Annotated in this window: 46 protein-coding genes; 14 read left to right on the top strand and 32 right to left on the bottom strand. The window is 44.6% G+C overall.

Annotation, left to right across the window (positions count from 1 at the left end; genetic code table 11):
• Positions 1-225: 225 nt before the first annotated feature.
• Complete coding sequence (rarD, locus tag I3254_RS02260) at positions 226-1248, bottom strand: EamA family transporter RarD (protein ID WP_238050847.1); 1023 nt, start codon at positions 1246-1248, stop codon at positions 226-228.
• A 242-nt stretch (positions 1249-1490) separates the two neighbouring features.
• Between rarD and I3254_RS02255 the strand changes: the two genes are divergently transcribed.
• Positions 1491-1958, top strand: a complete 468-nt coding sequence (locus I3254_RS02255; RefSeq protein ID WP_238050841.1) for an Lrp/AsnC family transcriptional regulator — start codon at positions 1491-1493, stop codon at positions 1956-1958.
• 164 nt (positions 1959-2122) lie between these two features.
• Complete coding sequence (locus I3254_RS02250; RefSeq protein WP_238050839.1) at positions 2123-2872, top strand: hypothetical protein; 750 nt, start codon at positions 2123-2125, stop codon at positions 2870-2872.
• A gap of 182 nt (positions 2873-3054) precedes the next feature.
• Here the strand turns inward: I3254_RS02250 and I3254_RS02245 are convergent, their stop codons facing one another.
• Positions 3055-3696 (bottom strand): hypothetical protein, encoded by a 642-nt coding sequence (locus I3254_RS02245; RefSeq protein ID WP_238050837.1) that lies wholly within the window; start codon positions 3694-3696, stop codon positions 3055-3057.
• Positions 3697-3706: 10 nt separating this feature from the next.
• Positions 3707-5095 carry an ammonium transporter gene (locus I3254_RS02240; RefSeq protein ID WP_238050835.1) on the bottom strand — a complete coding sequence of 463 codons (1389 nt, stop codon included), beginning with the start codon at positions 5093-5095 and terminating at the stop codon, positions 3707-3709.
• 501 nt (positions 5096-5596) lie between these two features.
• Here I3254_RS02240 and I3254_RS02235 point away from each other — a divergent pair.
• From I3254_RS02235 to I3254_RS02220, 4 genes are all read left to right on the top strand, one after another.
• Positions 5597-8053, top strand: a complete 2457-nt coding sequence (locus I3254_RS02235) for a YgiQ family radical SAM protein (protein ID WP_238050833.1) — start codon at positions 5597-5599, stop codon at positions 8051-8053.
• Between the two features lie 329 nt (positions 8054-8382).
• The gene (locus I3254_RS02230) at positions 8383-8793 is read left to right on the top strand and encodes a hypothetical protein (RefSeq protein ID WP_101204281.1); all 411 of its coding nucleotides are present in this window, start codon (positions 8383-8385) and stop codon (positions 8791-8793) included.
• 358 nt (positions 8794-9151) lie between these two features.
• Positions 9152-9685, top strand: a complete 534-nt coding sequence (locus tag I3254_RS02225; protein ID WP_238050831.1) for a hypothetical protein — start codon at positions 9152-9154, stop codon at positions 9683-9685.
• Positions 9686-9787: 102 nt separating this feature from the next.
• Complete coding sequence (locus I3254_RS02220; protein ID WP_238050829.1) at positions 9788-10552, top strand: hypothetical protein; 765 nt, start codon at positions 9788-9790, stop codon at positions 10550-10552.
• Between the two features lie 152 nt (positions 10553-10704).
• Here the strand turns inward: I3254_RS02220 and I3254_RS02215 are convergent, their stop codons facing one another.
• From I3254_RS02215 to I3254_RS02190, 6 genes are all read right to left on the bottom strand, one after another.
• Positions 10705-10845, bottom strand: coding sequence for a hypothetical protein (locus I3254_RS02215; protein WP_179799058.1), 141 nt, complete (start codon positions 10843-10845; stop codon positions 10705-10707).
• 171 nt (positions 10846-11016) lie between these two features.
• The gene (ligA, locus tag I3254_RS02210) at positions 11017-13017 is read right to left on the bottom strand and encodes an NAD-dependent DNA ligase LigA (RefSeq protein ID WP_238050850.1); all 2001 of its coding nucleotides are present in this window, start codon (positions 13015-13017) and stop codon (positions 11017-11019) included.
• 365 nt (positions 13018-13382) lie between these two features.
• On the bottom strand, positions 13383-14399 hold the full coding sequence (locus tag I3254_RS02205; RefSeq protein ID WP_238050827.1) for a cell division protein ZipA C-terminal FtsZ-binding domain-containing protein: 1017 nt from the start codon (positions 14397-14399) through the stop codon (positions 13383-13385).
• A gap of 215 nt (positions 14400-14614) precedes the next feature.
• A complete protein-coding gene (locus tag I3254_RS02200) occupies positions 14615-18565 on the bottom strand; it encodes an AAA family ATPase (RefSeq protein ID WP_238050826.1) in 3951 nt (1316 codons plus the stop codon).
• 66 nt (positions 18566-18631) lie between these two features.
• The gene (locus I3254_RS02195; RefSeq protein ID WP_238050825.1) at positions 18632-19573 is read right to left on the bottom strand and encodes a hypothetical protein; all 942 of its coding nucleotides are present in this window, start codon (positions 19571-19573) and stop codon (positions 18632-18634) included.
• A gap of 51 nt (positions 19574-19624) precedes the next feature.
• Entirely contained in the window at positions 19625-20428 is an 804-nt protein-coding gene (locus I3254_RS02190; RefSeq protein ID WP_238050849.1) for a sulfite exporter TauE/SafE family protein, read from the bottom strand.
• Between the two features lie 175 nt (positions 20429-20603).
• Here I3254_RS02190 and I3254_RS02185 point away from each other — a divergent pair, with 175 nt between their 5' ends.
• Positions 20604-21593, top strand: coding sequence for a biotin--[acetyl-CoA-carboxylase] ligase (locus I3254_RS02185; protein ID WP_238050824.1), 990 nt, complete (start codon positions 20604-20606; stop codon positions 21591-21593).
• A gap of 59 nt (positions 21594-21652) precedes the next feature.
• Positions 21653-22381: a pantothenate kinase gene (locus tag I3254_RS02180; protein ID WP_165598299.1), complete on the top strand. Its 729-nt coding sequence runs from the start codon at positions 21653-21655 to the stop codon at positions 22379-22381.
• 110 nt (positions 22382-22491) lie between these two features.
• On the opposite strand, the gene I3254_RS02175 is transcribed toward I3254_RS02180, so the two are convergent.
• From I3254_RS02175 to I3254_RS02120, 12 genes are all read right to left on the bottom strand, one after another.
• Complete coding sequence (locus I3254_RS02175) at positions 22492-23679, bottom strand: isovaleryl-CoA dehydrogenase (protein ID WP_238050823.1); 1188 nt, start codon at positions 23677-23679, stop codon at positions 22492-22494.
• A gap of 65 nt (positions 23680-23744) precedes the next feature.
• Positions 23745-24392, bottom strand: coding sequence for a hypothetical protein (locus I3254_RS02170; RefSeq protein WP_238050822.1), 648 nt, complete (start codon positions 24390-24392; stop codon positions 23745-23747).
• 3 nt (positions 24393-24395) lie between these two features.
• Positions 24396-25328 carry a hydroxymethylglutaryl-CoA lyase gene (locus tag I3254_RS02165; protein ID WP_238050814.1) on the bottom strand — a complete coding sequence of 311 codons (933 nt, stop codon included), beginning with the start codon at positions 25326-25328 and terminating at the stop codon, positions 24396-24398.
• A 59-nt stretch (positions 25329-25387) separates the two neighbouring features.
• On the bottom strand, positions 25388-27487 hold the full coding sequence (locus tag I3254_RS02160; protein ID WP_238050812.1) for an acetyl/propionyl/methylcrotonyl-CoA carboxylase subunit alpha: 2100 nt from the start codon (positions 27485-27487) through the stop codon (positions 25388-25390).
• A 69-nt stretch (positions 27488-27556) separates the two neighbouring features.
• Complete coding sequence (locus tag I3254_RS02155) at positions 27557-28363, bottom strand: enoyl-CoA hydratase/isomerase family protein (protein ID WP_238050810.1); 807 nt, start codon at positions 28361-28363, stop codon at positions 27557-27559.
• Between the two features lie 78 nt (positions 28364-28441).
• Positions 28442-30052 carry a carboxyl transferase domain-containing protein gene (locus I3254_RS02150; RefSeq protein WP_238050808.1) on the bottom strand — a complete coding sequence of 537 codons (1611 nt, stop codon included), beginning with the start codon at positions 30050-30052 and terminating at the stop codon, positions 28442-28444.
• 240 nt (positions 30053-30292) lie between these two features.
• The gene (locus tag I3254_RS02145; RefSeq protein WP_238050806.1) at positions 30293-32068 is read right to left on the bottom strand and encodes an AMP-binding protein; all 1776 of its coding nucleotides are present in this window, start codon (positions 32066-32068) and stop codon (positions 30293-30295) included.
• A 370-nt stretch (positions 32069-32438) separates the two neighbouring features.
• Positions 32439-33695 carry an FAD-dependent oxidoreductase gene (locus I3254_RS02140; protein ID WP_238050804.1) on the bottom strand — a complete coding sequence of 419 codons (1257 nt, stop codon included), beginning with the start codon at positions 33693-33695 and terminating at the stop codon, positions 32439-32441.
• Positions 33696-33939: 244 nt separating this feature from the next.
• Positions 33940-34671, bottom strand: coding sequence for an amino acid ABC transporter ATP-binding protein (locus tag I3254_RS02135; RefSeq protein ID WP_238050848.1), 732 nt, complete (start codon positions 34669-34671; stop codon positions 33940-33942).
• 179 nt (positions 34672-34850) lie between these two features.
• The gene (locus tag I3254_RS02130; RefSeq protein ID WP_238050802.1) at positions 34851-35519 is read right to left on the bottom strand and encodes an ABC transporter permease subunit; all 669 of its coding nucleotides are present in this window, start codon (positions 35517-35519) and stop codon (positions 34851-34853) included.
• Positions 35516-36262 (bottom strand): amino acid ABC transporter permease, encoded by a 747-nt coding sequence (locus I3254_RS02125; RefSeq protein WP_057758328.1) that lies wholly within the window; start codon positions 36260-36262, stop codon positions 35516-35518. Before I3254_RS02125 ends, I3254_RS02130 begins: the two co-directional genes overlap by 4 nt.
• Before the next feature lie 97 nt (positions 36263-36359).
• Positions 36360-37334 (bottom strand): glutamate/aspartate ABC transporter substrate-binding protein, encoded by a 975-nt coding sequence (locus I3254_RS02120; RefSeq protein ID WP_193834219.1) that lies wholly within the window; start codon positions 37332-37334, stop codon positions 36360-36362.
• Positions 37335-37710: 376 nt separating this feature from the next.
• Here I3254_RS02120 and I3254_RS02115 point away from each other — a divergent pair, with 376 nt between their 5' ends.
• Together I3254_RS02115 and I3254_RS02110 are read left to right on the top strand one after the other, a co-directional pair.
• Positions 37711-38691: an Hsp33 family molecular chaperone HslO gene (locus I3254_RS02115; RefSeq protein WP_238050800.1), complete on the top strand. Its 981-nt coding sequence runs from the start codon at positions 37711-37713 to the stop codon at positions 38689-38691.
• Between the two features lie 102 nt (positions 38692-38793).
• Entirely contained in the window at positions 38794-39537 is a 744-nt protein-coding gene (locus tag I3254_RS02110; protein ID WP_102091650.1) for a hypothetical protein, read from the top strand.
• 40 nt (positions 39538-39577) lie between these two features.
• On the opposite strand, the gene I3254_RS02105 is transcribed toward I3254_RS02110, so the two are convergent.
• The 10 genes from I3254_RS02105 to I3254_RS02060 form a co-directional block, all read right to left on the bottom strand.
• The gene (locus I3254_RS02105; protein ID WP_238050799.1) at positions 39578-41071 is read right to left on the bottom strand and encodes a GPI inositol-deacylase; all 1494 of its coding nucleotides are present in this window, start codon (positions 41069-41071) and stop codon (positions 39578-39580) included.
• 236 nt (positions 41072-41307) lie between these two features.
• Positions 41308-43524, bottom strand: coding sequence for a PhoX family phosphatase (locus I3254_RS02100; RefSeq protein ID WP_238050794.1), 2217 nt, complete (start codon positions 43522-43524; stop codon positions 41308-41310).
• A gap of 293 nt (positions 43525-43817) precedes the next feature.
• On the bottom strand, positions 43818-44534 hold the full coding sequence (locus I3254_RS02095) for a fumarylacetoacetate hydrolase family protein (protein ID WP_238050792.1): 717 nt from the start codon (positions 44532-44534) through the stop codon (positions 43818-43820).
• A 94-nt stretch (positions 44535-44628) separates the two neighbouring features.
• A complete protein-coding gene (locus tag I3254_RS02090) occupies positions 44629-45354 on the bottom strand; it encodes an ABC transporter permease (protein WP_101205569.1) in 726 nt (241 codons plus the stop codon).
• 12 nt (positions 45355-45366) lie between these two features.
• Positions 45367-46101 (bottom strand): ABC transporter permease subunit, encoded by a 735-nt coding sequence (locus I3254_RS02085; protein WP_057758316.1) that lies wholly within the window; start codon positions 46099-46101, stop codon positions 45367-45369.
• A 436-nt stretch (positions 46102-46537) separates the two neighbouring features.
• The gene (locus tag I3254_RS02080) at positions 46538-47491 is read right to left on the bottom strand and encodes an ABC transporter substrate-binding protein (RefSeq protein ID WP_238050790.1); all 954 of its coding nucleotides are present in this window, start codon (positions 47489-47491) and stop codon (positions 46538-46540) included.
• Positions 47492-47563: 72 nt separating this feature from the next.
• A complete protein-coding gene (locus tag I3254_RS02075; protein WP_238050788.1) occupies positions 47564-48460 on the bottom strand; it encodes a transporter substrate-binding domain-containing protein in 897 nt (298 codons plus the stop codon).
• Between the two features lie 152 nt (positions 48461-48612).
• The gene (locus I3254_RS02070) at positions 48613-49413 is read right to left on the bottom strand and encodes a transporter substrate-binding domain-containing protein (RefSeq protein WP_179799075.1); all 801 of its coding nucleotides are present in this window, start codon (positions 49411-49413) and stop codon (positions 48613-48615) included.
• A 329-nt stretch (positions 49414-49742) separates the two neighbouring features.
• Positions 49743-50540: an ATP-binding cassette domain-containing protein gene (locus I3254_RS02065; RefSeq protein ID WP_238050786.1), complete on the bottom strand. Its 798-nt coding sequence runs from the start codon at positions 50538-50540 to the stop codon at positions 49743-49745.
• A 348-nt stretch (positions 50541-50888) separates the two neighbouring features.
• Positions 50889-51194, bottom strand: coding sequence for a hypothetical protein (locus I3254_RS02060; RefSeq protein WP_179799076.1), 306 nt, complete (start codon positions 51192-51194; stop codon positions 50889-50891).
• A 431-nt stretch (positions 51195-51625) separates the two neighbouring features.
• On the opposite strand from I3254_RS02060, the gene I3254_RS02055 reads away from it, so the two are divergent.
• From I3254_RS02055 to gltS, 4 genes are all read left to right on the top strand, one after another.
• Complete coding sequence (locus I3254_RS02055; protein ID WP_238050784.1) at positions 51626-52927, top strand: glutamate-5-semialdehyde dehydrogenase; 1302 nt, start codon at positions 51626-51628, stop codon at positions 52925-52927.
• A gap of 121 nt (positions 52928-53048) precedes the next feature.
• Complete coding sequence (locus I3254_RS02050) at positions 53049-53801, top strand: ribonuclease domain-containing protein (protein ID WP_238050782.1); 753 nt, start codon at positions 53049-53051, stop codon at positions 53799-53801.
• A 16-nt stretch (positions 53802-53817) separates the two neighbouring features.
• Complete coding sequence (locus I3254_RS02045; RefSeq protein ID WP_238050780.1) at positions 53818-54252, top strand: barstar family protein; 435 nt, start codon at positions 53818-53820, stop codon at positions 54250-54252.
• 136 nt (positions 54253-54388) lie between these two features.
• Positions 54389-55663: a sodium/glutamate symporter gene (gene gltS / locus I3254_RS02040; protein ID WP_102078318.1), complete on the top strand. Its 1275-nt coding sequence runs from the start codon at positions 54389-54391 to the stop codon at positions 55661-55663.
• A 135-nt stretch (positions 55664-55798) separates the two neighbouring features.
• On the opposite strand, the gene I3254_RS02035 is transcribed toward gltS, so the two are convergent.
• Positions 55799-57307: an alanine/glycine:cation symporter family protein gene (locus tag I3254_RS02035; RefSeq protein WP_238050778.1), complete on the bottom strand. Its 1509-nt coding sequence runs from the start codon at positions 57305-57307 to the stop codon at positions 55799-55801.
• Positions 57308-57468 lie beyond the last annotated feature (161 nt).

Genomic DNA, 57468 nt, shown 5'->3' with positions numbered 1-57468 from the left:
GGCTTTGATTCCTTGCAAATATAGACAGTATATAGCGTTAGACCCTACGCCAGCATGAATAATGTCCATTACACCATTTAATCTAAATAGAAAAGGACGGCTCAGTATATATTGAGCCGTCCTTTTTTGTTGTTTATAGCATTTTATAAATAACCATTTTAAACGCTAGTTGGTAAAAACAGAATTTATAAGATAGCAAGGTTTTATCAAACTCCCCCACCTACATTATGCTGCTTGCTCTTCTAAAAGTAGTGCTGTCTTTCTACTAGCCTGACGTAATTGCCTAACACCATGAACAATCAAACACCCAATACCTAACCAAATCAGACCATAGCTATAGATCATCGCTGATTCAAACGGGTTGCCTAGTACGGTCACTGCCAAGATAAATAGCAACGCAGGCTCCAAATAGCTCATCATGCCATAGACATTGACTGGTAGCATTTGACTGGCATCAATATTGGTCTTCATCGCCAAGACACTGAGCACACCCAAACCTACTAGCATCATGATAAAGAAACCAGAGCCGCTAACCAATACCAAACTGCTTGGGGCAAAGAAGAACAAATAAGCCAGAGCAAAGGGCGCAAATATCGTTAAATCAACCAATAATCCAGTTACTGCGCCAATTCCCTGCAGTCGGCGTAAAATGTAGTAAATAGGATACGTACCGCATACCCATAGCGTCGCCCAAGAGACACTTTGGGTACGGATAACTTCGCTACCCACGCCCAATGCAGCAAAGGCCACTGCCAACCATTGCAAACGGCTTAGTTTTTCGCCAAAGAGGACACAACCAAACACTACCATCATTAACGGGAATAAGAAGTATCCCATCGCAGTTTGCACACCTTGCCCATTCACTGGCGCCCACATAAATAACCAAAACTGACTGAGAAATATCGGTGTGGGTAATAGCAACCAAGCCCACTGCTTAGCGCCTTTGAGCACTTTCAATTTATCGATGTGCAATCCCAGACGTCCACTGACCATTAAGTATCCGACCAACGCTGCCCACATCGCGAGCATGCGCCAGATAAAAACTTGCGTCCCTGATAATGGCGCTAAAAGACTGCTATAGGCATAGAGTACGCCAAATAGCACGTTGGACAATATGGCAAAAGACACCCCTAATATCAGAGTGCGTTGTTGTGCGCTACCTGTCGCCCAAATCGCAGGTAGTGGCAAACGTGCAGCAGTCGTTGCTAGCGTATTAGCGAATACATTGGAGAGCATTGAGATAGACATGATAAGCACCGTAGCTATTAATAGATGATAAAAAACCAATAGGTAGTTCTCTTTTTGAAGCGACTCTAATTGGTATGGTCTATTTTACTAGGGTGATTTGATATATTATCTCTATATAAGTTCATTGATGAATAAAAATATCACATAGGTGTCCTATAAATCATTATTTTCTTACATTATTATTTTTAGTGATAATATTTATAAAAAGCGATAAAAAACTCTGCTGTTAAGGATGTCCTGATATGAGCCATACTTTAGATAATATTGATAAAGCTATTTTAAATTTGCTGCAAGATGATGCGACATTACCGCTTAAAACTGTCGCAGAGCGAGTGCATGTATCCATTGCGACGGCGCAGCGGCGTATACAAGTGCTAATAGATAGTGACGTGATTACCAAACAAGTAGCCATCGTCAATCCTGACAAAGTGGGCTATGGTCTGACAGCAGTAGTAATGATAGAAATGGAGCGCTCTAACACCTCAATGCAACATCGGTTTGAGCGCTTGATGGATGCGCAATCACGAATCATGAGCTGTTATGAAGTATCGGGCGATTTTGATTTTATGTTGATGGTCAATGCAAAGAATATGAGCGACTATCATCAGTTCACCCGCAGCTTACTGACTTACGAAAATAATGTGCGCAATTTTAAAAGCCAATTTGTGATGAACTTTACTAAGAGTGGAACCAAAATCACGCTAGATTAATTATAATTTAACAGTCTCAGCTACACTTACCTATCATATGACAATGGATGATAAGTAGCTAAGTTACATATAAACACTGTACGATATTCACCAGACATCCGAGAAGAAATAAAAACTCGATAGTTAATTTCGTAAGCCCATTTGTTAGACAAGGAAGCCTAATCATGATTGACCATACAAACGCTGATAACAACAACATGAAAGCGTTACTAAAACCGTCAAATTCAAAAAAGGTAATAGCAGGCGCTTTGTTTGCTACGGTACTAGCCAGCTCAGGCTGTGCGACCAGCTCGCTATTAGACAATAGCGGACACGTCACCACAAACACGACGAAGCAAATTCTGTCTGAAGATCAAATTGTTGCCTTTGGTCGTCCTGCTCAGCCGTTACCAAAAATGCCAAACGCGTCAATGGTTATCGTAGGTGAAAAGAACAGCTACGTCCTCACCCAAGGTGGGACAGAAATGGTAAACTTACTAAGTAACCTCACGCAAAAAAATATTCAAGTGGATAACGACATGAGCTTTCATGTACCCAATAATGATGGGTACTTTCAAGGTGAGATGAAATTGTCTTATGCTAAATTAAAAGATGAGTTTGGGCGCTCAGACTACCAGTTCTTTTTGCAAAATAACGGTAAAGAGTGCACCTCAGCGAGCGATCAACGTATCAATGCTCAGCGCTTTTGTTTTAGCGTTCCTGTCAAAGGCGCTATCTATCCGCAAGTTAGTAATTTAGGGTTAATTCAGTCAAACTATCGCGCACTGACTAAACCATATACGGTGAGTTTTTATACACAAACTCAGCAAGATGTCGTCACTCGTAGCGGTCCAAATGGCGCACAAAAGCTAGTATTGCTACCCTTTGCCCTCGCCTTTGACGTGGTTACTTTCCCGCTTCAGTTATTAGATTAGATAGTTAACTATTATACCGCTCATCGTCTAGTATCAAGTTTCAGGCTACATCATGAAAGCTACATCTTGAAAGCTACATCTTGAAAGCTACATCTTGAAAGCTACGTTATAAAAGCCCCTTTATATAAGGTACGTTATCGAAAGGTATTCCATACTAAATCGTAACGTGCCTGCTTAATATCTTAAAATAACTTTTCGACCAGTGTTTTCGGGTAATTTTGTTTTGCCTTCTCTGCCGCTCGAAACATCATCTCATCTGCTTCGACAGGTCCTGCAACATCGCATAAGCATACATAAGCCAACTGCATCAAATTATTTAACAGGTGCTCATTATCAGGTACAGACGGGCGATTGCCTTCTAGAAACTGACTGATGTTAAGACTATGCCCTTTGAAGGTGCGCTCTTGCGAAACAGTTTGGTGCATGGTCAGAAATAGGTTGCGACTTTCTGTTTCTGATAGCTGACTGCGCAGTGCTTCTATGACGGTATAAAATGCCAGAACCAACTCAGAGACAGGGACTGGCGCTTTGATTGCTTCATTATGACTATTATGGCTATTGTGACTATCAGCCTCTACTGTTTGCTGACTGTCCGCTTGCAAGGTAGCCCAAAAGCCTTTCCTAATATCAGACTTATAAGCTTGCAGCTCAGGATAGCGCCTTGTCGCATCCAAGACGCACTGTTGCATCATTTTCACAGAGACCGTTGAGTATCGCTGCCACTGTGATTTAAGTAGTCGCACCTCCTCAGGATGTAGATAATCGGCAAGTACTTCTGCCATCACAGTCACAGCTTGGTCTACGGATTGAGTATCAATATTCATCAGCTCTCTCCTATAAATGCCGCTCGGTTAAACTCTTTGAATCAAACATTTGCTTCTGGAACTCAGGGTAACCAAGCTCTGCATGCTCGGTATAATCAAGGCCGCGCTGCTCATGTAAGCGGCTGGCTTTTAACCCAAAGCTGAGATCGATAAGCTTATACATCACTAGCCCCAATCCCAGTCCCCAGCCTAACGCCACGCCGACGCCCAACGCTTGTACGCCAAGCCGTGATAAGTTAAACAAATCTCCTGTATAAAACAATCCTGCTGCGAGCGTACCCCATGCCCCGCCAAAACCATGTACTGCCACTGCCGAGACCACATCATCTACCTTAAATTTTAATAGCGCTTGCGATGATAAGATATAAACCACGGAAGCGACTGCCCCAATAACAATGGCAAACATAGGTGTCGTTGTGGCACAGCCTGCCGTGATAGATACGAGACCAATCAAACTGGCATTGACACTATCGCTCAGTAAAATGGCTTTGTTAAGCGATCGGGAGATAAGCATATAACTCACCACCGCACTCACTGCAGCGACGAAAGTATTGACTGCGATTAAGCCAATATTGCCGGTGATAGATAACGTCGATCCAGCATTGAAGCCGAACCAACCAAACCATAAGATAAATCCGCCAAGCGCTAGCAACGTCATGTTATGCCCTGCGATGAGTCTTGGCGTGCCATCAGGGGCAAAGCGGCCTAACCTTGGGCCAATGACTAAGATGCCTGCCAATGCCAACCAGCCACCGATAGAATGCACGACAGTAGATCCAGCAAAATCAATAAAACCAAGCTCGGCTAGCCAGCCTGTCCCGCCAAAATAACCACCCCATACCCAACTGGCAAATACAGGGTAAATGAACAAACAAATCAAACAGGCGGCCACCGCATAACCAATAAAGGAGACGCGCTCTGCCATTGCACCACTTGCAATCGTCACCGCTGTCGCTGCAAACATCATCTGAAAGAACATCAATGCCCAGTCCATATTAGACAACGCGACTGGCATAAAATGATCCGTACCGATGAAGCCTGAATTATTAGTCCCCATCATTAATCCAAAACCAACCAAGTAGAACGCCAGACCACCGATACACATATCGGTATAGTTTTTCATCATCACGTTTACTGCGTTTTTCGCGCGTACCGATCCGCTTTCAAGTAGAGCAAAACCTGCCTGCATAAAGAACACCAATACCCCGCCCCAGATAATCCAAGCGATATTTTGATATTCGAGCATCTGCGCCACGGTCAATGTGTCAGTCTCAGCGGCTTGGGCGCTACCCATCATTGCAAACGATAATGTACTTAGTACCAGCCTATTACTTAGCGATGACTGTGATCGTTTTAACAATACCTTTATCGTGTCCAGTCCAATAGAGGATGTTCTCATTTTATCTCCAAACACTTATCTATCCGTTCAAATGTTATCGGTGCACTATTTTTACTCATTAATGCACACAAATAAGCCCTAATAAGGGTGGAGCAAAACCTGTGCCAAAACCTATTATTAGAAATTAAAGAAACTTATAAATATAAGAAAACAAATGACCAGTATCAGCCAAGTCAGTATTTTGATAATTATGCTTGCAACGATGTAAGCATAAATTGAACTAGGGTAGAGAATGATTGTTGGAAGTAAGTTTGATTGAACTGATAATGTGACTGTTCTGTCTAGACTGTTTTTGCCATTATTTTGCTGTGCAGATAGCTTACTTTGCATGAGCAGTTTATCTCACGCTATCAATAACTTATCGGCAATCGCCACTCATAGAATAGGTCGCATAGTGAAGGCGATTCATGTTAAAATGAGCGCTTTTAAATTCGCCTTTATTATCATTGGGTAATAAGGGCTGTATTTTTAGTGCCATTTTTCTAATTAACAGGTCCGCCCATGTCTGCCGATACCATCGCCCGCACTGCCTTTAAACAAGGCACCAAGCCACTTTACGATTATGACAAACACTGGGCGAGCTGCTACGAGCCAGCGCCTTATCTGCCGATGAGCCGCAAAGAGATGGACGATCTAGGCTGGGATGCTTGTGACGTCATCATCATCTCAGGTGATGCCTATGTCGATCATCCAAGCTTTGGTATGGCGATTATCGGTCGCTTGCTTGAGTCGCAAGGCTTTCGTGTTGGTATCATCGCGCAGCCAGATTGGAAGAGCAAAGACGCCTTTATGGAATTGGGCAAACCCGTCTATGCGTATGGCGTGACCGCGGGCAACATGGACAGCATGATCAACCGCTATACCGCAGATCGTAAAATCCGTAGCGATGATGCTTACTCTCCTGGCAACGTGGCAAACAAACGCCCTGACCGCGCCGCTATCGTCTATAGCCAGCGCTGCCGTGAAGCCTATCCTGATGTGCCAATTATCTTGGGCGGTATTGAGGGCAGTCTACGCCGTATCGCTCATTATGATTATTGGTCAGACAAAGTCCGCCGTAGTATCTTGCTGGATGCGCGTGCTGATGTCTTACTATATGGTAATGCTGAGCGTGCGATCGTCGATGTGGTACATGGTCTGTCTAAAGGCTATAGCTTTGAGCAAATGAGTAAACTGCGTGGCACCTCTTATCTGTTGACACCGACTCGCCGTCATTGGCAATCGGACATGACAGAAGTCGCCAGTAATGATGTTGATACCGTTGGCCGTGTCGATCCAATCATCAACCCTTATGTGATGACAGAAGATGTAGACCAATGCTCAATCGAGCAAGAAAAGCCATCTGACTCCCCTGTTGGGCAAGCCATGCCGTCGTCCATTTCATCAATGTCGTCACAGTATCAGGGTTTTGTCGCTGAGCCAGTTGCCAATAAAGTCATCAACGCCAATCAAGTAGACACCGAAACGCAAGTAGTGCAAATGCGCGGCTTTGATAAGCCAAAGACCGCACGCAAGCACAAGATCAAGATGCCGCCCCGTGAGGAAACGGTGATTCGTCTGCCTGATTATGAGCATGTCAAATCTGACCCTGTACTCTATGCCCATGCCAACCGCATCTTGCATCTAGAGACCAACCCAGGTAACGCGCGTGCGCTCGTACAGCGTCATAGTAGCGGTGCTGGTAACTCGCATACCTCTATCGACGTTTGGCTCAATCCACCACCAGTGCCACTCTCGACAGAAGAGATGGATTATGTGTTTGACCTGCCGTATGCACGCTTGCCGCATCCAAGCTATGGCGATGCGCGTATCCCTGCTTATGACATGATCAAGTTTTCGGTCAATATCATGCGCGGCTGTTTTGGTGGTTGTACCTTCTGCTCGATCACTGAGCACGAAGGCCGCATTATCCAGAGCCGTTCAGAAGATTCAATCTTGCGTGAAGTAGAAGCGATTCGTGATACCGCACCGAACTTTACTGGCGTGATATCTGACCTTGGTGGCCCAACGGCAAACATGTATCGCCTCAGCTGTAAAGACGAGACCATTGAAAAGAACTGCCGTAAGCCATCTTGTGTCTATCCTGATGTCTGCGAAAACCTAATCACCGATCATAGTAATTTGACTAAGCTATATCGCAAAGCACGTGATATCAAAGGCGTGAAAAAAATCCTGATTGCTTCAGGCTTGCGTTATGACTTGGCAGTAAAAGATCCTGAATATGTGAAAGAGTTGGTCAGTCATCACGTCGGTGGTTACCTTAAGATTGCGCCTGAGCACTCTGAAGAAGGTGTGCTATCGAAGATGATGAAACCTGGCATGGGCAGTTATGATCAGTTCAAAGCCATGTTTGAACAGTTCAGTCAGGAAGCTGGCAAAGAGCAATATCTGATTCCTTACTTCATCGCTGCCCATCCGGGTACCAAAGATGAAGATATGATGAACCTTGCGCTTTGGCTCAAAAGTAATGGCTACCGTGCTGACCAAGTACAGGCGTTTTATCCAAGCCCAATGGCGACCGCGACTACCATGTATCACACGCACAAAGATCCGCTACATAAGGTCAGCCGTGATGAAGGTGACATGGATATCGTCAAGTCTGGCAAGCAGCGCAAATTGCATAAAGCGTTCTTACGCTATCATGATCCAAAAAACTGGGTATTACTACGTAAAGCCTTACAAGACATGGGTCGTAGTGACTTGATTGGTAAAAACCGTGGTTGCTTGATTCCACCATTTAACGCCAGTTTAGAAGGGCGTGATGCCGCGCAAGATACTTATCAGTCAGCGCGCAAGAAGAATAGCCGTGTTGGCAATGATTCAGTGAAGCGTAGTAATGGCTCGTCAAACAGCAGTGCGTCAGCTAAAGGTGCAGCGGGTAAAAACAGTAAGAAGAAAGTCAGCAAAGGCAATTTTCAAACGCAGCATACTGGTCTGCCACCGCGTAAAACCAAGTAGTATTCATAGCAAATAGTGTTCATAGTATAAAAGTACACGCTCAATCTAACGCGTGTTAAGTAAAACAAAAAAGCGCCTATCGGCCACTCGTTGATAGACGCTTTTTTATGCGCTAATTTTATAATCGCACATTTCACAATTAGCACTGCTTACTTTTCACCCTGTCTCAGATTACAAGTTACATTAGACAGCGGTTGGGTAACGAAGCTAACAGGTAACGAACAATTTCTAACACTGAAATGGTTCGTTTTCGCTACTATAACCCTCATATGCTAAACGCATCATTAAGAACAAGTAAATGACATCAGCGAAAAGCTTTGGAGAGCACTATGAAAATGATAACTAAAATTGCGACCACCCTACCAGTCCTTGCCTTATTGAGCGCTTGTGCGACTACCGCACCCACTACCCCAGATGCAACTGATACGCCAGTTCCAGAAAAAGTAACCGCTGCCTATGATCGTATGGCACCAGCACCATACACCTGTACCGATGACAGCAAAATCATGGCAAAGCAGTCTATCAATAAAGAACAAGTGATGCTCAACGTCACCTTGCCAAAAGTAAAATGGGCCGAGCAGCCAATCATCCTAAACGGTAAAGTGAAAGGCGAAGTTGCAAGCTATGTAAACGACTCAAACCCAGAAGTCGTCTATGCATGGCATATGAAAGGCGACAAAGGTATCTTTGCGATGAAGTGGGCTGACGGTAAAGAATACCAAGTAAACTGCCAAATCTAATCAGCTAGAGATACGCTCATGTCGTAATAGACAAATAGTCGTAATAGAGAAAAAGCAGTCATTATATGGTGGCTGCTTTTTTACGCGTGTTCGTTTGATACGCGTATAAAGATGGCTATAAAAAACAGTATCAGGTAGATAGTTGTATAGTCAGTTCAATATAATTTCGACACAAGGAAACCGAGTGCAAGTTATACATTAGTATGCTTAGCGAGGTTAACTTTGTCATTCTTTTATAGAGGATTAGACTATATCAAAACTTGCCATCTAATGTATTTCGCTAGAGAAGCACAAAGAAAACTGTCAAAATAGCAGGTAAAGCAAATCAATCATAATCGATAATCAAAAGGGTAACTCGATGGCAAAGCGTCTGATAAGTATGATGGTAATTGCAACGGCAAGCATGTGGGCGCTGACAGGCTGCGATAACGCTACCGATTCTGTCGATGCCACTGAGCAAACTGCGGAGACAGCAACAGATCCAATTGCATCGACAGCTGATACCATCGACTGGTCACTGGTAGATAGTGGTGCAAAGCCTGCCGACCCTACCAATTATAAATATCCGTTTGCCATCGATAGTCAAAACGTCCGAGACTATGCAGAGTACTTCGATGTGGACGCGGCGACAGCGCAGCACAACCTCACTATCAGTATGGCAAGTAACGAAGCACTATCGAAAGCGTTAGATCAACTCAGCGAAACCTATGTCTCACACGAGCTAACCGATGGCAATGAGATGACGCTTATCATTCATACCACGCCTGATGTCGCTGCCAGTCGCTATGATTATGTGCTGTCTGATGACTTTGCTAAAGGACTGGTATTACCTATCGTGATTCAGCCAGATGGTAAGAAAGGTGATGTGAAAGCGCATGGAGAAGTACCATAATAGCGTATTTACAAATTTAAAATAATAAAATTGCTCAAAGTGAAAGGTGTGCGGAATACTACTTGTGACCACTAAGTAAGTCTACTTTATAGGAAAAAATCGATGCAAGATGACTATCCGAAATTTGCCACTGAAGAAAACTTTAAGAAGTTCGTCGCAAATTTGAAGGGGATTACTGACTTAGATGAAGTAACCAAAACATTTTCAGATAAAGAAAAGGTTGCAGATTACCTTATTGATAATTTGCTTGTCATTGAACTAAAAACCTTAAAGTCCAATCCACGAGATAAAGTTATAGGTTATGTGCAAAGTGAAACAGATAAAATTAATCAAGCTGAGGGACTTCCTGTTTTTTATGTGCAACATAACTTTAGAGAAGCTACTCAAATACTACAAGATGGCGAAAAACTTACAACTAAGTTGGATAACCTGTATTTTAGACAAATAGAAGAAGTAATGAGGAAGGCAAACAAACAAATAAAATCAACCATCAATAGCTTCGGCATGACTCATAATACATATGGATTTTTAACTATAATTAATGAGCGTGCTGACTTCTATCAGCCTGAAATTTTGGCTGGTTACATTTGTAGAGAGCTTCTTAAAACGAATGTAGATGGAACGCCTAAATATTCAAATATACATCAAGTAGCATTTATTCAAAGTTCGTATAAGGTAAATGATATTAGTGACAACATACTAATACCCTGCCATTTTATTAAGAATTCGTTATTAGTAGATACAGAGTTAAGTAAAAAAGCTGAAGAAGTTATGATATTTTTTTGGAGTGAATTCGCAAGGTTCGTCGGAATTGAAAACTTTCATATCAAAAATCCTAGAGATTTACCAGCTACAAAAATTATTTAGAAGTAGTAATTTATTATAGTGTGCACTCAACGGCGCCATATAATGTATAGCAAATAACTGAAATCAATCCCTCGTGTAGACTATTTCACATATTTATCAGATAAAACTTATAGCCTAAAAACTCTTTTTGTAAAAAGTACATGAAGTGAATTCTACACCTCTACAATGTCTACCTTATCTCTATACAAGGCGATAGCCATACGCGAGGGACGAGCGCCGAGTAAACCATTAAAGAAAGACGGCTCATGACCCGCATATTCGCCCACTATTAAAGTAAGCGATGCTGAGGCCATGCTTTTAAATCTTTTGCTCTTGCGCTAGGGACGGGCGTGTTATTAAAGTATGACCTAACCAGAAAATCCCCTCTAAGGGATTTTCACTTGCAAACCTGAGGAGGAATAAGCAAAACACTGTTTTGCCCGACGCAAGACAAGAGCTATGCTCGCAGTTAGCAGTGCAATTTTTTAACGGTTCTCATCCCCAACCATCGCCAAAAACTCGTCCTCACCCACCACTTTCACACCCAACTTCTCAGCCTTCGCCATTTTTGAACCTGCTTTTTCGCCTGCTAGTAATGCCGTGGTTTTAGCAGAAATACTGCCCGAAACTTTTGCACCCAATGCTTGTAGCTTCGCCTTGGCTTCATCACGCGCCATGCTATCGAGCGCACCTGTGATAACCCACGTTTGCCCATCGAGTGGTAGACCTTCTGATGCAACCTGCTCGACCTTATCCCAGTGCACGCCAGCTTCACGTAGTGCGGTGATGACTTCGATATTGTGCGGCGCACGGAAGAATTTATAGGTCAGCTCGGCAGTAATTTCTCCAACATCTGGCGTTTTTATCAATGTCTCGACACTGGCGGCCATCAGGCTATCTAAATCACTGAACTGCTGAGCAAAGTTCTGTGCTGTGCCTTCACCAACACCGCGAATACCTAGTGCGTAAATAAAGCGAGCCAATGTCGTATGCTTGCTAGCTTCGATAGCGTTGATGATATTTTGGACCGATTTCTCACCCAGTTTTTCAAAGGTGACCATCTCATCCGCATGATTGTGCAACTGATAGATATCAGCGACAGTCTTGACCAGACCATGCTCAAAGAAGCTAATCAGCCAACTTGCACCAAGTCCATCGATATCCATCGCACGACGCGAGACAAAATGGATAAGCGCTTCTTGCTGCTGCGCTGGGCAAAACAGCCCACCCGTACAGCGCGCCAATGCTTCATCTTCAGGCAGCACGACAGGAGAGTCACAGACAGGACAAGTCGAAGGTAGCGTGACCGGCTCGCTATCGGCTGGGCGCTGATCGTGCCAGACACGAGTGACTTTTGGGATGACATCACCTGCACGGTGAACGCTGACCGTGTCGCCTGCGCGCACATCTAAACGCTGAATTTCGCCAAAGTTGTGCAAAGTGACATTACTGACAGTGACGCCGCCGACTTTGACAGGCTCAAGCTTACCGACTGGCGTAATTTGACCCGTACGTCCGACTTGCCACTCGATATCATTTAGACGCGTCATTACCGTTTCGGCAGGGAATTTATAAGCAGTCGCCCAGCGTGGCTCACGTGATAGGTAGCCTAACTGCTGCTGTAACGCAAGGCTATTAACCTTGATCACCATGCCATCGATTTCAAATGGCAGATCGCTACGCCCTTCTATCACTGACTCATAATAGGTCTGCGCGGCGCGTGGATTTGCCACCACTTCTACTGCGCTGACCGTAAATCCAAGCTCGGTAAGCCATGCCAACGCCCCTGACTGAGTGTCGATAGTATCTGGCAATCCTTGATTGACCGAATAGCCATAGAATGCCAATGGACGACTGGCTGCTATCGCTGGATCTAACTGACGTAAACTACCAGCGGCGGCATTGCGTGGATTGGCAAAAGTTTTACCTTCGTTCTCTTCGGCAAGTCGGTTAAGACGCTCAAACCCTGCCTTGGGCATCAATACTTCACCGCGCACTTCTAGCAACTCAATATCAGCAGCATCAGCTATCCATAGTGGCAAGTTACGAATGGTCTTAGCATTTTGAGTAATATCTTCACCTGTCTGCCCATCACCGCGCGTGACCGCTTGGACAAATTTACCATGCTCATATTTCAGTGAGACAGCCAGCCCATCAAGCTTTAGCTCCATCTCGTATTCAGGGTTTTGCTGCGAGTCGCTGAGACGATCATTGACACGGCGCATAAAATCACGCAAATCATCATATTCAAAGACATTGCCTAGCGACAACATAGGAATATCATGAGTGACTTGAGTAAAAGCCGATAGCGGCATATCGCCGACTTGATTGATTGGGCTATCTGGCTGCACCAAATCTGGATATTCTTCTTCAATCTCAAGCAAGGAGCGACGCAACTGATCGTACTCGCTGTCTTCTAATATTGGACTGTCGAGCACATAATAGGCATAGTTATGCGTCTTAATCGCTTCAATAAGCGCACGCATTTTTGAGACAATCTCTACACTATTATCCGTACTACTATCGGTAGGACTGGGTATATTAGAGGTCGCAGGTGCTTGGTTTTCTACTTGAGTAGATGGGTTTTTAGAATTATTTGATGAGGTAGAGTCAGTCATAGTCGGCGTCTTTTTTGCAATTCAAGATGTCGATATGATAACAAGTTTGTAGGAAGCTCGGTATAGTCAATCCTATATAAATCAAATACTGTGTCAGGCTCGCTCAGTCTACTATGATTAGCATTTTGCAGAAACTATAGCTCATTAAAAAAGGCAAATAACGTTAATCGCTATTTGCCTTTTTTATGATTTCTGCTATTAATCAGCTTTTAACTTTCGTAGCTTTTGAGCTGCTAACCCTCATAATCACGGACTTGGTTACGTAGCTGCTGCTTGTATTCAGGCGTGATTGGTTCATTCTCTTCATCCAGCATAATCGCGTCAAGGTCGCTTGCCATCATATAAGCAATGCTCATCATACTATCAAAGCTGCGCACGGCTTGTGGATGCGGCAGTGACAAGAATACGACGACACCGTTATAAGTATTGGTCGCGACACTATGCGGATCAAACGGTGCGATACCGCTATCAGTAATGCCCATCATGCTAAACCACAACATACCCGTGCCGTCTTTTTGCTCATAGCGATGGAACATATTCATCGCGCCATAGCGTAAGCCGTATTTATCAATCAATGCTAACAGATCACGACCACGGATAATCGCCGCTGGGCGGTCACGATATTGGTGCGGCAAGATGGTGATATTGATATTGTCTTTGGCATTAATCAACGGGCCGTTTTGCGCATCATCACCTGACTCTGATAGATGCTGATCCAGTATCGGGCTGTTGTCATCGAAGCTTGGCTCTTCTGCCGTATCGATGGTTGGCATCAAGCTATCGGTCGCTGACATTAGGCTAGAGAACGCATCAGGCTCTTGCTCGATATGCATCTGATCTGCGACTTCTACAAACTCAGCACTATCGGCGCGGCGTTGCTCTTCTTGCCAGCGAGCGTAGTCCGCTTCATCGATGACGTCATGATCGTCAGCTGCTATATGGTTACGCTCAGCCGTTAGTTGAGCATCAACGTTGGTATGCAATTGCGTCAACGGCTCTTCTTCAACCACAGCATCTAAGTAACTACGATCTGGACCGATGCTCGTCTCGCCTGCGACTGTGTCATCAAGGTCGGGTTGATCGACGATGTTACGCTCGTGACGCGGTATGATGGGAATACCATTTTTATCATAATTGACCGCAGCAGCTTCGGTAGCACCGCGACGCTTAAAGCTACGAATGACCATAAACAGCCCTGCGAGCACGATAAACGCGGCAATGGCAATCAATATAAACTGAATAACGGTCATGATAAATACATCCTAGTATATATAACAAAAGGGAATACACAAACGAGCATAAATGGCAATATTCTAGCATGGCTGACTTATATCGTCACCACATTGTGTACTTTATAACCAGTATGCGGGACTGAGGTCAAGCTTAATTGCATTTATGCCAATTGATTGATTATATTTGCATCGTGCTGATTCTCATAGTACTTTTGGTAACAACTATTTTACTCTTAGCTCTCTACGTAACGCGCAGCTTCATCAAGCGACACACTGACTAGAGTAGAAATACCTGCACTTGGCATAGTAATGCCTTTTAGCTCATCAGCAATTTGCATCGTCAGTTTATTATGACTAATAAAGATAAACTGCAAATCATCTGCTAGCTCATGAATAAGACTGGTAAAGCGCGCAACGTTTGCATCATCAAGCGGTGCATCGACTTCATCAAGGACACAGAACGGTGCGGGATGCTGCTTAAATATCGCAAAAATCAAACTCAATGCAGTAAGGGTTTTTTCACCACCCGATAATACCGCTAAGCGACTATTACGTTTACCCTTGGGCTGCGCCATCAAGGTAAGCCCTGCGCGCCATTGTTCCGACTTTGGCGTATTGGCTGGCATCTCGTCAGTGTTCAACGTCAGGCTGGCTTGTCCACCGCCAAAGACTTTGGCAAATAAATTGGCCAGCTCATTATTGACCGCATCAAGCGTCTGCATAAATAACGTCTTAGTCGTCTCATCAATAGAGGCAATCGCTTCGGTCAATGTCTGCATACTGGCCGCGATATCTGCCGTCTGCTGTGCGAGTGGCTCTAAGCGTTCGTTTACTTCGGCCAACTCTGCGACCGCTGCCAAATTCACTGGCCCAATTTTTCTCAACTGCTGGGTCAACTTGACTCGCTCGGACTCTAGCCCAGCGATTTTGTCTGGACGGACGCGGCGATCATGAGCAATGAAATCTGCTAGCAAGTTTGAGACGCTCATGCTTTGTTGCGGTTGCTCAGCTTGCGCTTTATATTTATGACTCACACGATAATAAGCATCTAAAGCGCTTTGCGTATGCGTGCTAGCATCCTCTAACCGTGCCGCACTCAGTGCCAATTCAGTAGCATGACGGGCAAGCTCGCTTTGCTGCGTTTGCAATGTGTTTTGCAATGTATCAAATGCCGTCTGCTGCTCAGCGTACGTTTGTTTTAATGCCATTAGCGCAGTATCGCGCTCGTTCAATAGCACTTGCTGCTCATCGCGTGTTATTTGGGCAGACTGTAGCGCTGCTTTTAGCTCTGGCAATTTGGCCTGCTGCTGCTCGTGACGCGTCTGTAGACTTTGCTCATTCTCTAACGACTTGTCATATTGCTCAGTCGCACGAGCCAGACTACTAACACTATGCTCCAAGCGCATCTCGTATTGCTGAATACGCAGCTGCAATGCTTGCCAAGCGTCATCATCAGCTTGACGCGCACGGTTTAGCTCGCTGCGCTCAGCTTGCAGTTGCTGAGTTGTCGCTCGTGCCTCTGCTATTTGCGGCGTTAGCGTAGCTATCTCGATTTCGATATGCTGCTGCTCTTGATCAAGCGTCTGTCGCTCTTGTGCCAATTCTTGCTTTTCTTGCTCAAGCGTTGCTTTATCAGCGTTCAGACGCTGGCTATCCGCTTGCAAGCGCTCAGCGTTGGCTCGCTCGGTCGTCAGTTGCTGCTCGTATTTGTGCTTATCACGGGTTAACTGCTCAGCTTGCGCGCGTGTTTCTTCCAAGCTAATTATCAACGCATCATAGTCGCGCTGGTCTTTTACAATAGATTTTTGCTGATCTTGTATTTTGCTTTCAAACTCATCAAGCAAGTCTTCTAACGCTTGTAGACGCGTACGCTGTTGCAGACGCTGCGTAAGGAATTGGCTATTGCTATCATTCTGCTCATCCTGTGCACCAGCGAATTTGCTTAAGTTAATCGTCCCATGACGACTGATCAGCCAACCATCTACGGTAAGCAAAATAGCGGATGGCGGTAATGACTTTAGTGCATCAGCAAGAGTATCAATCTCATGCTGCCGACTGGTCTCAAGCTGCGCCGTATATATATAGCACTGTTGCCATAGCGAAAGTAGCGGCTGCTTAATCAACTGCGATAGTGGCAACACTTTATCATTTAAGATATCTGGCAATTCGCTGACAAATTCTTGGTCGCTAATATCACTTTGCGCAGTAGGCAACCATAAGCTATGACCTGTCTCTACTAGAGCTTTATCTTTTGCACTGGCAGGCGTGTTTTGTGCCGTTTGATAAGTCAGTAAGTCTGCAATGTCATGCTCAAGCGCTTGCCATAAGCTATTAGCTTGTTGAGAAATGCCATTAGCATTATTAACGTCTGATTGCTTGATTTGATTAACTTGTTGGTTAGCTTGTAGATTAGAGATCAGCACATGACTATCTAGCCATAATGCCAAGATATTATCGAGTAGCGGCGCATACTCCTGCCCTTTTGCACTTAGCTCAATCTGCTCACGTAGCGTTGCAATGGCTAACGGCTGATGATGTACGCCATCGCTATCTGCATTATCTGTCGCGGTAACTTTCGACTTTTCTGATTGCTGTTGTGTAGGTTTCGGATGCAATATCTGATGCAAGGTATCGTATTCGCCTGCCAGCAGCGCATGACGCTTTTCATTATCGCTCAACTCGCTCTGCTGTGAGCTTAATTTCTGCTGCAAGCTGTGCGCTTGCGGTTGTATCTCGGACAAACGTTCATCGACGGCTTCGCGTTGACGCTCAACTTGCTGCAACTGCGTGCTTAGCTCAGTGACTTGCTGTTCTAGCACCTGACTTAGATTGTGCGCATTATCCGTCTTACTCACATCAGCACTGTCAGATGGCACTATAGACTGCTGTAATTGATGCCACAGGTTTTGCCAGTTTTGCTCGCGGCGTTGCCATTTATCATGACTTTGCTGATGGCGTTTTTGTGCTTGAGCGTTAATAGCTTGCTGCTGCTCAAGCGAACGGGCTTTATCTTGTAAGTGTGACAGATTGTTTTGCGCTTCGTGCCACGCGCGTTGTAGTGGCTGCTCATTGCGCTTATAGTTATCGCGTTTATCTGCTAGCTCAATAAGCTGCGGGCGTAACGCTTCTAGTGCTTGATTCTGCTCAGCTTGTTCAGCGTTGAGCCGTTCGATATCAGCGAGTGATTGCGCACGCTGCTGAGCCAAGCCAGACAGTTGCTGCTCGATAGTAGTCAGCTGTGACTTAGCATCTCTCAATTGATGTTCCGCTTGTTGATAGCTGAGCTGCTGCTGATAGTGAGCGCTTTGGGCATCGTCTTTGAGCCATTGCTCCTGATTGATACGCGCAGTGAGCTTGTCTTGCTGAGCTTTGAGCGTGTCGTAGTCAGCTTGTAGTGTCGACACCTCAGTAGCACTACGTTCATGCGCTACTTTCTGCTGTTGATGTGTTTGCTTGGCTTGATATAGTTGCTGAATAGCGAGCTGCTGCTCGATATCAGCTAGTGTTAATGCCAACTCTTCATAACGCTGCGCACTAGCCGCCTGTTTAGACAGTGACTTTTGTTGGCGTAATAGCTCGCTTTGCATATCGTGCAGGCGCGCTAGATTGTCTTTTGTTCTCTCTAACTTCTTTTGTGTTTCTTCACGGCGCGCCTGATAGCGCGAGACACCTGCCGCCTCTTCGATAAACTCACGCAGCTGCACGGGACTAGACTCAACAATGCGCCCAATCATGCCTTGCTCAATCACCGCATAGCTACGTGCACCCAGCCCTGTACCTAAAAACACATCGACCACATCACGGCGACGGCAACGCGTACCATTGATAAAATAATCTGAGCGGCCATCTTTATTTACCTGACGGCGAACCGATAGCTCTTGGTACAAGTTAAACTCGTGGCGAATGCCAGTCTGCTCATCTTGGGTATGCTCAAAAGTCAGCTCGACACTGGCAACACTTTTTGCTGTCTTATCCTGCGTACCAGCAAAGATAACATCACTCATCGCCCCGCCGCGTAACTGCTTGGCTGAGGTTTCGCCCAGCACCCAGCGGATAGCATCAATCACATTGGATTTGCCACAGCCGTTCGGCCCGACGATGGCGGTGATACCATGACGAAAAGTAAAAGTGGTTGGATTGGCAAAGGATTTGAAGCCTGCCAGCTTTAGAGATTTTAAACGCATGAAGAGTCAATAAACTTAGCAAAAACAGGCGGCTATTCTACCTGAAATTGTAGTGGGTTTTTAGGGTTAAACTGCTAAGTGCATAAACGATTTTGATTCTAGGCTTTGATGGAACCCTCGTAATAGTTTTTGCTCCACTTGGCAGACGCTATTTTCTGCTAAGTAGCGATTATTAAACTCGATAAAGGCTGCCCAAGAGATACTTGCCACTTCTAAATGATCAACTATTTCTAACAGCTCTGGTCTTAGCAAATGCTGATACTTCCTTGGCCGTTTATGACACAGAGCCAGCTCCCTATTTACGAGCGTTTGCTTGTTTTGCTTTAGCGCGTCACCACCGATAAATAACAGCAAAAATTTTGCCCCTTTATCGATAAAGCCTTTTTCTAATAAATGCTCGTACATCAAGCAGTATTTTAGGATTGGGTCTGGGTTTTTCCGACCAGCGAGTTTTAACTCATTCGCTATCAATACATTCGCCTGATGGTTGTAGGCTAGGTTGTCCATATACATTGCTTTTAGCTCTGTACTGTTTTCAAACATGTCGCTATTACCATGTGTCGACCATGACCCGCTTGGCTCAAAGCTAATAAATTGCTGATAAAATAAGTTCAGATAAACATCACTGCACAAACTCAAAAAAATATCGAACTCTTTATTGAGATAGTCTTCAGAAAAGAATGTTACGCGGCGCACGGCTTCTCTCGCATTACAGATACCCATCGTTTGCGTTGAATACGTCTCTAGCTGCTCAGTTTCATTCATTTTTGTATTGAGCTTTTTGATGACTGATTGCTCAATATCCTCTATATTTTTATCCTTTAACTCTGGGTGGGCCGCCCATTCAATGATTTGGCGTACATATTGCTTTTTAGTGATGCCTAAAATACGCTGCGGCTCCCATGCCAAAAACTCTACCATATTAGAGAGACCCGTCGTCCACGATAACTGGTCTTTTAGATGATTCATTGAGCCGAAAACACGGCGGTATTTTTCTGCAGCTTTCATACTAATAATGTCTCACGGTTTGCTTACTAATTTTGTAAAAACTCATTATTGTTATAAAACACCCAACCCACTCAGTAACAACTGTCCTCCAGCAAATATTAACAACACACCAAACGCACGCTTAAGCATCAGCGCAGGTAATATGTGGGCAAGCTTGGCACCGACTTTTGCCATCGAAAAGCTGGCGACTGAAATAAACAAGAATCCTGTGACATGGACAAATCCTATCGTACCCTCAGGTAGATTGACCACGTCTTGACCGAACCAAGCAAAGCCCGCTGCTCCAGCCAAGGCAATTGGTAGACCGCATGCCGCTGATGTACCGACCGATTGTTTCATCGGCAGCCCTGCCCAATTTAAGAAAGGTACGGTCAAGCTGCCGCCGCCAATGCCAAAAATAGAGGACGCCATACCAATGCCAGTACCTGCACCAAACTGGATGCCGGCCGATGGTAACGGTTTGCCCACCTGCTCTTTATTCGAAAAGAACAGCATTTTTAGAGCGACTAATAGCGCACCGAAACCAATGATAGCCTGTAGTGCTTGCCCATCAATCATATCCGCGATACCAGCGCCAACCAAACTACCGATGACCAACCCAAGCGCCATCTTGCGCCATACTTCCCAGCGCACGCCGCCACGCTTGTTGTGTGCAGTTAATGAGCTGATTGAGGTCACTACGATAGTTGCCAGTGACGTCCCGATGGCCAAATGGGTGATTACTTCTGGCGAAAAGTCATAAGCGGTAAAAATCCAGACCAATGCAGGCACGATAATCATGCCACCGCCGACGCCAAACAAGCCCGCGCTGACACCCGCAAACGCGCCTGCAATCACAAACCACACATATAACATCATAGAACGAACCTTTTATAATACTGACTGGCGCTATAGTACTCACTAGCGCTTAGGCATGCTTAATTGTATTTGCCAAATCTCAACGCGACCTTTATGCTGTTTACTCGGTACTGTCTGACCGCAACAATCGCTCAGTATATCAAAGTTTCCTTTAACCACATCGACTAAACTTATGCCGCCACTCACTAGTTTTTCTACCTATTTATCCGAGCTCAATCACCGTCATGTGACTAGTAGCGCCTCGACCAATAGCGAGCTGATAGAAGCCTTGCAAAACGGGGCGTTAGATGTCGCCACCGTACACGTTTTGACCGCGGAAACCCAAAGCGCAGGTCGTGGTCAGCACGGGCGCTCGTGGCAATCACCGCGCGGCAATGTCTATCTATCGTTATATCATCCCGTGCATATGCCAATCAGTGGCTTACTATCGCTCATCATTGGTCTTGAACTAGCTAAGATGCCTGTCATTCAAACTTTGAACGAGCAACTGCAAGCACAAGGACTGACGCCAATTGGGGTGAAATGGGCAAATGACTTGGGTTTTTATCAGCAAGCTCAGAGCCAATCTGAAGAGCAATCTAAAGAACAATCCATAACGGACAGCTCGGTATTGGATTCCGTATTGGATAGTGATGTAGCAAATCAGCGTACGCTACCCTTTAATAAACTGGCTGGGATTTTGATAGAGCCAGTGACGAAAGCTGGCAGGTTGGTCGGTGTGGTGTTAGGCATTGGCCTAAACGTACAGGCAGCACCTAAGCTCACCACACAAACGTCTGAGGGTATGAGCTACCAAGCGATTAGCTTACAAGACATTAATGAGAGGCTACCTTTAGAGTCACGATCTGCGAGCCTACCAGACCTACCAATGCTCTATCAGCAGATGTGCAAAGCATTGATAGCGGCGATGACACGCTTTGAGCATTTGGGCATAGAACAGCCAACGGGTCATACTTATTATTTGGATAGTTTTTTGGAGCAGTTTGCGACGATGGATGCGCTATCAGGTCTACATTTGCGCGTCACCCAAGACTATAATAACGAAGAAAAAGTCGTGACAGGAGTCGCTTGCGGTGTCGACACACATGGCTGTTTGCAATTGCGCCAAGATAACGGTAAGATTTCTACGCTTTTTACTGGACGCATCGACGTTATTTATTAGGCTTAGACAACTATATTGATGAACCTCATCATTAACGAGCACTATATAAAGGGACTTTTATGCTCTGGCTTGATCTTGGAAATACCCGCCTAAAATACTGGCTAACCGATGATATCGGACAAATAGTCGCGCATGATGCTAAGCAGCATTTGCAAGCGCCTGCCGAATTACTTATGGGTCTGACGGATCGCTTTGAGCGTTACGCGCCTGACTTTATTGGTATCTCATCGGTATTGGGTGACAATCTCAATGCCAAAGTATCAGAGACGCTCAGTCGTTTGAATATTCCGTTTGAGTTTGTCCATGTCGATGCCGCACACGCGCTGATGAAAAGTGCTTACAATGATCAGCAGCTCGGCTGTGATCGCTGGCTACAGATGCTGGGCGCGGTCGATAAGAAAAAACGTCAATGTGTGATTGGTTGCGGTACAGCGGTGACTATTGATTTGATTGATCATGCTGAGCATTTGGGCGGTTATATTTTCCCTAGCATCTACCTGCAACGTGAATCACTGTTCTCTGGTACTAAGCAAATCACTATCTCGAACGGTACTTTTGATAGCGTCAACCAAGGCTTAACCACTCAAGACGCGGTACATCGCGGTATTTTACTCTCTATCGTCGGCGCGATTAATGAGATTAGCCATCGTCACCCTAATTTTGAGTTGATTATGACAGGTGGAGATGCAGCCATTATCTCCCAGCATGTTAATCGCCCAGTGCGTTTACGTGATGATTTGCTCTTGAACGGTTTGGCAAGATACTTTGATTATCGGAATAAGTCTTAACCGCTTATAGATAATTCGGTTTGACGTTGGCACAAAAAAAGCAGCACGTTTTACACGTACTGCTTTTTTATTTTATATTAGAAAATAGCTAAGGCGTCATTAGCTACTTCTTATTTGGTCTCGTTAAACAGCTCGCGACCGACTAGCATACGGCGAATTTCACTGGTACCTGCGCCAATTTCATACAGCTTGGCATCACGCCAGTAGCGACCAAGTGGATACTCATTGGTATAGCCGTTGCCGCCAAATATTTGAATGCCTTCGCCTGCCATCCATGTGGCTTTTTCGGCACACCATAAAATCACACTGGCGCAGTCTTTACGTACTTCTCGACTATGACCGGCACCGAGCGCGTCCAACATATCGAGGTTTTTACCCACGGTGTATAAGAAACTACGACCGGCTTGCAGTATCGTATACATGTCTGCAACTTTACCTTGGATAAGCTGGAACTCACCGATCGCTTGACCAAACTGTTTACGGTCGTGGATATAGGGCACCACATTGTCCATTACTGCTTGCATGATACCGATAGGACCTGCAGCCAACACGGCGCGCTCGTAATCTAGGCCGCTCATCAATACCTTAACGCCCTCATTGAGACCGCCCAAGATATTATCGCTTGGTACTTTTACATTATTAAAAGTCATCTCGCCAGTATGGCTACCACGCATGCCGAGCTTATCTAGCTTTTGTGCGGTACCAAAGCCTTCCATACCTTTTTCAACGATAAAAGCCGTCATGCCTTTTGCACCTAATTCAGGATTGGTCTTGGCATAGACCACCATCACGTCAGCATCGGGACCATTGGTGATCCACATTTTGCTACCGTTCAAAATATAGCTGCCGTCTTTTTCTTCAGCTTTTAGCTTCATACTGACGACGTCTGAGCCAGCGCCTGTCTCACTCATTGCCAATGCACCGATGAATTCACCGCTGATTAGTTTTGGCAGATATTTCTGCTTTTGTGCCTCAGAGCCATTACGTTTGATTTGGTTAATACATAGATTAGAGTGTGCGCCATAGCTAAGCGCTACCGATGCCGAAGCTCGGCTAATCTCTTCCATCGCGACCATGTGGGCAACGTAGCCCATGTTGGAGCCGCCGTACTCTTCTGGAACGGTAATACCATGTAGACCGAGGTCACCCATCTTTTGCCATAAATCCATGGGAAACTCATCGCTGCTATCAATCTCGGCAGCACGTGGGGCAATCTCATTTGCCGCAAACTGCTGTACGACATCACGTAGCGCGTCAATATCTTCGCCAAGTTGAAAATTTAATCCAGGTAAACTCATAACCATTCCTTGTTTTTAGTAATTTATTGCAATTCGTCGTTTCTAATAATTAAAAAATTAGCTCATCATTGAAATTGATTTTCCACTTCTAAAAGATGAATGATATCTTTAACCCATGGCGATGCCTGAGGTACAAATCCATAACCAAATAACTGATGTTGAAAAACTAATCCTTTAGCAGTTAAAAGATGGCAAATTGAGTAGATATCATCATCAGTCATAGAAAAGACATCATTTAGATGTTTAATAACACCTCTATTAATATCGTCATTAGTATCAAGAAGACCATTGTTAAGATGATATTTATATATTTCAACAACAACTTGAATGCTATGTATAGATAAGGATGATAGAACATCAATCAACTCATTAAATCTTTCACTTTTATTTCTAAAATCTACATCTGCGACGCCATTAATATATGCATTGAGTAAGTAATCTATCTTTTGTCTTGTAGTAGCAATTGATAATGCAATAAGAACTTTAGCCGTATAACCTAGAAACTCATTACTCTGTACTAAATGATTATCTAAATTTATCTCTGATGCTTTTAGCCTGCGAATTAGTTCTTCAGCATTATTCTGGTTCCGGACTTTAAATACACCCGTTAAAAATCCTAGGGTGGCTACACCTAATGTTTCATCAAACGTACTTTTAACTACAGACGTGATAACAGACTCACTAATAGTTTTTGAATCTCCATACTTACTCATGGCTTAATTCCGCTTATGAATCAACGCACGCGCCACGCTTGAACCATTGCGGCGACCTAAGAACTCACTGATACGCTCGCCAGCGACGACCAGTTTATCCAAATCGATACCCGTGCTGATACCCATACCATGCAGCATATATACTACATCTTCGGTGGCGACATTGCCCGTTGCGCCTTTAGCATAAGGACAACCACCTAAGCCAGCGACGGAGGTATCAAACTCACTGACACCCATTTGTAATGCAGCCAAAGTATTGCTCAATGCTTGACCATAAGTGTCGTGGAAATGACCCGATAGCATAGAGATATCAGCATACTCAAGTGCAGCTTGCAATGCTCGTTGTACTTTGAGCGGCGTACCCACACCGATCGTATCAGCAATGCCAATCTGCTCTGAACCGATCTCAATCAATCGCTTGGTGACATACGCTACTTGACTGGGGTCAATCTCGCCTTCATAGGGACAACCAACCGTACAAGAGATAACGCCACGTACCTTTATGCCTTGGGCTTTTGCTGCAGCAGCCACTGGTGCAAAACGTTCGATACTCTCATCGATACTACAGTTGATGTTTTTTTGACTAAAGGTTTCACTGGCTGAGCCGAAAATAACGATTTCATCTGGGCGATGCAAAATAGCACTTTCAAAGCCACGCATATTGGGCACCAGTACCGAGTAGCAAACGTCCGTCTGCCGCGTAGGCGCTAGCGCGTCGAGCAATGCGCTGTTATCACCCATTTGTGGCACCCACTTTGGCGAAACAAAACTGGTCGCCTCTAGTTTTTTGACACCCGCCGCAATTAAATCATTAATGAGCATTTGCTTAACCTCAGTCGGCACCGTCATGGATTCGTTTTGTAGTCCATCACGCGGACTGACATCAACGATGGTGACCTGTTCAGGGTACGAATACTTTGGATACGAATGGCTCATACTTGTCGTCCTTTTTGCTATTTGCCCTTTTATGAGGCTTTTTTATTAGGCTTCGTCAGCTATGCGCTTTCGCTATCGATGCGCAATAGCTCATCACCATCAGCGACCAAATCACCTGCTGCAAATAATAGCTCTGCTACCACACCATCTGTTGGTGCGGTAATCGTGTGTTCAATTTTCATGGCTTCGATGACGGCAAGTGGCTCGCCTTTTTTCACAGTATCGCCAACAGCTACTTTGAATGCAACCACTTGTCCTGGCATTGGCGACTTCAAACTGCCGACCGCTGCTGTGTCTTCGCCCACATGTGCCATGATATCAATAAGCGTAATTTCATCACGTCCGCTATCTGTGAATACGTAGACCGTCTCGTTATTTACCCAGCTTTGGGCACTGATACGTGCACCTTCTAACCACAAGGTATGATTGTGCGCGTCACTGCTATCATAGCTGATCTGACCTTCATAAACCGTTTCGGTCTGAGCCGCTACATTGATATTGCTATCATCCTGCGTATTCGCGATTTCTTTACCAATGACGAGCGTAAAACTACTGAGATTATCGTCGCCTTTTTTGCTATCAGCACCACTCGCATTATACCAATTACTGATGCGAGCGCTATAAGCCTGCTCATCATAAACGAAGCTAAATGAACGAGTATAATCGCTATACGCACGGAAACCCGTTGCCTTGCTAAATGGATCTGAGCCCTGAGTAGTCGCTTCGCTCGCAAGCTGCTGGGCAATAGCAGTCACCACAAGCGTCGATAATCCAAGCGGATGCTGATCAAAAAGCTTATCCTGCTCACGCTCTATCAAGGCTGTATCAAGATTGGCTTTGCTAAATGAATCGGTATTTAAAATATAACGCAAAAATGCCACGTTGTTTGGCAGACCAACGATACGCGTCTGTGCCAATGCACGATCTAGTCTCGCCAACGCTTGCTCGCGCGTAGGAGCATGCACGATAAGCTTAGCAATCATAGAATCGTAAAAAGGACTGATCACATCACCTTCACGTACGCCATCATCGATACGCACATCGGTAATGTTGAAGGTACTATGCTCAGGCTTTTGATAAGTAAACAACGTACCTGTCGCTGGCAAGAAATTATTGTCAGGGTTTTCGGCACAGATACGCGCCTCAATTGCATGACCGTTGATAGCCAGATCGTCTTGCGTTTTTGGCAATGGCTGACCTGCCGCCACCAACAGTTGCCACTCGACCAAATCGACACCCGTAATGGCTTCACTAACTGGATGCTCGACTTGCAAGCGCGTGTTCATTTCCATGAAATAAAAATTCATAGAGTCTTCGCGCTGCTCAACGATGAATTCAACCGTACCTGCACCCACGTAATCGACAGCACGTGCTGCTTCGATTGCCGCTGTGCCCATCGCTTCACGCATGGCAGTATCGACACCGGGCGCTGGCGCTTCCTCTAATACTTTTTGATGGCGACGCTGTACTGAGCAATCACGCTCAAACAGGTGCACATAATTACCATGCGTGTCACCGAATACTTGGATTTCGATATGACGTGGTTTTAGTGCGTATTTTTCGACCAACACTTGATCATTGCCAAAACTGGTAATCGCTTCGCGACGGCACGAGTCTAATAAATCAATAAAGTCGCTGCTTTGCTCAACGATACGCATGCCTTTACCGCCGCCCCCTGCACTGGCTTTAATCAAGACAGGATAGCCAATATTATCTGCCTGCTGCTGCAAAAACTGAGCTTCTTGATTGTCACCATGATAACCCGGTATCAGCGGCACGCCAGCCGACTCCATCAAGCGCTTAGACTCAGACTTGCCGCCCATAGCACGGATAGCATCCGCCGATGGGCCGATAAATACTAGACCAGCATCTTGGCAAGCCTGTGCAAAGTCTGCATTTTCGCTCAAAAACCCATATCCTGGATGGATTGCTTGGGCGCCAGTCTCAAGCGCTATCGCAATAATAGCATCGCCTTTGAGATAACTGTCTTTCGGTGCCGAACCGCCTAAATAGATGGCCTCATCACAGACAGCCACATGCTTGGCCTCACGATCCGCATCAGAATAAACAGCAACGGTACTGACGCCAAGACGCTTAGCAGTCGCGGCCACTCGGCAAGCAATTTCACCACGGTTGGCGATTAGAATTTTAGAAAACATAACTATCCCTGTGTCTTGTCATTATTATTTGACGTCTTGTCTATTTGCCTATCATTGTTCTGCTACTAGTTAGTCTACTGTCAGCCAATCAGGTTTACGCTTTTGCAAAAACGCTTGCACCCCCTCGCGGCCTTGTTTTGATGAGCGGATATCAGCGATACCTTTGACCGTGTCAGCAATCAGCTCATCTGTAATAGGTGCACCAGCGACATCGTGTAATAGCTGCTTGCAGGTTTTTACCGCATCAGGGCTATTTTTGACGACCTTGTTACAGAACGCAGCCACTTCATCGGCCAGCCCTTCTTCGCTAACACGCTCATGGATAAAGCCAAGCTGACGTGCCTTTTTGGCATCAAACACTTCAGCACTTAAGAAATAACGCTGCGATGCTCTAGCGCCTAGCGCGCGGATAACATAAGGACTGATAGTGGCAGGTGCCAACCCTAAACGGACTTCACTGAGGCAGAAATTAGCAATTTTGACCGCAATAGCTACGTCGCAAGCAGCGACTAGACCCATGCCACCTGCGTATACATCGCCTTGAATAGCCGCGACTGTTGGCTTAGGACATTCATAAATAGTCTTAAGCATTTGCGCCAACTTATCAGCATCCGCTAGATTCTCTTCATAGCTATAATCCGCCATGGCACGCATCCAATTGAGGTCAGCACCTGCGCAAAATGCCTTGCCAGCTGCTGCTAGCACAATGACACGTACTTCATCATCAGCACCAAGCGTATTGAACGCATCGGTTAGCTCGGCTATCATTTCATCGTTAAAGGCATTACGTATCTCAGGGCGGTTTAATGTCACTGTCGCCACGTGCTGCTCGACGTTAACCAGTAGGCTTTTATAATTATTTATATTTTGTTGCATTGTCTTCTCTTTTTTTAGTCACTATCTACTATTTTTACTAATGGTATTTATTGAGTATCGTTAAATATTAAAAACTGGTTACATTCTAAAGACCCCAAAAGTCGTCTCTTCAATCGGCGCGTTATATGCAGCGCTTAGTCCTAAGGCCAATACATTACGAGTATCAGCAGGATCAATCACGCCATCATCCCACATACGTGCGGTAGCATAATACGGATGCCCTTGCTCTTCATACATTTCGCGAATCGGCGCTTTAAATGCCGCTTCGTCCTCATCACTCCACGCTTCACCCTTACGATCAAAATTATCACGTTTGACCGTTGCTAGTACCGATGCGGCTTGCTCACCGCCCATGACAGAGATACGCGCATTTGGCCACATCCATAAGAAACGCGGACTATAAGCGCGGCCACACATACCGTAATTACCAGCGCCGAACGAGCCACCGACGATAACGGTGAATTTTGGTACTTTAGCATTGGCCACAGCCATTACCATTTTGGCACCATGACGAGCGATCCCTTCGTTCTCGTATTTGCGGCCAACCATAAAACCAGTGATATTCTGGAGGAATACTAATGGGATTTTGCGCTTACAGCATAGCTCGATGAAGTGTGTGCCTTTTTGCGCTGATTCACTGAACAAGATGCCATTATTGGCAATAATACCAACAGGCATCCCTTCGATATGAGCAAATCCACAAACCAACGTCGTACCAAACCGTGCTTTGAATTCATCAAAGGCACTGTCATCAACGATACGCGCGATGATTTCTCTAATATCAAATGGCTTGCGCTTGTCCGTTGGAATCACACCATAGAGTTCTTTGGCATCGTAACGTGGCGGACGCGGTGTGATTTGATTGGGAATGTTTTTCGCAGGGCGATTGAGATGGCTAACGATGTTACGGGCAATTGATAGTGCATGCGTATCGTTTTGGGCTAGATGATCGACCACGCCTGATAAACGGGTATGTACATCACCACCGCCCAAGTCTTCTGCCGTGACCTCTTCACCCGTCGCTGCTTTGACTAGTGGTGGACCACCCAAAAATATCGTACCTTGCTCTTTGACGATAATAGATTCATCGCTCATGGCAGGCACATACGCACCGCCAGCTGTACAGCTACCCATAACCACAGCAATCTGCGGAATACCTGCTGCACTCAGATTTGCTTGATTAAAAAAGATACGGCCGAAATGCTCTTTATCAGGGAATACATCATCTTGGTTCGGTAAATTAGCACCACCTGAATCAACCAGATACACACATGGCAGATGATTTTCTTGCGCAATCTCTTGTGCTCGCAGGTGTTTTTTGACCGTCATTGGGTAGTACGTACCGCCTTTTACCGTGGCATCATTACAGACAATCATACATTCGATACCATTGATACGGCCGATACCAGCAATCACGCCAGCAGCCGGAATCTCTTCACCATACATATTATGTGCAGCCATCGGTGCCACTTCTAGGAACGGCGTGCCTACATCCAATAAACGCTCGACGCGCTCACGTGGTAACAGCTTACCACGCGCTAGATGCTTGGCTCGTGCGCGCTCTGAGCCACCTTGGGCAACTTTACGCAAGTGTACATACAGGTCATCGACTATCTCTTGCATAGCGGCACTGTTTTGCTGAAAATCGCTTGAGTTTGGACTCAGTTTACTGGTTATGATAGCGCTCATGATATCCCTTTTTTTCTTATACATAGATAGATACGTAGATGTGAGTAGCTTTTTATATAAATGATACTAACTGCTATTTTTAAGCGTTGCTCACATATAGTCGATTCAATTTAAAAGTAGTACCAGGCAACCGAGTGCAGATGTATGTGTGATACTTCAAGCGAGGTTAACGCTGTAATACTTTTATAGTGAAATGAATATGGTTAGTCTTTTATTTTTTAGAGCAGATAAGCAAGCTTACTACAAACCCAACTCTTCTTTCATTTGCTCAATGATTTTATATTTTTGAATTTTGCCAGTGATGGTCATTGGATATTCAGTCACAAAGCGATAGTAAGTCGGCACTTTATAATGAGCGATATGCTCACTACAGAACTCGCGTACTTCCTGTTCAGTCAAGCAGCCAGGCTCTTTAGGAATAATCCATGCCGCGAGTACTTCACCATAACGCTCATCTGGTATACCCACGATTTGCACATCACGAATCTTTGGATGACGATAGAGATAATTTTCAATTTCTACTGGATAGATATTTTCGCCGCCTCGAATCACCATATCTTTACTACGGCCGACGATTTTGACATAGCCGTCTTCATCCATTGTGGCCAAGTCACCCGTATGCATCCAACCATCTTGAATCGCCTCACGCGTTTTAAAGCGGCTGCCCCAATAGCCTTTCATCACTGAATAGCCACGCGTAAGCAACTCACCTGTCTCACCCAGCGGGACAATTTCACCTGTTTCTGTATCGACGACCTTGACCTCAAGCGCAGGCTGTACCAGTCCTACCGTCGAGACTTGTTTATCAAGTGGCGTGTGCTCATTGGTCTGGCAAGATACGGGACTGGTCTCTGTCATGCCATAGGCAATGGTAACTTCGCTCATATGCATCTTATCGATAACACGGCGCATGACCTCAATCGGACAGCTAGAGCCAGCCATGATGCCAGTACGTAAGGTAGACAAATCAAAGTTTTCAAATTCAGGATGGTCAAGCTCTGCGATAAACATCGTTGGCACGCCGTGCAGACCTGTACATTTTTCTTCTTCGACTGCTTGTAATACGGTCAATGGCTCAAAGCCGTCGTTTGGATATACGATACAGCCACCATGCGTGAGAATCGCTAGATTACCAAGCACCATACCAAAACAATGATACAAGGGTACTGGAATACATAGTCTGTCCTCTTCAGTGAGGTTCATGGCCTCACCGATGAAGTAGCCGTTGTTAAGGATGTTACGATGGCTTAGGGTGGCACCTTTTGGTGTACCAGTTGTACCACTAGTAAACTGTACATTGATCGCATCAGTGTTTTTAAGCTGAGCTTGGCGCTCGGCAACACGTGGATCGTTAGCATCGCCCTCGCTCATCCACGCAGAGAATTTTTGCATAAAGCCGAATGTCTCGTCCGACTCTGGCTCATCAATCCAAATGATACGTTCAATCGTTGGAATCTCGACCAAATCAAGCTGAGTGTAGTCTTTATGGTAAATTTCAGGACATAGCTCACGGATTAAACTTGCGTAATCACTGGTTTTGAAATGACGCATCAGTACGAGCGCTGAACAGCCCAGTTTATTTAAGGCATATTGCAGCTCAAAGGTACGGTAGGCAGGATTGATATTGACGAGGATAACGCCGACTTTTGCCGTGGCCAATTGCATGAGCAACCATTCAGCATTGTTGTGTGACCAGATACCGATACGATCGCCAATCTCTAATCCCATTTCAATCATGCTACTGGCTAGCTGATTCACTTGCTGCTGTAGCTCACGATATGTCCAGCGGATATTTTGATGGCGAACGACCAGTGCTTCGCGCTCAGGATATTTAGAAACAATAGCATCAAAAAAGTCACCGATTGTCGCTTCAATCAGCGGTACATCAGGACCTTTGTCATAGCTTTGAGTAAGTGGTGCATTGGCTGAGCGTGCGCCCATATTGATACTAGGAATGTTGTTTAGAATAGTGTCGAAGTCAACGTGAGTCGAATCGAAATCAGGAGTTTGAGTCATAACGAGTCCTTTCGTTTTACTTTTTATATTATTTATAAATAGCACTTGTCAATAGCCTGCGTGCAAACCTTCTTCCTTGGGCAGGTCTTACATAGCATTCAGCTACTATAACGCCATCAATGAAAGCCTGTCAACAATATCAATACAGTATGTATCATTTAATTAGATAGTCTGCCTTTCTACTTAGTAAAAGGTAGCATAGAATCATGGCAAATATTTGACACAAAAAAGCCAGCCACATCATAAATAATGGGCTGGCTCAATCATCGATACTGTCTTTTCAAAGAATTGTCTGGAAAGCATCTAATAAAGGACATTATTTATAAATGATGTGCTTTTATTAGTTTTTCAAAAGACGGTATTTCAATCATTATGCCTTAGGAACTGCAGGCGCTTTAATCGTTACCGTTGCGCTAACCACTTCATTATCATCAAGCAAATCCATGATTAGCTCATCATCACTCTCAGTCTTCACTTGCCAATTACCTGCTGCTTGCGGTACACCCGTCACCATCACAGAGATGGCTTTATTTTTTAGGCGAATCATTGGTGGCTTATGATCATAACCACTATGCTCGTGACCTAAGATATCATCAGCGATAGTCGTAGCCTGCGCGCGTAATGGCGCAACATAACGACAAGCGACACCATTGATAGACATACAGTCGCCGATGGCATAGATATTCGCTGCATTGGTACGCAACGTCGCTGCATCCACCACGATACCCGTACGGCGATCGAATTCCACACCAGCCGCAGCAGGTAATTGCTCATCGACTGTCAGACCTGTACTGGCAATCACATGATCTACAATTAGTGGTTCGAGCGGCTGAGTATCAGCATTGTCTGCATCCGATGATAATGGGGCATAGTCTACCTGTAGCTTCTCGGCATCTTCGCTGTCATTGCTATTGTCATCGTCATTAACACGAGTGACAGCTGATACTTGATAACCACCTAAGAATTGAATACCTTGCGACTCGATCGCTTTGGCGATACGTGCGGTCGCTTTTGCTGGTAGCATCTGCGAAAGCGGTGCATCGTTTAAATCAATGAGCGTTACTTTATGACCAGCTTTAAGCAGGTCTTCTGCGATTTCTGTACCCACCATACCAGCACCAACGATCGCAACGTGCTGGCTACCTGTTGCTAGCTTTTCTTGTAGCTGGCTAAAACGCTCGATATGATTGACATGCCAGACCAAATCTTGCGGCAGACTTTTAGGGAAGATAGGATGCGCGCCCATCGCTAGTACCATTTTCTCATAGCCAATAGTCGTCAGTGCGTCATCTGACTGCGCAGTAGAGCGCACCTGTACAGTTTGGCTCACTGGATCAATATCTGTCACTTGCGTATTGGCTAACAACGTCACTTCTGCTGTGTTCGCCGCTTCGCTACCAGATGCCCGTACCAAATCTGATGCTCGTTTGTTTTGGCTGATTGCCATCGTCAACATCGGCTTATGATAACGGTCGCCACTATCAGCCGTGATTAATGTGATTGGAATCTCTGTGTCTTTGGCACGAATGGCATCAATGACATGCCAGCCTGCCAGTCCTGCACCAATAATAACCACACCTTTTTTTGCTGCTGGGCTCGATGCCACAGATGGATTTTCTACGCTCATATAAACTCCAAGATGGTTTATGAATTATTTTAATTATCAAAAATATTGACCGCTATTGTATCAGTAAACAGCCATTCACTCACCTGTCTAACAATGTAATCATGCACGTCAGTATCCAATCTTACATAAGCGCTTAAACTCAATCTATAAATCGACTCCCATAAAAAAAGCGCCTACTAATGAGACACTTCTTTATGAAAAGAAATCGTTATTCTAAAGATTTCTTTAAACGAGGGCGATAATTTTAATGATTTAAAATCTTCGATAAGAACATCTGCGCACGGTCACTTTTCGCGCCTTCAAAAAACTCATTCTTACTACAGTTTTCTACGATATGACCTTCATCCATAAAGATAATACGATTGGCCACCTGACTGGCAAAGCCCATTTCATGCGTCACACACATCATGGTCATACCATCACGAGTCAGCTCGACCATCACATCTAGCACCTCTTGAATCATCTCAGGATCAAGCGCAGAGGTTGGCTCATCAAATAGCATTGCTACGGGATCCATTGCCAACGCTCGTGCAATCGCAACACGCTGCTGCTGACCACCAGAGAGCTCCGCTGGATATTTCGCCGCTTGTACCGTCAGACCAACACGATCTAGATAGGCCATCGCTTTTTGTTTGGCCTCAGACTCTTTACGACCCAACACTTTGATTTGTGCCACGGTCAAATTATCAATAATAGTCAAATGTGGAAACAACTCAAAATGCTGAAACACCATGCCAACACGGCTACGTAACTTGGGCAAGTTGGTCTTTGGATCACCGACAGAGATACCATTGACCATGATGTCACCTTTTTGAAAAGGCTCAAGTCCATTCACTGTCTTAATCAAAGTTGATTTACCACTACCCGATGGACCACAAACAACAACGACATCACCTTTATGTACATGCGCCGTACAGTCAGTCAGTACTTGAAAGTCTCCATACCATTTACTGACATTAGATATCTCAATGACCATCTCATCACTAGCATGACCACTATTGGTAACCAGCCCGCCAAAGGCATTTAAGTACGTATCAGCATTGCTCATCACTGGCTCCTAACCACATTATTTTCGATAATCATTATTTAAAAAAGGTAAATCAAACATTCAAGCTATTAATACTTACAAGCGATAGGCGTATTCAAATAACTATATTAAAACCGCAAACGCTTTTGTAATTGTTGCACACCAATAGAGGCACTTAAGCTAATCACAAAATAGACAGCACCAGCACCTAAGATATACGGCGTTAGTAAGCCCATTAGCTCACCGCGAACGTAGGCTGCGCGGAAAAAGTCGGTCAAACCAATGGCAAATACCAGTGTCGTATCTTGGAATAAGATAATACACTGCTGCAAAATCAGTGGCAGCATCTTACGAAAGGCTTGTGGCAAGATGACCAGACGCATGGTCTGCCCATAAGTCATACCGAGCGCTTTGGCCGCATTGACCTGCCCGCTACCAATCGATTGAATACCAGCACGTACTACTTCTGAGAAGTAAGCCGCCTCAAACATCATAAATGCAACCACGCAAGAGGCAAACGCAGCATCGAGTTGCAGGTACTTACCCGCTACCCAAAGATAAATCATCGGTACGGCGAAATAAAACCATAGCAGTACCAATAGCAACGGCACGGAGCGGAAGTAATTGACGTATAGTTTGGCTGGAATCTCAAGCGCTTTAATACCTGACAAACGCATCAATGCCAGTACAGTTCCTAAACTAATACCGCCCAAAATAGCCAAAAACAGCACTTTTAAAGTGGTAAGCATGCCACCCATCAAACTAGGATAGGCTGTTGCCAATTCGGTCATATTCATTTCTGACCTCCCGCAATAAGCCCAGGCACACGCAATTTACGTTCAATCAATCCCATAATAGCGATCAAGGATAAATTGAAAACCAAATAAATAATCGTCGCGTAAGTATATATCTCGATACTATTTTGAGTATATTCGCTGATGGTTTTGGTTTGGCTAATCAGCTCCATTACCCCCACTAGCGAGGCCACAGAGGCGTTTTTGAAGCAGTTGGTCAGCTCAGAGCTGAGCGGTGGCAAGATAATACGAAATGCCTGCGGTAGCAGTACTTCTTTATAGACTTGTGGAATGCTAAACCCTAATGCATAGGCCGCATTAATCTGTCCATCTGGTAATGACTCAATACCCGTCCGTACCTGTTCAACGATACGAGCAGCGGTAAATAGGCCAAGACCGATACTGGCTGATAACATGGCTGAGGTATTCGGAGACAAATCCTTATACCACCATTCTTGTATCGTCGGCGTGAGCCAGCCAGGGGCGATATAAAACCAAAAGAACAGTTGAACAAGCAGTGGAATATTACGAAAAAATGTCACATAAGCCGTACCGATTGCACGAGCGGTCTTGTTGGGCAAGGTACGCATGATACCGAAGATGGTACCGACGACCATCGCGATGGCCCAAGCGATACTGCCAATCAATAGCAGCCAGCCAAGACCAGTGATCATCCAATGGATATAGAGCTCGTTGCCAATACCAGTCTGCTCAAAGAGCACACCCCAGTTCCAGCTATAATTCATGGTTGTCTCTCCAAGCAACGATTGATAAGCCTATACGTCAAATAAAATTACTGGTTATCTGAACGTATAGGCAAGCTATGTTGAGGGACAATGAGCGTTACTGCGCTGCTGCTTCTTTAGGCTGAGCGCTGTCATGCGGATTGGCAATCAAGGCCTTTAAGTTGTCTGACATCTCAAAGTTTAGATTGACGTTCTTTGGTGGGATTGGGTTCAAGAACCACTTGTCATAAATGCTATTGATTTCGCCTGAACTAAAGACATTAGCAAGTGCTTCATCAACCACAGCTTTGAATTCAGGATCATCCTTACGCATCATACAACCATAGATTTCAAACGACTGCGGCGTACCGACGATGACCCACTCATCAGGATTTTTTGCTTTGGCTTTTTCGCCCGCGAGCAATACATCATCCATCATAAAGGCATCAGCGCGACCATTTTCTAGCATTAGGAAGCCTTCGCCATGATCTTTTGCTGAGATGATATTGGTATCCATTTTATTATCATCATTGTACTGACGGATATAACGCTCTGAAGTCGTGCCTGCTGTCGTTACCAAAGTTTTTCCTTTTAGGTCTTCAAAATCTTGAATACCAGAATCTTTTTTGGTCAACAGACGCGTACCAATTTCAAAGAAGCCATTAGAGAATGCGACTTGCTTTTGACGTTCTTCGTTATTGGTGGTTGAGCCACACTCAAAATCTACCGTGCCGTTTTGTACCAATGGGATGCGAGTCTGCGAAGTAATCAAATTATAGCGAACGTTGAGGTCTGGCATGTTTAGCTTTTGCTTAACGGCTTCAACCACTTTCATTTCCAAGTCGTGCGCATAGCCAATCGGTTGGTTAGGATCATCAGCGATATAGGAGAAAGGAATAGAGGAATCACGGTGACCGACGACGATAGTGCCAGAGTCTTTGATTTTCTGTAGCGTACCGTTGGTCGTGGTTTCTGTCGTCGTTGCATCATCTGCTGGCGCATCAGTGCTGGTCTGGCTGCTGTTATTACATCCCGCTAAACCTAATGCCATAACAGCAGCTAAAGTCAACGGTTTGGAAAATGAGTATGTCATGAAATACATCCTTTTATCGCAAGATTGAGTGAGTGCTTGGACGACATAGGTCTGATTGACCAGACTGCCCCGCATCCGTACGGTTGTTGCTGTTGTTTATCACAATGCAACTTAATGTTACTGTACAACAAATTTGCAGTAGAGGGTGACTTTTTTTTGAGAGAGTACATATTTATGAATATATTTATATCCTGGCTATAAATTGATGGCTCATAGCGGCTATCTACTCAGAGCTTTGTACAAACAGCTGCTTGGTTGTTTAAGCTAATTATTGACAATTACTACTCATAATCATCAAAACAGTCTGCTAAGTGAGATTGATAAATCGGCAGTAATCCCCATAAAGCAAACAACTTCTCTATACTACAAATGACTTATGACTCAAGATATCCAAGTCCCACATACGGACAGCCAAACTACTGGCAACCATAGCAGCAACGACATTCGCCAACGTTTTTTTGTTGAAGACTCTCCTGTGCGCGGTGATGTAGTACGCCTATCACGCAGCTATGCGAGTACGATTGCGCAAAAGCCGTACCCCGAAGCCATTAAACGTTTATTGGGTGAGATGCTGACCGCAGCGAGTTTGCTAATCAGTACGGTCAAAATCAACGGTCGCCTATCTATTCAGTTGCAGTCATCAGACAGTGACAGCTTACTAAACTGGGCGATGGCAGAATGCGATCAAGACGGTATCATTCGTGCGCTTGCTAGCTGGAAAGGCGAGACGGATGAGCAAGTACAAGCGTGGGACAATATGATCCATGCCAAAGAAGCGTTTGCTGAACTTGGTGCGATGGGACAAGGCGTATTGTTTATCAATATTCAGCCTGATGGCGGTGAGCCATACCAAGGTATCGTTGAGCGTAGCCACGACAATCTAGCGGACTGCTTAGCACATTATCAAAAGCAATCAGCCCAGATTCCAACGTTGATTAACTTGGCATCTGATGGCCTGCAAGCCGGTGGTATCTTGGTACAAATGCTACCGCGTACTGCTGGAGAAACGTCTGAAGTTGAGCAAAACCAAGATGCAGGTATCGATGATGATTTATGGACACGTTTGTCTGTATTGACACGCACGGTAAAAGCAGAAGAACTAACGACACTGGATGCTAACGAAATACTCTATCGCTTGTATCACGAAGAAAACATCGTGGCCCCTGAGCCTGCCCCTCTGTCATTTGGTTGCACTTGCTCACGCGAGAAGTGTGAAATGGCAATCGAACAAATCGGTGAAGCAGAAGCATTAGATATCGTCGAAGAGCAAGGCGGTACATTTGAGATGGATTGTGGATTCTGCGGTGAAGTCTATAAATTCAATAAAGATGATGTAGCAGCGATATTTGCTGAGTAAGTTTTCTTACTTACTATAAGTCAATGTTTATAAAAAAACCCTCAAGCGTCATGCTTGAGGGTTTTTGTTTTATACTGAGTTTTTACATTACTGGTATTAGTTATGAGTAGCTTTTGGCAAGAATTGTTCATAAGTTGGGGCGGTAATGCTGTTCTAGTTGGCTTAATTGCTTATATTGGCAAAATATACTTCGAGAGAATTGGTCGCAAGGAACAAGCATCTATTGATGAGCGTTTAAAACGTCTAGAACAAGATCACGAGAAAATATTAAATAAAGACGAACATTTTCATCAAATATCACAGCAAACATATCAAGCACTATTTGAACGTAAGATAAAAGTTTACGATGAATTACTGAACCTAACAATTGTGTTTGAAAAACTAACTTACCCAAAATTTTCTCAATGGGATGAAATGGAGGCAGAAAATAGAATCGGTTATTTATTTTTGATGTCAAGGCTTCATACTGAACTGTCAACGACATATTCAGCTATAGATAATATAATTTCAAAAAATATTACCGTTTTAAGCCCTCAGCTTTCTGAAAAATTTTTAACCTGGCTAGTTTACTTTAGATCTGAATTTGACTCACATAATAAAGAAAACCTAGATAAGAGCCTCAAAAGTATGGGAGAAGCTTTCTTATCTCAAACTAACAGTAATAACAGGCAAATCAAAAACCTTCTTGAAGAAAGTGAAAAAAACTCATATAAAGAAAAGATAAATATGCAAAATATCAAAGGCAGTTTACTTTTGAAAAATCTAGAGAAGTTTAATGAAATATTAGAGCAAATAAAAAAAGACTCACTAATGATAAATCAAAAAATCAATCATATTGACTTATAAAGTAGTAGCGCAGATAACTCGAAATAATACACACAACCCTCTACACCGCCACATCTAAACTTCTAGGATAAGAGTGTATGCGCGGACGTCCGGCGTAGTCACTTAGACCATTATCAAGTAGCCATTCAACCACTTGTTCGCGCACTCGCCTACTATGGATTAAGTTCATGTGATTGACGCCATAAAACACTGCTTTATGACCATCTGGCACAAACAAAGCATGCTCAGCGTCATCCTCGCCTAACGCTGAAGCCACCGATACCAAGCTGTCTCCTAGCAGATCCGTTACCTTAGAATCATAATGCGTCTCAAGCAAGGCACTAGCGACAAAGTAAGTTTTAATACCACTTGGCAAGCGTGCAGGATGACGAAAATCTTGTGGTAGTACGCTACGCCCTTCTAATGCTTTCCAATCTGCATCACGAATACTGCCATGACGTAGATCAATGATACCGGCACTGCGCATATCACCGAGCTTGGCCAGTGAGCCCGCAAACGGTAATTTGGCAATAATGTCTTGTACATAATTACCGATACGCTCAAGCACTGCCCCATGATGCGGCGAACCTAGCGTGATGAGATTGCCCACGCGCTTGATCCAGTCTAGGCGATCTTGCTCACCATAGAACAGTGCACTGCGAGAGACCAAGCCGCCCATACTATGTCCGACCAGATCTATCTGACTGATATTTGGGTTATCATCGACCAGCGTTTGTAGCAATTGAGAGAACTTACGGCCGCTACGTGAGATACGTCGACCCGTATTGTAATCCAAATACAGCACCGTGGTATCAGGCTGGCTGACATGAATGGCTTCGCCTAAATCATTATCCGCTTGGGCTTGCCAGCTTAAATGACTCATACATAGACCATGGCACAAAATAGCAATGCGACCTGATAGGCTCTCACTTTGCGGCTTGCCATCTTGAGTGTATAGCATCATCGGAATGGCGAGCGCATTTTGATTATTGACCAGATGATCACCCATGACACCATTGAGTACATTCACCAGTTTTTTTAGTGAGCCTGGTAGTGGCTGCACTGACTTTTGGAGAATCAGGTTTTTGTATATGCGTAGTACAGATGCTAGATTATTACCGACCATTTGCATGACATGACGTATCGTGCCATAGATACGTCCAGTAAATCCGCGCGACCATTTATTTAAATGTTTGTCATTGAAGCGGCCTAGCGGACGCAAGATAATTTCACGGTGAATGGCTTCTACGATTTCTGTAATCTCAACCACACCCATGGTGGCAAGCTGCGCCAATCCTTCAAAAAAATCAGCCAAAGACACAGGTGTTTTGTTGATTTCATCACTGTCATCCGAATCTGCTAGTAGCTTGACCAGTTCATCCATATCGATGGCTTCGAGTTGGTCGATTTGCTCGTATAGATGACTGTGTAGCGGTACACTAGCGTCTGGGACAAAATGCGCATCGAGCTCATGGTGAGTACGAGTATAGCTGCTATCGTTTTGAGCGTCGCTGTCACTAACACTGTCGTTATAAAACACCTTTGGACTGCTCATAATATTTGCACATTCAGCGAAAAAAGTAATGGTCTATATTATCCTGTAACGGCAGTAAAGAGAAGTGAATGGTTTGACTTTAGAGCGGGATGACGACTAGCAGAGCTAGATAGGTGATAGACGGTCTCTTTAACTATTAAATCAATATAATAATAAAAAATCCCAAGCCTTAGCTTGGGATTCTTATGGTTATGAGTACTCTGGTTGTGTCTAATATACGCTTACAGCTTATCCATCTACGTCGTACTGTCAGCCGTATCAAATGATTCTGCCAGAATGACATCGCCATCATCGCGAGTAATCATCACAGTCGCTGAGCGAGGAATACTACCGCCAGCGACAGCGCCCCATGTGTTGCCCGGATGCTGGATGTTGATAAACAGCGTTTTGAAATCTGGCGCCATGGTGATACCTGTTACTTCGCATCCTTCAGGACCGACAAAGAATCGTTTGATATTGTCATTGCTAGCAGATGTGCCGACTCGGGTCGACTGCCCTGCCGATGTGGTCGTCATCGATCCATCACTGACCTTACCCGGTAGTGCCGCGAGCAACATACAGCTACTGGTATCAGTATAAGCGCCGTCATCTGTCTGAATCCATAAGACACCACGCGGGTCAAAATATAGCCCATCAGGTGAAGAAAAGTCATTATTATCATTTAATTGAGAAAGGTTTTCTGCTGATAAGTCACTTGGCGCACCAAACAGATAAATATCCCACTCAAAGCTCGTTGCGGCATGGTCGCCGCCTGCTTCTGCCCAGCGAATTATGTGACCATTGTCATTACCAAGCGACTTTCCGCTTGACTGATAGCTACGCGGATTGGAAGCTGAGACAGGCTGGTCGTCACGTACGCCGCGATATTTATTATTGGTCAATGTCACATAGACATCGCCCGTCATAGGACTGACTGATACCCATTCAGGTCGATCCATCTTAGTAGCACCAGAAGCATCGGCAGCGGCACGGGCGAAGACCAATACTTCATCTTGTCCATTGAATGGCAGTACACTATTAAAAGCATCCAGTCCGTTTTGACCGTGGACAAGGGCTTTCCACTCACCGCTACCATCTTCGTTAAATACCGCCACATATAGCGTGCCGTCATTCAGATACTTGTCACCTGCTTTTAGTCCGCCGCCGATGTCCGAGTTGGACCACATTGCTTTGGAGACAAACTTATAAATGTACTCACCTCGGGCGTCATCACCCATATAGAAGACTACTGGCTTACCTTGCTCAACCGGAGCATACGCGCAGTTTTCATGAGCGAATCGGCCCAGTGCAGTACGTTTTTGCGGTATAGAGTTTTGGTCAAATGGGTCAATCTCAGTAATATAACCAAAAGTGTTGAAGCCGTAGCGATAATCTTCCGCAGCACTGGCACCGACTGCGGTCATATCCCAGCGTGAGAACTCGTCTGCTATTTTGGCATCCTTTGCCTCTGGGGTATGCCATAGATACTCCCAACCTGGGAAGTCCTCCACCGCACCGTAGCGCTCGCGCGCATAGTTATCACCAGCGCTCAATTGGCTGGCATCTTGTCCACGGGCAAACACCCCCAAGAAGTTCTCTTCGGTAGTCAGATACGTACCCCACGGTGACAGACCTGCGCCGCAGTTATTATTGATACCGCGGGTCTGATAACCTGTCGGATCAAACTTAGTCTTGACCAGAGCAGAGCCTGCCACAGGGCCAGCCAATTGTGCTGTTGTACTACTGGTGATACGGCGATTGTATTTAGAATCAGGTACCATCTCATAACCCATACCATCTGCGCGGCGAGTTAACTCAACCACCGAGACGCCATGACAATTTACCTCACGGCGCACATCACTTGCGAGACGACGGTTTTGAAAGATAGGCGCAGCATCGTTATCTTGAGTGACGTAATAGCCAAATGGGCTAAGCTCACTGCTATTAACGTATTCATGGTTCATGACTAGCAAGCTGTTTTCTGACGCTTTGGCATCGTACGCATTGCCTTTTTTGCCAAAGAACCACATGCCATCATGGTTGTCGCCCATGCGCCATTCAAACGACTCGGCTGAATTTTCACGGTTATCGCGCCAGTCGTCTAGACCAGGCATCAGCGGTGTACCAAGTGGTAATATCATCTCTGCCTTGTAGCCTGCTGCTACGGTCATCGTATCAGCTGTTGAATGCGCGACTGCTTCAAACTTTAGGGTATCAGGACGCTTTAGATCACCTTGTGCAGGGATAGCGGCATTATCGTCATTACCAACAATACTTCTATCGTCGTCGTCACTACAACCGACCAAAGGTAATGCGCCAAAAAACGCAGCAGCCGTCAACCCTGTGCCACCTTTTAGGATACTACGGCGGTTCAATCGACGATTGATAATCGTCTGAAAGTCAGTATTATTAGTAGGATTGGAGTCTTCAACCACTTCGTGGGCAAGCGTTCGCTCATTGTTCAATAATGTCATTATCAGTCACCTTGCTATTAGGCTAGATTGGCAGAGAGTTGATCGCGGCTTTATCATTACGACCACAAAAATACGAATTCCGCTTAAGTCTACTCAACCTTTATGACAGCACGCTGAACAATAGGTGACAAACTGATGACAATCGACTGTACTGATGATTTAGAAATAGAATGATTAGATAGTTAGCATTGTTTGGCAGTTAGCAAATTTAAAAATAAATATAAAGTCTTAAGATCAAAAACCCCAAGCAATTGCTCGGGGTTTTTAATATGCGTCTGTTATGGCAGAAAAGCTTACTGTACTTGTGATACCCACTCATGAGCACCCAGTTTTAGCTTAAGCTGATCGCCTGCTTGCAACACACCAACGCCGCTTGGCGTGCCAGTCATAATCACATCACCTGCTTGTAAGCTAAAGGCGTGGCTAATATTGACCAGCAATTCATAGACAGGAAATAGCATTAAGGCACTATCGCCATCTTGCGTTAATTTATCATTGATAGATAGCTGATACTGTACATTCTGCAGATTGCCAAACGCTTGTGGGTCGAGCCAGTCAGCAAGCACGCAGGCTCCGTCAAAACACTTAGCACGCTCCCACGGATGACCTTTTTCTTTTAGCTTGCTTTGCAAATCACGCAAGGTCAAATCCAGTCCCAATGTCACGCCACCAATCGCTTGTTGAGCTTGCTCAATCGTCGCCATAGATAAATCAGCTGATAGCTGAATACATAGCTCGGCCTCGTAGTGAGTCTCGCCAAATAACTCTGGACTTGGGCGAACCACATCACCACGGATAGAGACCACTGAAGACGCAGGCTTCATAAATAGTATCGGCGTGGTTGGTACTTCATTTCCCAACTCTGCAGCATGTGCCGCATAGTTGCGACCAACACAAACTACCTTACCAATAGAGGTACGTAGGCTTTTATTATGATTGATAGCGCCCTGCTCGGCATTGACACCAGCTGCAATGGCGTTCGCTAATGACTCGTGTGGCGATTGGCTCATACTAAACTCTCCCTGTAAATGATGGCTATTTTATCAGCTGTCCATACTATATTGTCTACAGTGACTTTGACGATTTTTAGTTGCTAACTGCTAACTATGGAATCGTATTGGTCACGACATCTGGTGGTACATAACTGGCGTGGCGATTCATACGCTTTTCAAACATTCTAAAGCTAAACAAGATAACCCACGACAGCAATAGATAGACGATACCAGCCGCAAAGAATAGCTCCATCAAGGTATAGGTACGCGCACTAATCGTACGAGCAACACCTGTGATATCCATTAATGCAATAGTCGAAGCGAGCGCACTACCCTTTAGCATAAAGATAACTTCGTTACTGTACGCTGGAATCACAATACCAAATGCGCGCGGCAGCGTAACCCGTGTTAGCTTTTGCCATTTTGACATACCAAGCGCATCAGCCGCTTCAAGCTCTCCAATCGGAATCGTCTGAATCGCACCGCGTATAATCTCTGCTAGATAAGCACTGGTATTGAGGGTAAAGGCGATGATGGCACACCAATATGCTTGGCTAAGTACTGGCTCCCATAAGAACGACTCGCGTACGGCCTCGAACTGACCCAAACCATAATAAATCAGGAATATCTGTACCAGCAGCGGCGTACCACGGAAAAAGAAGATGTAAAGAAATGGTAGTATCTGTACCACCCAATTCTTAGACAGTCGTAACAACGCCAACACCAAACCAAACAGCAATCCAATCACACCTGAAAACAAGACCAACTGTACGGTCAATACCGCGCCGCCTAGTAAATCAGGGATATGGTCAAAAATGACCTGCCAATTCCAATCCATAGTATCTCTCCTCTACCCTATGGTCGATTGACTGTGAGTGGATTGACGGCTTATCTTTTTGGCATAGCGTGCCGCAGGATTAGCGCGCCACTCAAGCCACATCATAAAGCCAGTAATCAACATGGTCAGACCCAAATAAATAATCGCTGCTGCCATATAAAAGGTAAACGGCTGCTGTGTAGACTGTGCCGCACGCGATGACTGATACATGATGTCCTTGAGACCCACGACCGATACCAATGCGGTATCTTTGAGTAGTACCAAAAACAAATTACCCAAACCTGGCAAAGCAATCTGCCACACTTGCGGCAACGTGATGCGATAAAAAGTCTGAAAAGGACGCATACCAATCGCTTGCGCAGCCTCTCGCTGCCCTACTGGAATCTCTTGAATGGACATGCGAAAAATCTCAGTCGCATACGCACCAAAAGCAATAGACAGTGCCATGACACCACCCCAAAAAGCGCTAATCTCGACGTAGTCGTTATAGCCGAACTTTTTGAGGATGCTCATCAATAAGATAGAGCCGCCATAATAAATAAAGAGCACCAATAGCAGCTCAGGAATACCGCGCATCGTCGCAGTATAGACAGTCGCAAGTTTACGCAGCAACCAGATATTGGACATCTTTGCGGTTGCGCCGAGCAAGCCTAAAGCCAGACCAATGATCAAACTGGTCACAGCTAGCTGTATGGTGACGGTAGCGCCGCTTAATAAAAGCGCGCCAAATCCTTGTAAGTCAAACACGATTATCCACTCAGTCTCTTTATATTAGCAATTTGCAAAATATGAGTTAAAAGAATCAGCATCAATAGCTGAACGCGGCGCAACACCGTATTTTATACCAAATCAATAGGGATGGTCAGCGTCAAAAAATGACGTCAGAAGAATACGATTAACGCTGCGATAATTGACACAGTAGAAATGAGCGCTGATTTTATCATATTCACTCGCCGTGATGTTAATACTGACGCGTAAAAGCTGAGCCTAAACCGTACTTAAACAGACACTTGCCTCTAGAGACATACAATCAGCCGACTAAATTTGAGCAAAATTAATAGGCGGCTATTATGTATATTCGTTGATATAACGACAAATAAAAAAGGACATCACCATCATGGCAATATCCTTTTATTAATCAAAACAATATTTTTTGACTGCTACCTTTGACTACTGTTAGCTATTAACTAACGCTTTCTGTCGTTGGTTGCTCGCTAATGTCTGTATCTGCATCTGTACCCGTATCTGCGTCTTCATCAACTGTGCTCGTTGCAGACGCTGGCACCGCAAAGTACTTTTGATTGATCTTATCGTAAGTACCATTAGCCTTTATATTAGCAAGAGACTGATTGATCTTTGCTTGTAGCGGATCGCCTGGGCGTACTGCTATCGCAAAGTTATCATTGATATCGATCTCATCACCTTTAAGCGCATATTTGCTACCAGCATTTGAGCTCAGCCATTCTATGGCAGGCAGCTTATCAGAAATCATCGCATCGACACGGTTTGAACCGAGATCCAAAAACGCATTGCTCAACGTATCATAAAGCTTCATATCGGCTTTTGGATACGTGTCTTCTAGCCACTGCGACGAGATAGTTGAACGCTGTGCAGCAATAGAATGCGAGTCGATATCACTGTTGTTACTAGGGTCAAAGCTGCTGTCTTTTTTGGCCAAAAAAACCAAGGCATTGCTAAAGTACGGATCGGTGAAGCTCACCTGCTCCGAACGCTCTGGAGTAACGGACATCGCGGCCACGATTGCATCGTATTTACCTGCTTTTAGACCAGGGATAATACCGTCCCAGTCCTGCGCCACAATCTCACAAGTTACCTGCATATCCGCACAGAGTGCATTTGCTACCTCAACATCAAAACCACCCAGTGTCCCGTCAGCATTGGTATAGTTAAAAGGTGCATAGGCCCCTTCTGTACCGATGCGTAATACATCACCTGTAGACGTTGCCGTTGCTTCGGTAGCCTCTGGATTGGTATCAGCCGCACTCTCTTGGCTATTGCTACAGCCAGCAATGGTGAAGGCCGTCGCTAATGCAAGCAATGACATAGACAGACGACTGACTACATTAATGTTAGATTTGCCAGTCGTGGCACAGATTGGGGCACAATGGTTGCTCATGATCATCCTTGGTTTTTTCTTGAGTAAACAACACGTTTTCAAACAACAGCAGTCAAACTGCCAGATATCGTATTAGTTAGCTGGCGCTTCTTCTTCAGCGACCACTACTTCTTCGACACTATCAGTTGTTGCTACCGCTTTTTGTGCTGCAGCCGTTGAGCTAGTACCAAAATAGCTACCCGTGATTTGATCATAGGTACCGTTGTCTTTTAGCTCAGCCAATGCTGCATTGAACTTAGCAATTAAAGGATCGCCTTTACGGAAAGCAATACCCATTGCGTCATCATTGGTGCTGATTTCTTCACCTTTAACTTCGTAACCTTTGCCTGCGTCTGTTTTTAACCAGTCGATACCCGTTACTTTGTCAGACATCATACCGCGCACACGGCCTGAGGTTAGATCTAGATAAGCATTGTCTTGCGTATCATATAACTTGATATCAGCATCTGCATGCTCGTCTTGTAGGTATTGCGAGGCAACAGTTGAGCGCTGTGAGGCAATTGGTAGACCTGTTAGTGACTCTACGCTTAAGTCATCACCTTTTTTACCGATCAAGATGATACCGCTATGGAAGTAAGGGTCACTGAAATCAACCACTTCTTTACGCTCAGGCGTGATCGACATACCTGCGATAGCTGCATCAAACTTCTGTGCGTTAAGCCCTGGAATCAAACCGTCCCAATCTTGAGAGATGACTTCACACTCAGCTTTCATTTGTGCACATAATGCGTCAACCAGCTCAATCTCGTAACCAATCAGTTTGCCATCTGCATCAGTATAACTAAAAGGCTTATAGCTTGATTCTGTCGCAATTTTGATATTTAAAGGCGCTTCAGTAGCGGTGTCAGCTTCAGCATTTTCTGCTGGTGCTGAGCTATTGTTACAACCTGCCAGCATTAGCATTGCTGCGCTAAGCGGTGCTAGCCACAATGCTTTTTTGCTCATTGATGATGTCATTGAAATTGTCATAAGTTTTATTCCTTAATATATTTACCAGCTGTATCGTCAATCACTGCTTGCTGATTTATGCTTATAAACACCGTTTATTTAAAACATGCTTGGTTTTAAGCATTACTTGCATCAAACGTTAATTGTTCTAAGCATAAATCCCCAGTGAGTCATTATTGACCAAAGTTCATCTGCTCAAGACGTGCAAGCTCACCGTTACTACGGATTTCGCTCAATGCTTTGTCAAAATCTGCTTTGAGTGAGTCACCTTTACGTACAGCAATGGCAATATTGTCATCGTTATCAATTTCATCACCAACGATACCGAAGCCCGCTGCGTTTTCTGCTAACCATGATTTGGCAGAAACTTTTTCAGCCAATACCGCATCGCTACGACCAGATTTTAGATCTAAATAGGCATTGTCATAGTTGTCATACAACTGAACTGTGTTGCCTTCTTTGCCTTCGTAGTTATCCTGTAGATAAGCACCTGGCGTAGTAGAACGTTGACCACCAAGCGTTGCATCTTTAATCGCCATAGGATCAAAACCACCATCCGTATTGGTTAGCCATACCATCGTATTGGCAAAGTACGGCTCGCTGAAATCAACTTTTTCTTGACGCTCAGCAGTGATAGACATACCTGCAATCACCGCATCATATTTTTGTGCCAATAGACCAGGGATGATACCGTCCCAGTCCTGTGCAACGATTTCACACTTGGCTTGCATTTGATCACACAAGGCATTGGCAACATCGATATCGAAACCTGCCAAGCTGCCGTCAGCATTGGTGTAGTTGAATGGAGGGTAAGCGCCTTCGGTAGCGATACGAATGGTTTTACCAGTGGTTTCTGCTGCAGGTGCGTCAGCGTTGGTATCGGTAGTTTCATCGGCAGGTTGGCTACAAGCACTCAACATCAATGCAGCAGTAACGGTCATCGATGACCACAATAGGCGAGAATTCGACATCATACGTTCCTTAAATTCTGATGGGTTTTACATAAGTTTTTGACAGGATTTTCTGACTTAGGGTGCTGATATTTTGTTCTCTGACGTCCCTGCCAGACAAGCAATATAGATAGCAGAATAACAGACAGCCACGAGACGTGACGGCCTATAAACCTTTTGATAATACCTGAGTAAAATATCAAAAACAAACGTTTTGCATACTCATAGTTATCATTGGGCAATAAACAGTCAACAATGGTTACGTTACAGTGATTTTATGTTTGGCAGGATAAATGGTGGCAAGCGTGTTGCCACCATCTGTATTAGGCATGGTACTAGGCAAAAACTAATAACTAAGTAGGACGGTGAGATGCCATAAAGTCTTTAACGCGCTCAGAGGTAGGGTTATCAAAGACTTGCTCAGGTGTGCCAATTTCTTCGACCACACCTTGATGTAAAAAGACGACTTTGCTTGATACTTCACGGGCAAAGCGCATTTCGTGAGTAACGATAAGCATCGTACGTCCTTCTTCTGCTAGCTCGCGCATTACCGCAAGCACTTCGTTGACCAGTTCAGGATCTAGCGCAGAGGTTGGTTCATCAAATAGTAGAACTTGTGGCTGCATAGCAAGCGCACGAGCAATAGCGACACGCTGACGCTGACCACCAGATAAGTTGGCAGGATAAGCATCTTTTTTGTCAAGCAGACCTACTTTATCGAGCAGCTTTTCTGCATCATTAATTGCTTGGTCTTTTTTAATCTTTAAGACCTGCGTTGGCCCTTCGATGATGTTTTGCAGAATTGTCTTGTGTGGCCACAGATTAAAGTTCTGAAAGACAAACCCGACGCGAGCGCGCAAGCTTTCTAGCTGCTTCACGTCTGCTGCTTGTAACTCACCTGATTTGGCAGGTTTTAGCATCAGCTCTTCATTACCGATCAAGATACGACCATGATTGGGGTTTTCTAGAAGATTAATACAACGCAGCAACGTCGACTTACCTGAGCCAGATGAGCCCAAAATAGAGATAACATCGCCATCATAGGCAGTCAGGGATACCCCTTTCAATACCTCTAATGAGCCGTAGCTTTTATGGATGTCTTGTAAGTCTAGGGCGATAGGCCGAGTCGGGTTTTTTGCAGTATCAAGCATGGTTCAGCAGACTTCCAATAAATATGAGTGAAAACACGAATAAAATAAGAGCTATATCTATATATAGTACAAGCATCTAGATGCATTATCGTAATATGCCTGATGAGGCAAAGAGAAAAATGCCATATTGTCTCTTATTACGCAGTAAAAAGGCAAATATTGTATTTAACCAACGGGTTAATCAGCTTCTAACAAACCGTGAATACAAAAAAGCCCAGACTGCATTTATCGCTCTGGGCTTTATTTTATCACTTTAGAATACGAGACGTTGTGTTATCTGATAACTGCCTATTTATAGTATGTGCTTAGTACATTTAATATGTAGTTAATCCATTCTATAATATGCGATTAGTACGTCGATACATGCTCTGAATCTTCAGTCCCATCCATCATATCCGCATCTTCTGCTGTCGCCACTGCCACATCATCGTTATTGGTAACGTCCATACCTTCATCATCGGCACTAGCAACGGCAACATCATCATTGTCGCTCGCTGTTGCACTTTCTTCTACAGAGGTTTGAGCGTCTACAGTGGTATCAGCTTCAGTTTCCATCGGTGTGTCATCTTTTTTGCTACAAGCGCCTAATGCTAGAGCACCTGCTACCAAGCCAACCGTTAACCAATTTTTATAAGTTGTATTTTTCGTAGCCATGTTCGTTCTCCATCACTTATCATAATAAGATTAAGTACTATCTACTGATAGCCTTGCTGTTTTAATGCTTACTATACTGAGGATATCTCGCAGCTACCTTAGTATTTACAGCGCAATTCTGTTAAAAACACGTAAAGATATAGTGTAGTACTGATAACGCGCTTATCTTAAATAAACACCGCTTAGCACGAGCAATATTACTTTAAATAGGCCCCCATAAGAGCGCTACAAAGCGGATTCTGTTCACAAAATCATCTTTACTATCGTCTCAATCTGCTCTATGTTAAATAGCATAATGACCTATCGCTATTTGAGTAGGCATTCAAAACTTCTTTTTTTGCGACATTTTTCGCCTTTTTAGGTATTTTTACCTATATAAAATTGGGCGCTTTTAGTTATAAAAAACCTGTATCACATAAGGAAAATAATTTATGAGTCAATCGAATACTACGGATATTACGACCTATATGCAGTCTGTCGGCAAGCAAGCACGAGCCGCTTCTCGCGCGCTGGCTGCTGCCAATACTGGCGATAAAAATTCAGCACTCTTGGCCATTCATGATGAGCTGGTCAATGCCAAACAAGACATCTTGGCTGCCAATAAAATCGATATGGACAACGGTCAAAAAAACAATCTTGATAGCGCACTCCTCGACCGCTTGGAGCTAAACGAAGCACGATTTAGCGGTATGCTACAAGGTCTTAAAGATGTCGCTGGTCTTCCTGATCCAATCGGTGAAGTCACTGACATGACCTATCAGCCATCAGGGATTCATCTTGGCAAGATGCGCGTACCACTGGGTGTGGTCGGTATGATTTATGAATCACGTCCTAACGTAACATTAGAGGCCGCCTCACTGGCACTCAAATCAGGTAACGCCATTATTTTACGTGGTGGCTCTGAAGCATTTGAGTCTAACCAAGCCATTGCCAAATGTATCATCAAAGGTCTTAGCCATACTGATCTATCGGAACATAGCGTACAAGTGCTACAGACGACCGATCGTGCAGCCGTTGGTGAGCTGATTACCATGACTGAATATGTCGATGTCATTGTGCCACGTGGCGGTAAAGGTCTGATTGCGCGTATCAGTAACGATGCAAAAGTACCTGTAATTAAGCATTTAGACGGCAACTGCCATACCTTTATCGATAGTGATGCGGACGCTGAGATTGCGATTAAAGTCAGTGTCAATGCCAAAACACATCGCTACGGCACTTGTAATACGATGGAGACGCTACTGGTCGATGAAACAGTCGCTAATGAGCTATTGCCTAAAATAGCAGAGGCCATCGTCGCTGCTGATGACGCAATGCAACTACGTCTTGATGACAATTCACAAGCTATCTTAAATAAAAATGCTAAGCTTGAAGGTCATCTATCAGCTGCCACCTCTGAGGATTGGGATACTGAATACCTAGCCCCTATCCTAGCGGTGAAAGTGGTCGCAGGTATTGACGAAGCGATTGAACATATCAATACACACGGCAGCCATCATACCGATGTCATCATCACTGATAACTATACCAAATCGCAACGCTTCATCCGTGAAGTGGACTCAGCCAGCGTGATGATTAACGCCTCTAGCCGTTTTGCTGATGGTTTTGAATACGGTCTCGGTGCTGAAATTGGTATTTCAACGGACAAAATCCATGCGCGCGGCCCTGTCGGTCTCGAAGGTCTGACTTCACAGAAATGGATTGTTTATGGTCATGGCGAAACTCGTGCTTAATCATACTAGCATCGACTATCAAAACGAGTAATCAGAAACGTCAGCAATTATGCTGGCGTTTCTTCGTTTAAATCATAAATATTTTAGTCAAAGCATTTAAATTATAGGGAGCGGTACGACCATGCAAAGTGGCAAGATTAAGCACTGGAATGAAGATAAAGGCTATGGCTTTATCGATGTAGATAATCAAAGTGAAGATGTATTCTTTCATATTAGCAAAGCACGACTGGCGAAGCCTATAACGGTTGGTCAAAGTGTCTACTTTAACAGTGGCCGTAACGACAAAAACCAATTGAGAGCCACTGAAGTGACCTCATCTTCATTGAGCCTTGACCAAGATACTGTATCAGATGTTCCAAGCTATACCCCTACTAATGCCAATAGAAATAGCCATCACAGAACTCGTAATTCAAATCGTAGCAGCCAAAACAGCAGACCAAATAAAAGAAGCTTAGGCTCTACACTATTTAGCCTTATCGCTATAATCGCCGTCGCTTTCTATTTCTTTGGCGATTTAAATTCGACATTGTTTGCTGATAACATCGAGTCGACAACGGTATCGCAGGACGTCACTAATAATACGAGCCAAGTCGCCAGTGCTGGTATAACAGGTGATGCACAGGTCGATAATACGATTGCGCTTATTCAGCAAGGCGGCCCTTTTCCGTATCCAAATAAAGATGGCACGACGTTTTATAACCGTGAAGGCAGACTACCCGCCCAGTCACAAGGCTACTATCGCGAATATACCGTGCCCACCCCTGGTGTCTCTCATCGCGGCGCACGGCGTATCGTCACAGGTGGCAACCCACCTACTGTCTATTACTTGACTGTCGATCACTATGATAGTTTCCAAAGACTACAGGTGCCTTAATATGAAACGAGCTGATATGAAACAAACGAATACGAACCAAGCCGATATGAATCGAGAAAGTGTGAACCAAGCCATCCACTACGTTAATCAAAGCCATGTTAATCAAGACCACATTAACCAAAACGGTACAGCACTGGGTACTAGCATTCCTGCGCAGGCTGTTACTATAGCCGTCGGTGACACGCTCGAAAAAACTGAGCTATTGACGAGTTTGGCCAAGGCCTGTGACTTTCCTAGTTATTTTTCACACAACTGGGACAGTGCATGGGATTGTCTAACAGACAGTGAAGCAATTCATTTAAGGCTTGATTTGACAGACGTCAAAAGGATAAACACTGAGGACTTCAATGTCTTTAAAAGCATCATTGAGGATGCCTTTAGAGAATTTGGCAAACCACAATTGTGGGTCATCGTGCCATCTGAGGATGAAGCTTATGCGTTAGAGATTTAGTCGTTGAAAGCCTATATTGCAAGCCCGACCGCCGATAGTCACCGATAATTATTCGTCATCATAGAAACCTGAATTCGAGATAAAGCCATATTTATCCCGAATTCAGGTTAATTTATTTTATAGAAAGGATTAACCTATGGAGATTACCTTAAACGGTTATTACACCCTGATATTGGCCACCTTAGTGCTGCTGCTTGGGCGGTTTTTGGTGCGGAGAGTCAAGTTTTTAGAAGACTTTAATATTCCAGAACCGGTTGCTGGTGGTTTGGTCGCGGCGATTGTTGTCTATGCTCTCAATATGGTTTGGGGATATAGTTTTAACTTTCATCAAGGGCTGCAGACCGCCACCATGTTGATGTTCTTTGCCTCCATCGGTCTGAGCGCTGATTTTAGTAGGCTAAAAGCAGGCGGCACACCATTATTGATTTTTACTATCGTTGTATCAGTGTTTATTGTATTGCAGGATGTCGTGGGTGTGGCCATGGCAAGTGCATTGGGACTTGATCCTTTGCTCGGTCTGGTGACAGGTTCTATCGCTCTAACAGGTGGTCATGGTACAGCAGGCGCTTGGGGCATTACGTTAGAACAAGACTATGGTGTGGTCGGTGCGACGACGCTTGGTATCGCGGTTGCTACTTATGGTTTGGTCGCGGGTGGTATCGTTGGTGGTCCTGTTGCCCGTCGCTTGATTAACCGACTTGGACTAAAACCAACGCCAGCCAACCCTGATCCTAGCGATATCGAAAAAGTTGCTGGTGCACAGTCGTTATATAGCACCAAACACGATGAGGAGTCTGCAGGTAGTAATAAAGATATCTTTGAAAGGCCTGATAGCATGCGCTTTATCACCGCTTCTTCTACTATCGAAACCTTGGCACTATTCGCAGGTGCTTTGGCTTTTGCCGATGTGATGGCCATCGTTGCTGAAGGCACCTGGTTTGAGCTGCCGACGTTCGTATGGGCACTGGCAGGCGGTGTCATCATTCGCAATGTACTGACGATGGTCTTCAATTTTGATATGTTTGATCGCTCAATTGATGTACTTGGTAATGCTTCTTTAAGTCTATTTTTAGCGATGGCATTGTTGTCTTTAAAACTATGGCAATTGACCGATTTGGCAGGCCCTGTACTAATTATATTGGTTGTACAGACCATCATTATGATTATCTACGTTTACCTCATTACCTTTAAAATTATGGGTAAAGACTACGACGCGGCTGTATTATCAGCGGGGCATTGTGGTTTTGGTATGGGTGCAACACCGACTGCGATTGCGAACATGCAGGCAGTCACTGATCGCTATCTGCCTTCGCCTAAAGCATTCTTGATTGTACCAATGGTTGGTGCGTTCTTTGTTGATATCGTCAATGCCACGATATTGCAGATTTTTACGAAGTTGCCGTTTATGTAGATTGATACTGCTACAGATCAAAACTTAATAGTTATTTAGTAAATAACAAATGCCCACCATCGAAAAGCCCGCCAAGACACATCTTGGCGGGCTTTTTTAATTATCAAGTTATAATAGAATGTTCAATCAAACCTATTATTTATACTTTTTAATTTCGCCACTTTTCACACGAGCTATGAAAGAATTAACCTCTCTTTTCACAATTGGCATCAAGAAGTACAGACAGATGATGTTGAAGATCGCCATCGCGAATAGAGCCGCATCTGAGAAGTCGATAACGAAGCTAAACTGTACGATGGTACCGATAACAACGAAGATTAAGAAGATAAGTTTGTATATCATCTCGCCGCCTTTACCTTCACCAAAGAGGTAAGTCCAAGCTTTTAGACCATAATATGACCATGAAATCATCATTGAGAAAGCAAACAACAATACCGCGACAGCTAGGAAATACTGGAAGATAGGCGCCGTTTCCATGAAGGCTGCACGGGTTAGATCCACACCAGTAAGCGCTTGGGTTTGCAAGTTTGCGGCAGTATTCACCCCAGAGATAGTAATAACAAGCGCCGTCATCGTACAGATAACAACCGTATCAATGAAAGGCTCTAATAGCGCTACTAGACCTTCAGTAGCAGGCTCTTTGGTTTTTACTGCTGAGTGAGCAATAGCGGCTGAACCAACGCCAGCTTCGTTAGAGAAAGTTGCACGTTTTAAACCTTGAATCAATGCGCCAATAAAGCCACCAGCCACGCCAGCACCAGTGAAGGCACCCGAGAAAATCTCGCCAAATGCAGTGCCAATATGATTAAAGTTAGCAATCAGCACGATTACTGCCATAGTAATGTATAACAAAGCCATAAAGGGTACGACTTTTTCGGTAACGGTTGCGATGCGAGGCATACCACCAATGATAACCATACCGACTAAAAACGCTAAGCCAATACCAAAGAATACACTGTAGTCCGTTGGAATGCTAAAAGTAGAGCTCATGACTGCAAAGGCTTGGTTACCCTGGAACATGTTACCGGCACTAAAGGTCGCCAATATACACATGAGTGCAAAACCAACAGCCAGAAACTTACCTAATCCGCCCATACCACGTTCAGCCATACCGCGGCTTAGGTAGTACATAGGGCCACCTGATACGACGCCAGATGGTAGTACCGTACGGTATTTGACACCTAGCGTACATTCTACAAACTTAGTCGCCATACCGAATAGGCCGACCATAATCATCCAAAAGGTAGCGCCAGGTCCACCAATAGCAAGCGCTGCACCAACGCCTGCGATGTTACCAAGACCAACGGTACCTGATAGAGCAGTAGCTAAGGCTTGAAAATGGCTGACCTCGCCTTCTTCTTTATTGGCGGGATTTGGATCGGTATATTTGCCTCTGACAATATCTAGAGACAGGCCTATTTGACGAAACTGAATAAATCCAAAGTAAAAAGTGAATACGAGTGCGGCAACTAATAACCAACCCACAATGAGGGGGAAGCTGACGTCTCCAAGAGGTACTGAAAAGAAAATAAGGTCGACGAACCAGCCAAATATATTGGCCATAAAGCCATCGAGACCTGCTCCAAATGCTGCTAAACCTGATTGTTCTGCTGCTTGCGCAAGAGTCGTGCTGAGTAATAGCATCGTTGCGACTAAAGATTATTTTTTCATGTAAATCCCTTTAGTGAAAATAACATTTATATAATTATTCAATCAATTACAGCGATACTAGGGCGTGTCTTCAATTCACCCGATAGTCATCTAAATGGGCTAAAAATGGCTAAATCTTGCCAAACATCGTCAAA

It is taken from the genome of Psychrobacter sp. Ps2, from assembly GCF_022129405.1.
GTDB lineage: Bacteria > Pseudomonadota > Gammaproteobacteria > Pseudomonadales > Moraxellaceae > Psychrobacter.
The sequence above is the reverse complement of the archived record's forward strand: the minus strand, read 5'-3'. Positions and strand labels throughout refer to the sequence as shown.

Excerpts from the sequence above, each read along its gene's own strand:
- rarD (WP_238050847.1), bottom strand. The coding sequence starts at position 1,248 with ATGTCTATCTCAATGCTCTCCAATGTATTCGCTAATACGCTAGCAACG.
- I3254_RS02255 (WP_238050841.1), top strand. The coding sequence starts at position 1,491 with ATGAGCCATACTTTAGATAATATTGATAAAGCTATTTTAAATTTGCTG.
- I3254_RS02250 (WP_238050839.1), top strand. The coding sequence starts at position 2,123 with ATGATTGACCATACAAACGCTGATAACAACAACATGAAAGCGTTACTA.
- I3254_RS02245 (WP_238050837.1), bottom strand. The coding sequence starts at position 3,696 with ATGAATATTGATACTCAATCCGTAGACCAAGCTGTGACTGTGATGGCA.
- I3254_RS02240 (WP_238050835.1), bottom strand. The coding sequence starts at position 5,095 with ATGAGAACATCCTCTATTGGACTGGACACGATAAAGGTATTGTTAAAA.
- I3254_RS02235 (WP_238050833.1), top strand. The coding sequence starts at position 5,597 with ATGTCTGCCGATACCATCGCCCGCACTGCCTTTAAACAAGGCACCAAG.
- I3254_RS02230 (WP_101204281.1), top strand. The coding sequence starts at position 8,383 with ATGAAAATGATAACTAAAATTGCGACCACCCTACCAGTCCTTGCCTTA.
- I3254_RS02225 (WP_238050831.1), top strand. The coding sequence starts at position 9,152 with ATGGCAAAGCGTCTGATAAGTATGATGGTAATTGCAACGGCAAGCATG.
- I3254_RS02220 (WP_238050829.1), top strand. The coding sequence starts at position 9,788 with ATGCAAGATGACTATCCGAAATTTGCCACTGAAGAAAACTTTAAGAAG.
- I3254_RS02215 (WP_179799058.1), bottom strand. The coding sequence starts at position 10,845 with ATGGCCTCAGCATCGCTTACTTTAATAGTGGGCGAATATGCGGGTCAT.
- ligA (WP_238050850.1), bottom strand. The coding sequence starts at position 13,017 with ATGCGTGCGCTTATTGAAGCGATTAAGACGCATAACTATGCCTATTAT.
- I3254_RS02205 (WP_238050827.1), bottom strand. The coding sequence starts at position 14,399 with ATGACCGTTATTCAGTTTATATTGATTGCCATTGCCGCGTTTATCGTG.
- I3254_RS02200 (WP_238050826.1), bottom strand. The coding sequence starts at position 18,565 with ATGCGTTTAAAATCTCTAAAGCTGGCAGGCTTCAAATCCTTTGCCAAT.
- I3254_RS02195 (WP_238050825.1), bottom strand. The coding sequence starts at position 19,573 with ATGAAAGCTGCAGAAAAATACCGCCGTGTTTTCGGCTCAATGAATCAT.
- I3254_RS02190 (WP_238050849.1), bottom strand. The coding sequence starts at position 20,428 with ATGTTATATGTGTGGTTTGTGATTGCAGGCGCGTTTGCGGGTGTCAGC.
- I3254_RS02185 (WP_238050824.1), top strand. The coding sequence starts at position 20,604 with ATGCCGCCACTCACTAGTTTTTCTACCTATTTATCCGAGCTCAATCAC.
- I3254_RS02180 (WP_165598299.1), top strand. The coding sequence starts at position 21,653 with ATGCTCTGGCTTGATCTTGGAAATACCCGCCTAAAATACTGGCTAACC.
- I3254_RS02175 (WP_238050823.1), bottom strand. The coding sequence starts at position 23,679 with ATGAGTTTACCTGGATTAAATTTTCAACTTGGCGAAGATATTGACGCG.
- I3254_RS02170 (WP_238050822.1), bottom strand. The coding sequence starts at position 24,392 with ATGAGTAAGTATGGAGATTCAAAAACTATTAGTGAGTCTGTTATCACG.
- I3254_RS02165 (WP_238050814.1), bottom strand. The coding sequence starts at position 25,328 with ATGAGCCATTCGTATCCAAAGTATTCGTACCCTGAACAGGTCACCATC.
- I3254_RS02160 (WP_238050812.1), bottom strand. The coding sequence starts at position 27,487 with ATGTTTTCTAAAATTCTAATCGCCAACCGTGGTGAAATTGCTTGCCGA.
- I3254_RS02155 (WP_238050810.1), bottom strand. The coding sequence starts at position 28,363 with ATGCAACAAAATATAAATAATTATAAAAGCCTACTGGTTAACGTCGAG.
- I3254_RS02150 (WP_238050808.1), bottom strand. The coding sequence starts at position 30,052 with ATGAGCGCTATCATAACCAGTAAACTGAGTCCAAACTCAAGCGATTTT.
- I3254_RS02145 (WP_238050806.1), bottom strand. The coding sequence starts at position 32,068 with ATGACTCAAACTCCTGATTTCGATTCGACTCACGTTGACTTCGACACT.
- I3254_RS02140 (WP_238050804.1), bottom strand. The coding sequence starts at position 33,695 with ATGAGCGTAGAAAATCCATCTGTGGCATCGAGCCCAGCAGCAAAAAAA.
- I3254_RS02135 (WP_238050848.1), bottom strand. The coding sequence starts at position 34,671 with ATGGTCATTGAGATATCTAATGTCAGTAAATGGTATGGAGACTTTCAA.
- I3254_RS02130 (WP_238050802.1), bottom strand. The coding sequence starts at position 35,519 with ATGAATATGACCGAATTGGCAACAGCCTATCCTAGTTTGATGGGTGGC.
- I3254_RS02125 (WP_057758328.1), bottom strand. The coding sequence starts at position 36,262 with ATGAATTATAGCTGGAACTGGGGTGTGCTCTTTGAGCAGACTGGTATT.
- I3254_RS02120 (WP_193834219.1), bottom strand. The coding sequence starts at position 37,334 with ATGACATACTCATTTTCCAAACCGTTGACTTTAGCTGCTGTTATGGCA.
- I3254_RS02115 (WP_238050800.1), top strand. The coding sequence starts at position 37,711 with ATGACTCAAGATATCCAAGTCCCACATACGGACAGCCAAACTACTGGC.
- I3254_RS02110 (WP_102091650.1), top strand. The coding sequence starts at position 38,794 with ATGAGTAGCTTTTGGCAAGAATTGTTCATAAGTTGGGGCGGTAATGCT.
- I3254_RS02105 (WP_238050799.1), bottom strand. The coding sequence starts at position 41,071 with ATGAGCAGTCCAAAGGTGTTTTATAACGACAGTGTTAGTGACAGCGAC.
- I3254_RS02100 (WP_238050794.1), bottom strand. The coding sequence starts at position 43,524 with ATGACATTATTGAACAATGAGCGAACGCTTGCCCACGAAGTGGTTGAA.
- I3254_RS02095 (WP_238050792.1), bottom strand. The coding sequence starts at position 44,534 with ATGAGCCAATCGCCACACGAGTCATTAGCGAACGCCATTGCAGCTGGT.
- I3254_RS02090 (WP_101205569.1), bottom strand. The coding sequence starts at position 45,354 with ATGGATTGGAATTGGCAGGTCATTTTTGACCATATCCCTGATTTACTA.
- I3254_RS02080 (WP_238050790.1), bottom strand. The coding sequence starts at position 47,491 with ATGAGCAACCATTGTGCCCCAATCTGTGCCACGACTGGCAAATCTAAC.
- I3254_RS02075 (WP_238050788.1), bottom strand. The coding sequence starts at position 48,460 with ATGACAATTTCAATGACATCATCAATGAGCAAAAAAGCATTGTGGCTA.
- I3254_RS02070 (WP_179799075.1), bottom strand. The coding sequence starts at position 49,413 with ATGATGTCGAATTCTCGCCTATTGTGGTCATCGATGACCGTTACTGCT.
- I3254_RS02065 (WP_238050786.1), bottom strand. The coding sequence starts at position 50,540 with ATGCTTGATACTGCAAAAAACCCGACTCGGCCTATCGCCCTAGACTTA.
- I3254_RS02060 (WP_179799076.1), bottom strand. The coding sequence starts at position 51,194 with ATGGCTACGAAAAATACAACTTATAAAAATTGGTTAACGGTTGGCTTG.
- I3254_RS02055 (WP_238050784.1), top strand. The coding sequence starts at position 51,626 with ATGAGTCAATCGAATACTACGGATATTACGACCTATATGCAGTCTGTC.
- I3254_RS02050 (WP_238050782.1), top strand. The coding sequence starts at position 53,049 with ATGCAAAGTGGCAAGATTAAGCACTGGAATGAAGATAAAGGCTATGGC.
- I3254_RS02045 (WP_238050780.1), top strand. The coding sequence starts at position 53,818 with ATGAAACAAACGAATACGAACCAAGCCGATATGAATCGAGAAAGTGTG.
- gltS (WP_102078318.1), top strand. The coding sequence starts at position 54,389 with ATGGAGATTACCTTAAACGGTTATTACACCCTGATATTGGCCACCTTA.
- I3254_RS02035 (WP_238050778.1), bottom strand. The coding sequence starts at position 57,307 with ATGCTATTACTCAGCACGACTCTTGCGCAAGCAGCAGAACAATCAGGT.